The sequence below is a fragment of the Neiella holothuriorum genome (assembly GCF_019457915.1).
In the GTDB taxonomy this organism is placed as follows: Bacteria; Pseudomonadota; Gammaproteobacteria; order Enterobacterales; family Neiellaceae; genus Neiella; species Neiella holothuriorum.
The window spans coordinates 1-57,671 of the sequence record NZ_JAHZSS010000014.1 but is presented as its reverse complement, the minus strand read 5'-3'; the positions used below and the strand labels follow the sequence as shown (position 1 = coordinate 57,671).

General features: G+C 47.6%; 43 protein-coding genes and 1 tRNA gene (1 of these 44 running past the window's edge). 23 read left to right on the top strand and 21 right to left on the bottom strand.

Features of this window, described 5'->3' with window-relative positions:
* A protein-coding gene (locus tag K0504_RS11990) for a hypothetical protein (RefSeq protein WP_220104433.1) crosses the window boundary here: on the bottom strand, window positions 1–276 show its 5' portion. Its footprint begins 1,479 nt before the window's first position; 276 of the gene's 1,755 nt are visible here — the first part of the coding sequence; the start codon lies at window positions 274–276; its stop codon lies off the left edge, out of view.
* A gap of 438 nt (window positions 277–714) precedes the next feature.
* Here K0504_RS11990 and K0504_RS11985 point away from each other — a divergent pair, with 438 nt between their 5' ends.
* The gene (locus K0504_RS11985; RefSeq protein ID WP_220104432.1) at window positions 715–1,749 is read left to right on the top strand and encodes a flagellar basal body FlgE domain-containing protein; all 1,035 of its coding nucleotides are present in this window, start codon (window positions 715–717) and stop codon (window positions 1,747–1,749) included.
* Window positions 1,750–1,936: 187 nt separating this feature from the next.
* On the opposite strand, the gene K0504_RS11980 is transcribed toward K0504_RS11985, so the two are convergent.
* Window positions 1,937–2,857, bottom strand: coding sequence for a DM13 domain-containing protein (locus tag K0504_RS11980; RefSeq protein ID WP_220104431.1), 921 nt, complete (start codon window positions 2,855–2,857; stop codon window positions 1,937–1,939).
* Between the two features lie 568 nt (window positions 2,858–3,425).
* On the opposite strand from K0504_RS11980, the gene K0504_RS11975 reads away from it, so the two are divergent.
* A complete protein-coding gene (locus K0504_RS11975) occupies window positions 3,426–4,670 on the top strand; it encodes a TraB/GumN family protein (protein WP_220104430.1) in 1,245 nt (414 codons plus the stop codon).
* Window positions 4,671–4,733: 63 nt separating this feature from the next.
* Window positions 4,734–5,837 carry a hypothetical protein gene (locus K0504_RS11970; RefSeq protein ID WP_404823006.1) on the top strand — a complete coding sequence of 368 codons (1,104 nt, stop codon included), beginning with the start codon at window positions 4,734–4,736 and terminating at the stop codon, window positions 5,835–5,837.
* A gap of 830 nt (window positions 5,838–6,667) precedes the next feature.
* On the opposite strand, the gene K0504_RS11965 is transcribed toward K0504_RS11970, so the two are convergent.
* Window positions 6,668–8,302, bottom strand: coding sequence for a methyl-accepting chemotaxis protein (locus K0504_RS11965; protein ID WP_220104428.1), 1,635 nt, complete (start codon window positions 8,300–8,302; stop codon window positions 6,668–6,670).
* A 170-nt stretch (window positions 8,303–8,472) separates the two neighbouring features.
* Window positions 8,473–9,474 carry a DUF3549 family protein gene (locus K0504_RS11960; RefSeq protein WP_220104427.1) on the bottom strand — a complete coding sequence of 334 codons (1,002 nt, stop codon included), beginning with the start codon at window positions 9,472–9,474 and terminating at the stop codon, window positions 8,473–8,475.
* Between the two features lie 98 nt (window positions 9,475–9,572).
* Between K0504_RS11960 and K0504_RS11955 the strand changes: the two genes are divergently transcribed.
* From K0504_RS11955 to K0504_RS11915, 9 genes are all read left to right on the top strand, one after another.
* On the top strand, window positions 9,573–9,893 hold the full coding sequence (locus K0504_RS11955) for a YqcC family protein (RefSeq protein WP_220104426.1): 321 nt from the start codon (window positions 9,573–9,575) through the stop codon (window positions 9,891–9,893).
* Window positions 9,883–10,641, top strand: a complete 759-nt coding sequence (gene truC / locus K0504_RS11950) for a tRNA pseudouridine(65) synthase TruC (RefSeq protein WP_220104425.1) — start codon at window positions 9,883–9,885, stop codon at window positions 10,639–10,641. Before K0504_RS11955 ends, truC begins: the two co-directional genes overlap by 11 nt.
* Window positions 10,642–10,659: 18 nt before the next feature.
* Window positions 10,660–11,112, top strand: a complete 453-nt coding sequence (locus K0504_RS11945) for a flavodoxin domain-containing protein (RefSeq protein ID WP_220104424.1) — start codon at window positions 10,660–10,662, stop codon at window positions 11,110–11,112.
* Window positions 11,113–11,686: 574 nt separating this feature from the next.
* The gene (gene lamB / locus K0504_RS11940; protein WP_220104423.1) at window positions 11,687–12,997 is read left to right on the top strand and encodes a maltoporin LamB; all 1,311 of its coding nucleotides are present in this window, start codon (window positions 11,687–11,689) and stop codon (window positions 12,995–12,997) included.
* Between the two features lie 148 nt (window positions 12,998–13,145).
* Complete coding sequence (locus K0504_RS11935; RefSeq protein ID WP_220104422.1) at window positions 13,146–14,192, top strand: MalM family protein; 1,047 nt, start codon at window positions 13,146–13,148, stop codon at window positions 14,190–14,192.
* A gap of 268 nt (window positions 14,193–14,460) precedes the next feature.
* The gene (locus K0504_RS11930; protein ID WP_220104421.1) at window positions 14,461–16,251 is read left to right on the top strand and encodes a DEAD/DEAH box helicase; all 1,791 of its coding nucleotides are present in this window, start codon (window positions 14,461–14,463) and stop codon (window positions 16,249–16,251) included.
* 425 nt (window positions 16,252–16,676) lie between these two features.
* On the top strand, window positions 16,677–17,969 hold the full coding sequence (locus K0504_RS11925) for a hypothetical protein (protein ID WP_220104420.1): 1,293 nt from the start codon (window positions 16,677–16,679) through the stop codon (window positions 17,967–17,969).
* Between the two features lie 179 nt (window positions 17,970–18,148).
* Window positions 18,149–18,766, top strand: coding sequence for a fumarylacetoacetate hydrolase family protein (locus K0504_RS11920; RefSeq protein ID WP_220104419.1), 618 nt, complete (start codon window positions 18,149–18,151; stop codon window positions 18,764–18,766).
* 125 nt (window positions 18,767–18,891) lie between these two features.
* Window positions 18,892–19,194 carry a hypothetical protein gene (locus tag K0504_RS11915; protein ID WP_220104418.1) on the top strand — a complete coding sequence of 101 codons (303 nt, stop codon included), beginning with the start codon at window positions 18,892–18,894 and terminating at the stop codon, window positions 19,192–19,194.
* A gap of 95 nt (window positions 19,195–19,289) precedes the next feature.
* Here the strand turns inward: K0504_RS11915 and K0504_RS11910 are convergent, their stop codons facing one another.
* Window positions 19,290–21,203 (bottom strand): ExeM/NucH family extracellular endonuclease, encoded by a 1,914-nt coding sequence (locus tag K0504_RS11910; RefSeq protein ID WP_220104417.1) that lies wholly within the window; start codon window positions 21,201–21,203, stop codon window positions 19,290–19,292.
* Window positions 21,200–21,856 carry a lamin tail domain-containing protein gene (locus K0504_RS11905; RefSeq protein ID WP_220104416.1) on the bottom strand — a complete coding sequence of 219 codons (657 nt, stop codon included), beginning with the start codon at window positions 21,854–21,856 and terminating at the stop codon, window positions 21,200–21,202. Before K0504_RS11905 ends, K0504_RS11910 begins: the two co-directional genes overlap by 4 nt.
* A gap of 432 nt (window positions 21,857–22,288) precedes the next feature.
* Between K0504_RS11905 and K0504_RS11900 the strand changes: the two genes are divergently transcribed.
* From K0504_RS11900 to K0504_RS18580, 4 genes are all read left to right on the top strand, one after another.
* Window positions 22,289–23,392 (top strand): efflux RND transporter periplasmic adaptor subunit, encoded by a 1,104-nt coding sequence (locus tag K0504_RS11900; RefSeq protein ID WP_220104415.1) that lies wholly within the window; start codon window positions 22,289–22,291, stop codon window positions 23,390–23,392.
* 15 nt (window positions 23,393–23,407) lie between these two features.
* Window positions 23,408–24,502, top strand: a complete 1,095-nt coding sequence (locus tag K0504_RS11895; protein WP_220104414.1) for an efflux RND transporter periplasmic adaptor subunit — start codon at window positions 23,408–23,410, stop codon at window positions 24,500–24,502.
* Window positions 24,499–27,570 (top strand): efflux RND transporter permease subunit, encoded by a 3,072-nt coding sequence (locus K0504_RS11890; RefSeq protein WP_220104413.1) that lies wholly within the window; start codon window positions 24,499–24,501, stop codon window positions 27,568–27,570. Before K0504_RS11895 ends, K0504_RS11890 begins: the two co-directional genes overlap by 4 nt.
* A gap of 154 nt (window positions 27,571–27,724) precedes the next feature.
* Complete coding sequence (locus K0504_RS18580) at window positions 27,725–28,237, top strand: acyloxyacyl hydrolase (protein ID WP_220104412.1); 513 nt, start codon at window positions 27,725–27,727, stop codon at window positions 28,235–28,237.
* An 11-nt stretch (window positions 28,238–28,248) separates the two neighbouring features.
* Here K0504_RS18580 and K0504_RS18575 read toward each other — a convergent pair whose 3' ends face one another.
* The 9 genes from K0504_RS18575 to K0504_RS11840 form a co-directional block, all read right to left on the bottom strand.
* Complete coding sequence (locus K0504_RS18575) at window positions 28,249–30,246, bottom strand: sensor domain-containing diguanylate cyclase (RefSeq protein WP_220104411.1); 1,998 nt, start codon at window positions 30,244–30,246, stop codon at window positions 28,249–28,251.
* 92 nt (window positions 30,247–30,338) lie between these two features.
* A complete protein-coding gene (locus tag K0504_RS11875; protein ID WP_220104410.1) occupies window positions 30,339–31,244 on the bottom strand; it encodes a LysR family transcriptional regulator in 906 nt (301 codons plus the stop codon).
* A 63-nt stretch (window positions 31,245–31,307) separates the two neighbouring features.
* The gene (locus K0504_RS11870) at window positions 31,308–32,066 is read right to left on the bottom strand and encodes a PP2C family protein-serine/threonine phosphatase (protein WP_220104409.1); all 759 of its coding nucleotides are present in this window, start codon (window positions 32,064–32,066) and stop codon (window positions 31,308–31,310) included.
* Complete coding sequence (locus K0504_RS11865) at window positions 32,063–33,760, bottom strand: GH3 auxin-responsive promoter family protein (RefSeq protein ID WP_220104408.1); 1,698 nt, start codon at window positions 33,758–33,760, stop codon at window positions 32,063–32,065. The genes K0504_RS11870 and K0504_RS11865 overlap by 4 nt, the downstream gene beginning before the upstream one ends.
* A 2-nt stretch (window positions 33,761–33,762) precedes the next feature.
* Window positions 33,763–34,908, bottom strand: a complete 1,146-nt coding sequence (locus K0504_RS11860; protein ID WP_220104407.1) for a mandelate racemase/muconate lactonizing enzyme family protein — start codon at window positions 34,906–34,908, stop codon at window positions 33,763–33,765.
* Window positions 34,905–35,855, bottom strand: coding sequence for an alpha/beta fold hydrolase (locus tag K0504_RS11855; protein ID WP_220104406.1), 951 nt, complete (start codon window positions 35,853–35,855; stop codon window positions 34,905–34,907). Before K0504_RS11855 ends, K0504_RS11860 begins: the two co-directional genes overlap by 4 nt.
* Window positions 35,852–37,882 carry a serine/threonine protein kinase gene (locus tag K0504_RS11850; protein WP_220104405.1) on the bottom strand — a complete coding sequence of 677 codons (2,031 nt, stop codon included), beginning with the start codon at window positions 37,880–37,882 and terminating at the stop codon, window positions 35,852–35,854. Before K0504_RS11850 ends, K0504_RS11855 begins: the two co-directional genes overlap by 4 nt.
* A 193-nt stretch (window positions 37,883–38,075) precedes the next feature.
* Entirely contained in the window at window positions 38,076–41,132 is a 3,057-nt protein-coding gene (locus K0504_RS11845; protein WP_220104404.1) for an efflux RND transporter permease subunit, read from the bottom strand.
* Window positions 41,133–41,138: 6 nt separating this feature from the next.
* Window positions 41,139–42,215: an efflux RND transporter periplasmic adaptor subunit gene (locus K0504_RS11840; protein ID WP_220104403.1), complete on the bottom strand. Its 1,077-nt coding sequence runs from the start codon at window positions 42,213–42,215 to the stop codon at window positions 41,139–41,141.
* A 139-nt stretch (window positions 42,216–42,354) separates the two neighbouring features.
* On the opposite strand from K0504_RS11840, the gene K0504_RS11835 reads away from it, so the two are divergent.
* Both K0504_RS11835 and K0504_RS11830 read left to right on the top strand, forming a co-directional pair.
* A complete protein-coding gene (locus K0504_RS11835; protein ID WP_220104402.1) occupies window positions 42,355–42,936 on the top strand; it encodes a TetR/AcrR family transcriptional regulator in 582 nt (193 codons plus the stop codon).
* 225 nt (window positions 42,937–43,161) lie between these two features.
* Window positions 43,162–44,433, top strand: coding sequence for an O-acetylhomoserine aminocarboxypropyltransferase/cysteine synthase family protein (locus tag K0504_RS11830; protein ID WP_220104401.1), 1,272 nt, complete (start codon window positions 43,162–43,164; stop codon window positions 44,431–44,433).
* A gap of 111 nt (window positions 44,434–44,544) precedes the next feature.
* On the opposite strand, the gene K0504_RS11825 is transcribed toward K0504_RS11830, so the two are convergent.
* Complete coding sequence (locus K0504_RS11825) at window positions 44,545–45,963, bottom strand: DUF4397 domain-containing protein (protein ID WP_220104400.1); 1,419 nt, start codon at window positions 45,961–45,963, stop codon at window positions 44,545–44,547.
* 109 nt (window positions 45,964–46,072) lie between these two features.
* Window positions 46,073–47,440, bottom strand: coding sequence for a YjiH family protein (locus tag K0504_RS11820; RefSeq protein WP_220104399.1), 1,368 nt, complete (start codon window positions 47,438–47,440; stop codon window positions 46,073–46,075).
* Window positions 47,441–47,655: 215 nt separating this feature from the next.
* Here K0504_RS11820 and K0504_RS11815 point away from each other — a divergent pair, with 215 nt between their 5' ends.
* Window positions 47,656–49,392 (top strand): flagellinolysin, encoded by a 1,737-nt coding sequence (locus K0504_RS11815; RefSeq protein WP_220104398.1) that lies wholly within the window; start codon window positions 47,656–47,658, stop codon window positions 49,390–49,392.
* 7 nt (window positions 49,393–49,399) lie between these two features.
* Here K0504_RS11815 and K0504_RS11810 read toward each other — a convergent pair whose 3' ends face one another.
* The 3 genes from K0504_RS11810 to gloB form a co-directional block, all read right to left on the bottom strand.
* On the bottom strand, window positions 49,400–51,430 hold the full coding sequence (locus K0504_RS11810) for a transglycosylase SLT domain-containing protein (protein WP_220104397.1): 2,031 nt from the start codon (window positions 51,428–51,430) through the stop codon (window positions 49,400–49,402).
* A 160-nt stretch (window positions 51,431–51,590) separates the two neighbouring features.
* On the bottom strand, window positions 51,591–53,090 hold the full coding sequence (locus K0504_RS11805; protein ID WP_220104396.1) for a LysM peptidoglycan-binding domain-containing protein: 1,500 nt from the start codon (window positions 53,088–53,090) through the stop codon (window positions 51,591–51,593).
* Window positions 53,091–53,227: 137 nt separating this feature from the next.
* The gene (gene gloB / locus K0504_RS11800; protein ID WP_220104395.1) at window positions 53,228–53,992 is read right to left on the bottom strand and encodes a hydroxyacylglutathione hydrolase; all 765 of its coding nucleotides are present in this window, start codon (window positions 53,990–53,992) and stop codon (window positions 53,228–53,230) included.
* Between the two features lie 78 nt (window positions 53,993–54,070).
* Here gloB and K0504_RS11795 point away from each other — a divergent pair, with 78 nt between their 5' ends.
* Entirely contained in the window at window positions 54,071–54,790 is a 720-nt protein-coding gene (locus tag K0504_RS11795) for a methyltransferase domain-containing protein (RefSeq protein WP_220104394.1), read from the top strand.
* 57 nt (window positions 54,791–54,847) lie between these two features.
* Here the strand turns inward: K0504_RS11795 and rnhA are convergent, their stop codons facing one another.
* Window positions 54,848–55,306, bottom strand: coding sequence for a ribonuclease HI (gene rnhA / locus K0504_RS11790; RefSeq protein ID WP_220104393.1), 459 nt, complete (start codon window positions 55,304–55,306; stop codon window positions 54,848–54,850).
* A gap of 102 nt (window positions 55,307–55,408) precedes the next feature.
* Here rnhA and dnaQ point away from each other — a divergent pair, with 102 nt between their 5' ends.
* The 3 genes from dnaQ (at window position 55,409) to K0504_RS11775 (ending at window position 57,671) form a co-directional block, all read left to right on the top strand.
* Window positions 55,409–56,161, top strand: a complete 753-nt coding sequence (dnaQ, locus tag K0504_RS11785; RefSeq protein WP_220104392.1) for a DNA polymerase III subunit epsilon — start codon at window positions 55,409–55,411, stop codon at window positions 56,159–56,161.
* Complete coding sequence (locus tag K0504_RS11780) at window positions 56,161–57,492, top strand: TIGR03503 family protein (protein WP_220104391.1); 1,332 nt, start codon at window positions 56,161–56,163, stop codon at window positions 57,490–57,492. Before dnaQ ends, K0504_RS11780 begins: the two co-directional genes overlap by 1 nt.
* A 106-nt stretch (window positions 57,493–57,598) precedes the next feature.
* Window positions 57,599–57,671: transfer RNA gene (locus tag K0504_RS11775), tRNA-Asp, on the top strand.

Genomic DNA, 57,671 nt, shown 5'->3' with positions numbered 1-57,671 from the left:
GGGCAGCAGATGAACACGTCGATCATCTTGACGGTTTGCATAGCGCCCATAAGTTAGCTGCTGGTTTGCCGAACCAAGAGCGACAAGCGGTGCGGATGGCGAATCATCAACTTGGCGGCCATAAAGGCTTATGAGCTGTTGCGTGTGCTGGCTGGTTGCTGATTCATTGGCTTGCTGAAGCGGTTGGTTGTGGCTACAACTGGCAAGAACAACACAACAAAGTACTAATCTCGCGTGGGCTAGTCGATTAGATGCTTTAAAAGAAAAATTGAACACGGCTAATTCCATCCGCTCAAGTGAGAGTGCGTAGTCACTATAAATGTGTCTGCGATGCACGCCAGCGGTCATACCAATAATTGATGCTGTATCGGCGAATGTGGAACGCCTGCCGCGCATAAAATCGGGGCATTGATTTTGGTGCTCCGGTTAGCACACAAGATTTGCGCCATTTCATGTTAGAGCTACGGCGCTCCTACTCGTAGAGACGTTTCCTTTAAATGTGAACCAGTCAGCTAGCTTCAACATTCTTTGCCGTATTGTTTCTATGTTGAAATCTACTTGTGTGATGTTTTTGAATTTTATGATCTAAATAAAGACTTTATTATTGAACTTAATTAAAGTGCTGGCGGTCAATAACATCGTTATTCGCTGGTGAACTTTAGTCATTGGTGGAGCAACAGATTCATTTCAAACAATTTGGATTAAGGACTTATTATGCAAAAAGGAATTTTGGCGGCCGCAGTTTGCCTAGCGCTTAGTGCCTGTGGTGGTAGCAACTCTTCAAATGTAGAAAGCGTCGAAGGAACGGCGTTCGAACTCTTCTCAAATTCGGTCGATTCTTATTTTACCCTCGCAGATATTGCACCAAGCGAGCAAACGTCTAGCAATGTCGCCACTCTTTACTACACAACGTCAATTACCGTTAGCTTTGATACCGATGGCTATTTACGCACACCGCAAAACTATTATGTATTGAGTGTGCCCGCCAACGCCGATGGAAGCGTGGATTCTGAGGCTCTGGCGTCGGCGCAAGCGGTTCAGGTTGATTTTGATGGTGATTCAACTGCTCAGGCAACTTCTATAATTGAAGCCGAATTCAGCTTGCCTGCTGATTCTTCGGCTATTGGTGTGCCTTTTGTGGAAACCGATGACTGTGGCTTTGAAAGTGATTCATATACTGCCACTGACAGAATTTATGCTTATGACAGCTTAGGAGAAAGCCACAACGTTGACCTTTTCTTCGCCAAAGTTAGTGACGATACCTTTACGTGGGAAGTTCGTGCATTGATTGATTGTGTGGAGCTAACGCCCGTTGAAGCGCAAGTGCTTGATTTCAACGAATCAGGCGAGTTAGATATCGACGATGCGGATTATGACGGCTCAGTTACCTCCGGTGGCGGTTTATTGGAGTATGAAGGCGTACTATTCGACAATGGTTCTGATGAGCTATTTTTGTCTCTTGATTTATCGGAATCTATCGCGCTTTTTGGCGTGTTTGAACTTATCGAGCTGGAGCAAGATGGCGTTCAGTTCAATCAATACGATTCGATGGACATCGAATCCAATGGCTTAATTCGACTTCACGCCTATGGTGCTGAGCGATATGTGAGTCAGTTGCTAATGGCTGGTTTTCAATACCCTGAAGACTTAACTGAAGTGTCAGAGGGCGTATGGATGAGAACAGGAGATTCGGGCCAGTTTCATCACGTCGCTGGCGGTGACATTCAGCCCGTTACTTATTCTGAGTAATTGAAAGCCAACCGTAAACAATCAAAAAGGCAGCCTAACGGCTGCCTTTTTAAATGATTTTGTCATGTGAGTTTCTAACGCGCTTTTGTCCACTAATGTGCTGGTTCAGCACGGAACAGCCCCAACCTACAGTGCGATGTAACGGCTGACTTTTTTCGTGAAGGGTAGGCTGGTTCAGCGGCTGCCTCTAGTCAAATGTTAGGCTGCCAAAATCAACTGAAAAATCGACACACCAGACACTTAAACTATCAAGGTCATCTAAGCTTTTCCCTTGTGGTAGTGAGACTTGCAAGGTGTCATTACTAAACACTGTGCCGGTTAGTCGCTCGCCAATGATAAAGGCGTCGGGGCTATCAAACTGGCTGTTTAGCGCCGCGTAGAAGTAAACTTCAGGGCCTTCGCCATCGTAATCGAAGTTTGTTATTTCGATGGTGCAGTTATCGATAAAAGTGGCAGTACCAGCAACGTTATGAGAATAGGTTTGAAAATGACCACTTTGGCCAACTTTTGCATGGCCATTGCCGCAATTACTGACGAAGTTAATGTTGAGTTCATCTAAGCTTTGCTGAAAATGAAAGGCTGCATCTTGCGTAGTAACCATGTTATTTGCGTCAAGCGACAAATCCATAAGTAATTGCTCATACGACTCGTTGCTAAAATCAGAGTCCAATCCCGTTGCCATCGTATGAACTGCCTCGGTAAGCACGATGCCATTGGTTGGATCTTGATCATTGTCGAGCGATTGCAGCAGCCGTATCAGGTTAATAACTTGATCGTCGTAGATGTCTTCAGTGGAAAAGATATCAAGCGGCGTTATTAGGTTAGTGGCCGTCACTTCAGGGAGCGTAATACTGCCAATTGAAAAGGTTACCGTTTCATTAAGTTGATAGCTAAATTCGCCATCTGCATTCGTTTGACCTTGCTGAGTTGCCGTTTGATAGCTCAAGCCAATAACTGCGGAGTCGATAAAGCGGCCAGTATAAATTGTAGGGCTTTCGGTTTGTGCTGCATTAGAGGAGGTCGATTCGCTCCCACCTCCACCACCACAAGCGCTCAACATTAAGCTTGAGATGAACAGTCCAAGATAAGCTAATAGTTTATTGTTCATAATTTATTGCCAGTTGAATGAATGTTGCTCTAACTTGACCCTGATTTGCATCAGGGTTCTGACTAAAGAATCAAACCCTTTGAGCGTGCAGGATTCACCTTGCTGACAATTGAGACCGAGGTAATTGATAAAATATTTCGGGAAAGGACGATCTGCCCTTGTTTGGTGTGGGCGTTGTTAAACAATGCAGACTTCAACAAGCTGCTTTCCTGTCTACTTTGCTATTGCCGAATAGGTCGCTCGGTAGGTCCTTCTCAATGACTGACTCTCAAGATCCACCGTGGTAACTCATAGAGATCCAGAAACGTGCTATGCCTGCTAAAACGGAACGGCCTCAAAATTTGTTTCGATTTCCTTCGTCCGTACTGAAGTATCGAAGTATAAATAGAAAAGCCGTCATTCAGTGCTATCGATTCTCTAATTCTGATGAATTTGTTCCGGTTGATTCAACTCAATAATCTATTGAAGTCTGGAAGGTAGTTTTAGATCTCAGGATAGGTGCGTTTTTCAATACATCCTACGGGCTTATTGTTCTAGCACCGTAGATTACAAAATAGGGATGTTTTAGATGAAGTTAGTTCAGAAAGCTTTTGCGTTTTGCATACTTATATCGCTGGTTTCACCATCGCACTCGGATGATGGCGAAGAAATTTCACATTTAGAAAAAGCAAACCAACTCTTCACTCAGACTCACCAGATGACCAAAGGTAAAGCCTTAGTTGAGCAGATTTCGATCGTCGAAAAATTTGCTCAACAACATGCTGATGACTTCTTTATCTATAGCATGTTAACGCAAGACCTCAGTTGGCGTTATTCACGAGCAGGGCTTCATTCCAAAGCCATTGAAGCGATGGATGCGACATATGGTAAGGACGAGGGAGAAACGAGTGAAATAGCAAATTACACGGCAGTGCCAGCCGCTCCAGAAATACTAAAACTCGCTAGCAACTACCCAATCTTGATGCTAAATGAAGCACATCATAATGCTCAGCACCGTGTTTTCACTTATCGATTACTCGATAAACTATGGGATGAGGGCTTTCGCTATTTCGCAGCGGAAGTGTTTCTTCCTGAGTGTGAACAAGAGCTTGAAAAAGCGTATGTAACTCCAAATTGTGGCTTTTATTCTCAAGAACCAATCTTTGCCAATCTCATTTTGAAAGCTAAAGAAATGGGGTTTCAAATCATTAGCTATGACAATGATTTGCCAAATAAGAGCCAAACCACTGAGGAGCGGGAAACCAATGCGGCGTCAGTGATTCAGGGTAAAGTATTTGCAAAAGATCCTGATGCGAAGCTCGTTGTTCATGTTGGCTACGCGCACATCAATGAGAAAGACTGGCTGGCTGGCAAATTATCGCAATTAACTGGTTTGGAAATACTGACGGTCAATCAGGTCTCGCACACCGAAAGAAGTCGACAAGATTTGGAAAGCCCTATCTACAAACATGTCGCTAAAAATTTATCGAGTGAGCCCGTTGCGCTTTCTAATGGAGAAAAGTTTTGGTGCGAGCCAAAAAAAGAATGCGATATTGAAGTCTTTTGGCCAAGAACTCGATTTCACAATAATCGCCCAGAATGGGCTAGCTTGGGTCGTCATTCCATAGAAATGGACTCATCGATTTGCAAAGGCAAAGCACCTTGCTTAGTGGAAGTTTTGTTACATGATAAAGCAGATGAAGTTCCTTCTGATCGGATTGTTATTGATAAGGCCGATGGAGCAACTTCTGTATTTCTTCAACAAGGACGCAACACGGTCATTGTTACGGGGGCAGATGGCTCCCAGTTGTCCAAAAAAGAACTCGATATATAAATACTAGCTCGTTGGAATTTAATGCGTTGAACAATTCACAACAATAAAAGCTTAATATCAAGGATGGTGCCGGTGAATGTAATCTTTCAATTAGTTCTATTGCCAATGTTTGCCGTGTGGTCAATATTCTCGTTCGCAAGTGAGAGTGACCTGCCATTATCGGAAAATGATATTCATCGAATCGAATACCCTCCCGGAATGCAGACTCACAGTGCAGCTACTTTTGGTGAACAAGGTATTACTCTCATTTATGACCACTTTGATGGTTATGACTGGAAGAAATACGGTGGCAGACTGAAATACAGCCAACTAAAGATAGACAAAAGCTATATCTCAGCATCTAAACCAAAGCCGATTGAGCAGGACGCCACCATAAAGTTTAGAACTGAAGTAAGTAGCGTCGTGCATAGTGGAGCCGAGTGGTTTTACTTTGTGGAGTCAGAGTCTACTTATTTTAAGCCAGCTACCATCTTTAGAGCACGATGGCAGAGTAACCAGCTAGTTCATAAGCAACTACTTTCATTATCCACACCAATTGCTGCGGCTAGTTCCCCCAAATGGTATTTGTTAGACGACTCGAAAGTTGCGCTGGTTTACCGCTCTAAGCCTTACCCAGGCTGTTGTTCGTTGTTGATAGCTATCAGCAATGATGGCGTTAGCTTTGGCGAGGCGGTTGAGATTGGCAGCGTTGGCTCAATGCCTGCGCTCGCGCAGTTTTCCTCTGCGGAGCTGATTTATACTTTCCAAACTCAGTTTACTTATCAGGGCGGCGACAAGCACGGAATGAGAACTCATTTTAGGTTGTCGTCAAATCAAGGTAAAAATTGGACAATCGAAACTCCCATTACTGATCGCGTAGAAGAGGTCCATGATGCAGCCCCTGTTCAGCGAAAAGATGGTCTGGTTGATGTTTACTACTCTTCCATCGATAGCAAAGAAAACGAGGTGTTTTCTCTTTGGCGACGATGTGTATCTTCCACTGGTGAGTTGGGACCCGAAGAATTAGTTATTGAAAAGCGCGTTGGTAATATTGCAAAGGTCTCACCCCATCGCTTAAAGGATGGCTTGTTGCTCATCACGTTTGTAGAGCAAGGAGAAGTTTTTGGAGAGGTTGACCATAGCTTGCATGCTGCTAGGTTACATCACGACTCAGCATGTGGTTTATAAAATGGCTATTATCTAGGTATCATAGTGCTAATGTGCATTAGCTTTTTATATTCTTAGTTGATGGCCAATTTCTAAAGCGAAAATGTCCGTAAATGCATTAGCGGTGGCCTGTTTCAAACCGTCCTTGCTATAACTTCCCGCGTTAGTACCTAATTCTTAGTGAGCTAAAGCACTCCTCGGTATCAGGTGTGATCAAGCGTTAGCCGATAGTTGCTGTACGATATGTGGCGCTCTCAAAGAAACCAAAAAAATCACAAACTAAGTGGCCACAAAAAATCTCACTATGCCACTAAATCTCAAGCTTATTCTCCACCACTCACTGTTATAGTTTAAATAGTAAAAGGATCCGTTGGCTGTAAGACATGTCGCACAGTCACTGTAAGTGATTCAATCGATATCTCCTTGGCTTACAGTCTATTTTTAAATGTAATGTATTGATTTTACTTGATAATGGTAGGTTTCTTGGGTTTGTTACTTAATGTTGGCAATTTAGTAAATGATTTGATGTGATTGCTGAAAATAATGGTGGGCGTATCTTAATCACAGGTCAGCGCAGTTAGGGAAGATGGAGTTACAGGAGTAACGGCAGGAGCCGGCTGATTGAGTTGGATGCTCAACCAAATCAGGACGATTTGGAGACCTAAGCCCACAAGGACTGGGTAGGATGCGATCGGGATGATCACAGGGGAAAATGGAACGCGAAAGCGGCAGCATGGACGCTGGATTGTTCAGGATGAATGATACGAGAAGTAAGTGGGATGCTTACAAAGCCGGGGCTTGAAGAGGCCCCGGCTTTTTTGTTGTGTGGGTTTTATTTCTCGATGTTGGCGCTAAACCTTAAAGCGACCAACTAACTGAGACACTTCTGCCGTATGTTGGCCAACTCGCTCGTTGGCGGTTGTGACATCAACAGTAATCGCATAGGTCTCTTCGGCGATTTGCTTAATACGTACTCCATTCTCTGAGATTTGATCCGCGGTGCTACTCTGCTCTTCGGAAGCTGCAGCTATTTGCGTATTCATGTCGGCGATGGACTTAACGGCAACACTGATTTGCTCCAGTACGTCACCAGTTTGCGCTGCAAATTCAACAACTTGTTGAGTGCCGTTTTGACTTGCTTTCATCGCGAGCACGGCGGCGGCACTTTCGCTTTGGAGGCGTTCAATAATATCGCGAATCGAACTTGTTGATTCTTGAGTTCGCTGTGCCAGCGTTCGCACTTCGTCGGCTACCACGGCAAAGCCTCGCCCTTGTTCGCCCGCTCTGGCCGCTTCAATGGCTGCGTTCAATGCCAGTAAATTGGTTTGTTCGGCAATACTACTGATGACGTCCATAACGGTGCCAATTTCATGACTGCCACTTTCAACTCGTTGAATAACCTGAGCTGATTTATCAATAAAGCTGACTAACTCTTCAATACTTTCAACGGTTTTGTTAACCACGGCTCGGCCATTATCAACATCGCCATCTGCTTGGCGGGTGGCATTCGCGGCATCATTGGCGTTGCGAGCAACTTCCTGAACGGTTGCTGCCATCTCGGTTACAGCGGTGGCAATTTGATCATTTTCGTTTTGCTGATTTGAGGTGGCTTGCTGCGCTCTACTGATATGTTGTGTGGCTTCTCCAAGTTCGTTGTTAAGCCCTGTCATGGCACCTTTGATATGACCGATGATGCCAGCTTGGTTTTCGATAAAGGCATTAAAAGCCAAACAAAGTTCGGCAACTTCATCTTTGCCTTTTGTTTCGATGCGATGCGTTAAGTCGCCTTCGCCTTCGGCAATATCTTTAATACGGTCGCGTACATCGCGCAATACCGATGCCGAACTTGCTGCTGTGAAATACACCAAACTAAAGGCAACTAACATACCGGAGATCGCCACCACCCATATGGTTAATGTGGCTTGCTGGCGAGTTTGCTCCGAGTGGCTAATGCTGGCAGTGGCTTCTTGTTCAGTCAGCTCTGTGAGCTGATCGATTAAACCTCGGGCACGTTCAAATTGTTGGGTTGATTCATTGATGCTCATGGCTTGAGCGGATTGCTGATCTGATTGGGCGGTGCGTAATACTCGGCTAGAGGTTGATTGCCATTGTGATAGCTCGGATTGAAACGTTTGGTAGCGCTGCACTTGTGCGCTATCGGTTGCCAATGCTTGTGCTTGCTTAACTCGGTCGGCGGCTTGTTGAATGTTTTCTTGATGCTGTTGCTGTAATCCGCGGTAGGCTGAATCTGAGTCAGAAATCGTGACTAAGGTGCGCTCGGCCAAGATCGATTGGTATAAGTCGCGATCGGCCTGCAACAACAAATTAATGCGTGGCAAAATGCTATTCGTTACTTCCTTGGTATCGTTGCCCATTTGCTTGGTTGCATTCACGGTAACAGCAATCAATATGACAATCGCTAACCCGAAAATCGCTGCAATGAACATTTGCTTCGCCATGAAGCGCAAATTGTGGAGCCATCCCATACATCACCTGCTGCTTAAATAAAGGTTGGACTTAACTCTAGCAGTGAAAAGCGACTTATCCATTTAATACCAAAGGAAAAGCCTGATTGGGTGATGCTTGCTGCAAAATCTACATGTGGCCCCCGTTATGCTTGGGCGCCACACCTAAACGCAATGTCTACCGACTGACTTTATGGGCGGGCTAGCTGTTGAAACAGTTGACCAATAGCGGCCGCGAGAGCAGCTGAACGATTTGGAGCGCGCAAGGCGGTTAGCGCTGCATCTCGGCATTCTGGCAATGCGGACAAATCGGCAACTAGGCTGGTAAATACCTCATGGCCTTGTGGGCAAGCGACGACGGATTCGAGCAGTTTGTGAACCTGCTCGGCATTGCTGAACTGCTGCCAGTGACGCGCACATAAGGTGATCAGCATATCAACCGATGGTGAAGCGTCGAGCAACTCCGAAATGACTGGCGTAAGCGCTTTAACTTGGCCGCCCGTTAGTGAGCGCAGCCAAAATGGGTCGCGTTTTGAAGGGGGCAAACCCAGTAAGGCGAGCTGCAACGATGGCGGCAACTGACAATGCTCCAGGCATTGTGATAACGCGCAAAATGCAGGTTCGGGCAACTGATCGAGCAGCTCAGATAATTGTTGTGCAGTGGCTTTGTCCATTCGTTCAACTAAATCAGCGATGCCTTGAAAACCGATGGCTTGCCAACCTGTTTCGGAAGGATACTGGGTGAAATAATTGTGGGCTGACTCGTAGTAGATTGATGCTGGCTGATGTAATTTGGCGCGAATGCGAGCGTTCAATACGGCCAACTTTTCCATTGATGGTTTTAATGAATAAGCATGGTTGTTGAGTGCTTCGGTATCTATCTCGGCATTGGCAATATCTTGGCCCAGTGCTTCGATAACCATACGCAAAAAATCATCGCGAGCCGCGAATACAAGCTTGCTAACTTCATCCAAGGGCAATTTAAGCAACCACAAATATGGCGTATGAACTTGGTCAGGTTTTGAAAATACAACGGCAAAACAGGCATGTCCCTGAATGGGGTAAGGGTAGGGGGCTGCACCCTGTTCAAAGTCAACAAAGTTCTGTTTATCAATACGCCGAATAACACGGCCCATATCGTAAACACTGTACTGGCAGTTACCTAAGGTCAAAACTTGATCTATGGTGCTCATAATTCGGCTTTGCTTGGAGTTTCTATTGGCGGGGCATTGTAAGTGATGTGCCATCATTGGCAAAATCTGTCACCACATCTTTTTTATTTGGATCTTTTATGACCTTTGGTACCCGGCATCAGCAGATGGCGCAGTTACTGGTCAAGTTGACTCAAGAGTTGCAGCTCTTGTCGCTTTGGCAACGCGAACCGCCGAGCCCACAAGCGCTTGCCAGTCGAGAACCATTTTGCGTCGACACGCTTACGTTACCGCAATGGTTGCAGTTTATTTTTATTCCAAAAATGGGCGCGTTGATCCAAGCCGAACAGCCGTTGCCTGTAACCATAGGAATTGCGCCGTTGGCTGAGCAAACTTATCAACATGAGTTGGCAGCAAAGCAAACCTTGATTGAATTGCTGCGAGCTATAGATGATTGCTGACACGCCCCCGCACTTACCCATTGTTTATCGTGATGATTCGCTCGCGGTTATTGATAAGCCAAGTGGTTTACTGGTGCACCGAACGGCATTAGCACGCAAGGAAAAATGGTTTGCGATGCAATTGCTCCGCGATCAATTAGGTTGCCATGTTTACCCTGTTCATCGGCTCGATCGGCCAACCTCCGGCCTGCTAGTCTTTGCATTAAGCGCTGATGTCGCGCGCCAAATGAGCGAGTTGATTCAGGCAAAGCAAATGCACAAGCAGTATTTAGCTTTGTGTCGCGGTTGGTTATTTGGGCACGGCACCATCGATTACCCACTAAAAGAAGAATTAGACAAAACGACTGATAGCAAAGCACAACTTGATAAAGCTGCGCAGGCGGCCGTTACTCATTATCAGGCGATTGCTCATTTAGAGTTGCCTTATGCGGCAGGGCGTTATCAAAGTTCGCGCTTTACTTGGTTGCAACTGGAGCCTGAAACGGGCAGAAAACATCAATTGCGCCGTCACTTAGCGCACCTGCGGCACCCGATTATTGGTGACACCACCCATGGTGATGGTCGCCAGAATAGAGCTTTTGCCGAGCATTCGGGGTGCCACCGACTTATGTTGCACGCTAAATCATTAACATTTGAACATCCGATAAGCGGTAAATTACTTGAATTAATCGCACCGCTGCCGCCCGAGTGGCAGCGTTTACAAGCATCACTGAACTGGCCGAGCCAAATTAATCACGCCATTTATTAGAAGGACAACCGTAAAATCATGACCAAATTAGCCATTGTTGTTGGTTCCGTATTTGGCGGAGCAACTAACTTAGCAGAGCAAATTGCTGAACAAGCAAAACAGCACGATGTTGAAGTGACAATCTTTGAAGACGCAGCGTTAGCTCCGGTTCAGTCATCTCAAGCTGATTGTTGGCTGATCGTGACATCAACCACAGGGCAAGGTGACTTACCACCTAACATTGAGTTGTTTTTTAGTGAGTTACAGTCTGTTTTTCCAATGTTAGATCAACAAAAAACAGCCGTTATCGCAATGGGTGACTCTAGCTACGTTGATAGCTTCTGTGGTGCTGGCGAGCAGATACATAATTTATTGCTGGAGCTTGGTAGCCCTCAACTCGTCCCTATGCTGACCATTGATGCGACTGAAGATTTTGAACCTATGAATGGGGCAAAACTCTGGTTGGCTGAGTTTTTTGATGCGCTGAGTTGAGGCTATTGAGGGGCAATATTTTGGGTAATTCACATTGCGCCAAAGTGGTGCAGTTGTGAGACCGTTTTCTATTTGAGCTGTGCCACATCTTGGTAACAACGGCTGCCCAGATGCTAATTAAATGTGACGGCCGTCACGGATGATGGGGCGGCCCACCTCTACTATCAGCGCCGTTAACAAGTTGAACTACAACTTACTAACACCTTGTTGTGCAGAAGTCAGCGCTTGATATTTGCTGTTCTACTGCGGAAAAAAATAAGAACCAATCACATGCAATTGTCATCAGACTGAAACCGTTGACAGTTAAAAAGTGTAAAAGTTCACGAATAACTGAAAAAAAATCTCAATTTACCTGACAGGACGGTGAATTGAACTATCTTTCACTGTCGTAACCGATAGTTACGCACAGTAAAAGTGCAGCGAGCGATGGCTACGGTCGCTGTAACAATAAAAATGACACCACCTAAAAGGTGGTTGCCCCTTGGGGGGCGTTGAGCGAGAAATTTTTCGCACACGTAAATGGGTAATAGTGAAAAGCTGCGGCTTTTCAATACAACTGATAAGGGAAGTCATCATGACTCAAATCAAAGCACTTTCTGCAGCTGTGTCTGCAGTCCTTCTATCTGCAAGCGCTATGGCAGTGGATTTTCACGGTTATGCTCGCGCAGGTATGTCTACAACTGATGATGGTGGTGAGCAAACTTGTTACGGCAGCGGTGGTGCCGGTCACCTAGCTGGTCGTCTTGCTGATGAATGTGATACCTACGTTGAATTGCAATTCGGTCAAGAACTCTATAACCAAGGTGGTAAAAAATTCCGCGTTGAGTTCATGCCTGTATTTACTTCCGAAAATGATTTTCAAGGTAACTCAGCTCAGTGGAACAGCACTTATAACAACCCAGCGAACAGCGACAATGATGGCGAAGTCAATGCTTGGCGCGGTGGTGACTGGTCTATGCGTCAAGCCTATGCGGCTGCTGAAGGCGTTGTAGGTTTTGCACCAGAAGCAACTCTTTGGGCTGGTAAGCGTTTCTACCAACGTAAAGACATCCACATTATGGATTGGTACTACCTGAACAACTCAGGCTACGGTGTTGGTTTGGAAAATATTGAGTTGGGCGCGGGTAAACTTTCTGTTGCTTGGATTAACATGGATCAGCACGTTAGTGACGGCACTGTTGATTACTCAAATGACATCGTTCAAAACAACAAATTGGACGTTCGTTATTCGGGCATTCAATTATGGGAAGGCGCATCGTTAGAAGTTGCCGCAATCTATGGTTGGGCTGACTTGACTGAAACTCAAGATGACGCTGGTTACGATGACGAAGACGGTTATTTCTTAACGGCTGAAATCACTCACGGTTTGATGGGTGGCTTTAACAAGATTGTTGTTCAATACGCAGCTGACTCTATGGGTGACTCAGCGTATGACAACCACGGTGGTGAATCTACGTTGTCTACACCTTGGTGGGGCGGCTCGAAAGAATCTTCATTCCGTATCATCGACTGGGGTGTGGTTAACCTAGGCGAGAAAATTGAGTTGGGTTACTCCTTCATGTACGCCGCGGCAGAAACGTTCGACGATACGCTTGCCGAAGATGAACCAACTCGTATGAGCGTTGTATTCCGTCCTATGTATAAGTGGGATGACGTGATGAAAACCACGCTTGAAGTTGGCTACACTGAAGAAGACGATGTAAGCAGCGGTGACTCAAACGATTTGTCTAAAATCGTGGTTGCTCAAGAGTGGTCTGCAGGTCCAAGTTTCTGGTCTCGTCCAAGCATCCGCTTGTATGCTGGTGCATTCTTTGGCGACCAAGCTGAAGCACGTGATGACGATGGCAACCTACGCATCGGTGCTCAGATGGAAGCTTGGTGGTAAGCCTTCTATAAAACCTTATTAAGGTTTTAAGCAAAACCCCCGCTAGCCTTGCTATTCGGGGGTTTTTTCTTTAGCTTTCATGAGCTAATTATAATATTTTCGTTCTAATCTAGATTACCTAGATGGATGTTTTGTTGAGGGGAGTTGTGTGACTCGAAATAAGTTTTCTTTGGTAGCGACTGGCTTTCTAGCCGCTAGTTTATTTTTAGGTTCGGTTGCCCCTGCTGCCGCGTATGATGAGCCTTCAGCAAGTGAGTTGGTTTCGTCTCTGAGTCAAACGAACGACTGCTGTGCCAGTATTGCTGAGTTTTCATTTCAGCCCATGGCCATTGATGGCATCGTTGATTTGATGATTGACGCAAACTCGCCCGCCTATTCTTTTCCAAGTGGTAAAAGCTACTTTGCAGCTATTAAGTTGCCAGACAATGTGCCTACCTTTTCTGTCTACATAAAAAGCCGGGCCAAGAAATCAGTATTCGCTCCTGCTGCTTTATTACTAGACGCTAATCGACAGCCTGTTCGAGTGATTCCTGCTGCCGCTGCTCGCTACACACCTGCTGAAATGTTGGATTACGATTCGCTCGATCTATCATTTACGATTGAGCGCTCATATTTAGATAACCCCAAAACCGAATACTACATGGTGATCTTGACCACGCCAGCGGACATGGCTGGGCAAACACAAATGATTCACCCTGCAAAGCTTGCAGCTGAGCGAAGTAATACGGTTCCACCCGATATTGCCGATCCAATTGCTCGCCATTCTCCGGGCGGTTTAATCAATGTTGAACTGCGCTCGGGAACGGTAGAATCAAATGCAGATTTCCTATCACGTATCGGCAATACAGTGAACTCTTGGTTTGGTGTTGAAGAAGCACCTTTTCAGCAAGCTACTCAGGGTGTGCAGGTCACAGGAAGTGAGGCAACCGCTGGTGGTATGTCTGTTGTGCCGGTACAGCCCGCTTCTGGTGGCGATCTGCAACGCTCTCCAACGCCTGGCATGCAAACCCCGGTTGCTCGTCCTGCGGCGGTTGATATGTTGCCTGAAACAGAAGCTTTCTATAATCAATTGATCACGACCAAAGTTGACGATGGTGACATTGACGCGGCGATGCGACTGGTAGAAGAAGCCGAGCGAGCCGGTTCTAAAACAGCTCGTTCAGCGTTCGTTGATGCGGTGAAATCACTCAAATAATCGATGCTCTTGCGTGGCTAAGTGCCCACTTAGCCACGCTTCCTCTTATTCTTTCCCGTCCCTAGCCGTACCGATTGCGGTACACTTTTTACACAGCCCTCTCGGAACAGAGCTATATTTGTGACATGGATCCGGTTATACTCCGCGCCCCGGTCATCCCACTCCGCGACTTAATGTGCAGCTTTTCTGGTGGCGACTAGGCTAATTGGATACATGTCTTGCGGTGCAAGAACACTCCATTCACGTATTTTTCTCTTAAGGCGCGTTAATGTCAGAACAACCCACTGCGAGTTTCGCTGATCTGGGCTTACCCGATCACCTTCTTAAAGCCCTACAGGAAGTAGGTTATGAAACCCCTTCGCCAATTCAAGCGGCGACCATTCCTCATGTGTTGAATGGACACGATGTGCTGGGGCAAGCACAAACCGGTACAGGGAAGACCGCAGCATTTGCGTTGCCGTTAGTTGCCAATATCGATGTCAATGCTCGTAAACCACAAGCGTTGATTCTTGCTCCTACTCGCGAATTGGCCATTCAGGTTGCTGAAGCGTGCCAAAAGTATGCCGCTCACCGACGTGGTTTTCACGTGTTGCCAATCTATGGCGGCCAAAACTACAGCAGTCAGATCCGCTCATTGAAGCGTGGTGTTCAGGTTGTTGTTGGTACGCCGGGCCGTGTGATGGATCATATGCGTCGGGGCACACTTGATTTAACCGAGCTGAAAACACTGGTACTTGATGAAGCTGACGAAATGCTACGCATGGGCTTTATTGATGATGTTGAGTGGATTTTAGAGCAATTGCCTGCAGAGCACCAAACAGCCTTGTTCTCGGCCACGATGCCAAAAGAAATTAAGCGCATTGCAACACGCTATTTAAATGATCCGAAAGAAGTCACTATTAAAGTGAAGACTCAAACCGCCTCGACGATTCGTCAGCGCGTTTGGATGGTAAGTGGCCTTCATAAACTCGATGCGTTGACGCGTATTCTAGAGTCTGAACCATTTGACGGTATGATCATCTTTGTTCGTACTAAAAACTCGACTGAAGAATTGGCAGAAAAATTACGTGCTCGTGGTTATGCTGCTGCTGCTCTAAATGGTGATATGCCACAGCAAGCGCGTGTTCGCACTGTTGAAGGCCTGAAATCCGGTGATGTTGATGTGCTGATTGCCACTGACGTTGCGGCTCGTGGTTTGGACGTTGAACGCATTAGTCACGTACTGAACTATGACATTCCTTACGATACTGAAGCGTATGTGCACCGAATTGGTCGTACTGGCCGAGCTGGTCGCAGTGGTGAAGCTATTTTGTTTGCTGCGCCGCGCGAGCGCCGTATGTTGAAATCGATTGAGCGTGCAACGCGTCAACAAATTGAATTGATGCAGTTGCCTACCACGGATGCTGTTAATGATATCCGTATTCAACGCTTTAAAGATCGCATTACCGAAAGTCTTGGTATTGATGAGGCTGAATTGGCCAAATACCAAGAAATCATTGAGCAATACCAAGATGAGCACAATGTACCGCCGTTGGAAATTGCGTCTGCATTAGTGAAAATGGTTCAGGGTGACTCGCCATTGTTCCTGCAAGATCGCCCGCAGCGCCAACCGAGAGAGCGTGACGATTTTGGTCGTGGCCGAGACCGTGATTCACGCGGTGAACGCCGTGAACGCAAACCTCGCCAACGTCATGACGATGCCGATATGCAAACCTACCAAATTTCACTGGGCTATGAGCATGGCGTCTCACCAAAGCATATTGTTGGTGCTATTGCCAACGAAGCTGGCATTGAGAGTCGCTTCATTGGTGCCATTGAGATTAGTGATGATGTGTCTCGTGTTGATTTGCCTAAAGGCATGCCTGACGATGTATTTGATCACCTCAAAAACGTAAAAATCCTTGGCAAGCCACTGCACATCAAAGTTGCTGAAGGTGAATTTGTTAAGAAAACTGGTCGTAAACCAAGACCGGATCAGGGCAACTTCCGCCGTAAAGAAGGTGGTGATCGACCTCGCAAATTTGATAAGCGAAAGCGAAGCGATAGCAAAAAGTTCTGACCAATTAAAGCACTGCGAAAGCGGTGCTTTTTTCTTTCCTACCTATATATTTCCTTTCTCGTGGCCCTTTGCTAATTGGTAAAATTACGGCAAGTAGCTTCCAATAGGCTCATTTGGTGAGTTACATATAAATCATAGGTTAACGATTGGTATTACCAATAATTTGATTGGTTTATTCATGTCTTAAATTAATATGCTGCTGCTAAATCCCACCAGTGGAGTGCTAGTCAAAGACATTGATCACAGTATTGGTTACAATTTTGATAAATATGCTGACCAATTTGGTTAATCAAATTAGAGTATTCAGGGTGTTTATTGGTAATGCCAATAATCGATTATTAGAACGCTATTGGTTTGTATGAGTTTGCTGGTTGTTCTGCCAAGGTGGCTGAGCACAGCAAAAGGCTTCCAAGGGATAATTTAGAATGAAAAAAACATTACTGTTTTCTGCCATTGCTATGGCTTTGGCTGGTTGTAGCGGCGATACCGACCATAGCGTCGGCAACATGCGCGGTACCGCAACGCTGAATGGCAATCCAGTTGTTGGTGTAACAATGTCTGTAACTATTGATGACTCTGATGGTTATCAGATTGGTACAGAAACTTACTCTTGGACAGCCGACGATCAAGTTCTAAGCGGTGTAACCGGCAGCGAATACACACTGACCGAAGCTGAGTTGGGCAAAACCATTCGTGTAGGCGTTCAATACACCGACCGCGGCAATACGTTTGAAGATATTCAAACTCAACGCACTGCAGAAATTGTTGCGAATGAAGCCGGCGTAGTAACGATTACCTTAACGCCAGTAGATGATTCGTTTGATGTGCCTATTGTTGGTGACACAGTAACTGCTAGTGTTACTGACATTGCCGGTACTGAAACCTCTGAGTTCATGTACCAGTGGTTAGCTGATGACGTTGCTATCGATAATGCGGTAGAGCAAAGCTACATCATCGATACTGCCGATGTGGATAAAGTGTTGACCGTGCAAGTTGACTACACCGATGATGCCGGAGTGGAAGAAACTATTGTTTCTGATGCTACCGACCCAGTTGAAGATGGTAGCGATACAGGCCCAAATATTGACAACAATGTTGTTGAGTTCTCTGATACTTCTACATCCCAAGGTGGGCAGCTGCGCTACAAAATGAGCTCGTCAGACATGATCACCAACGGTAAGCTGACGGTTCGCTTTAATAAAGAAGATGTAATGGATACCGATGGCAACGCGAAGGACGCCTACATCACCCTTTACGGTACTTCTACCAGTAACAGCAACGCCCTGTTGGATCTGCGTATTCAGAGCGAAGCTTTCATTATTCGCGATAGTGAAACTGCTGTTCCTGATACCTTCACTTTCCGCACTTGGAATGACGTAGAAGTTGTTTGGGATACAAGCGCTCGAGAAGTTACTTTGACTATTAATGACGGCACCCCAATCACTTATACTCCAACGCCAGCCAATGGCTCTACTGCTTGGGATACTCTTTCTGGCGGTGTTCAAACTGTGCAGTTCAAGGTAGGTGATAGCGGTTCAACTATTCCAACCGGCAGTTACTATATCGATGATTTCTATCTATACTCTGATGCAGCTGGTACAGCAGTTCAGTTCTCAGATGACTATGAAAGTTATGATAGAAACTATTCATTATCAGACGCCGATGGCTACAATGCTTCAACTTATGAAGCAGAAGTTATTCAGCAAAAATATGAATAATTTTGTCGCGCGTGGCTAACGCACGCGTTTGAGATGAAACCGCATGCTCTTGTAGTGCATGCGGTTTTTTTATAAGCATTTTTTACTCGAATGATGAGCCCTTTTTGGCGCAAATTAAGCACCACTTGTGAGCTAACTCTTGTATTCTTTACCCCACGCTTAAAATTTGCCACCCGCTTATGAAAACAACCTTGCTTACCCTCGTACACAACACGCCCAACAAACTGGCCTGTATAGGTCGAAACTATGTCGAACATATCAAAGAGCTCGGCAATGAAATTCCCGATGACATGGTGGTGTTTTGCAAACCTAACTCGGCCATTAGCAAGACCTTACACAGTCAGCATCAAGGTGAACCCTTGCATTATGAAGCTGAGCTTTGCTTATTGATTCAGCAAGGTCAAATTGCAGGGGTTGGTGTCGGCCTTGATCTTACGAAGCGCGACCTACAATCCAGATTGAAAGCGAAAGGCTTACCTTGGGAGCGAGCAAAGGCGTTTGATGGTGCGGCGGTTCTTAGTGACTTTGTTGCACTTGATCATGTACCTGATGAGCTGCGCTTTGAACTTTGGGTGAATGATGAACGTCGCCAATACGGTGAGCCGGCTCTGATGATGTACAAGCCGCCACAAATACTCGCTGAGTTGCAGAGCTTTATGACATTGCAAGATGGTGATGTTGTGATGACTGGGACGCCGAAAGGCGTTGGAGCCGTGGAGGCGGGTAAGGACTACCAAGTTAAGTTATTTGTGGGCGAACAATGCGTGCTAAGCCAGCATTGGCCGGCACAACCCTAGTTGTTTGCAGCTAAGTAAGTACTGTGCTCATGGCTATTGGTACTGGCTTGGGTTTGTTATGATGTGCGGCCAGAACGGGGCATCAAGGCATCTGTTCGCCGATCACGCTATTTGGACTGCTAAGTATGTATTGGATTAAATTTTGCGCTTCTGGCCTGTTTGTCTCCATTTATTTTCTGGTGATGCACGAAGGTGAAGGGATCAATGCTTGGGCGCTGTTCTTTTTCTTTTTGTTTGCCATTATTTTGATGAATAAATTGCCGCTGTATTTTCGCCAGCGCGTGATGAAAGAAATGCAAAAGAAGAATATTGATGTCAGTGGGAAACAAGGTGATTCGAAAGGGGCTCCGACCTCAGCTAAATCGAAACCGAAAGCACCGGCTAAACCAAAAGCTGACACATCGGCGGCGCCGGCAACTAAAAAGTAGCCTTACCAAAGCTTCAGGATTTTGCCATCACGATTGGCAACCGATAATCAAACAAGGGCTTGCTGTGCTAATTGCATGGCAAGCCCTTTTCAGTTCTAGCGTTGGCTAAGCTTCGTCAGGCTGTCACTTTGTTCGGCCGAGTCTGTTACCGTCAAGGTGACTTCCAGGGCGTCTCGTCGGTTAATACGGCCCATCACCCATCGGTAGCTGCCAGCATCAGCGCCGTTGACTTGCCATTGGTGCTGTAAGCCTCGCAGGCCATCTTCTTCATCGTATGCTCGCGATATAGCAATAAAAATACGGCCTAATCTCACCAGTTGGAATCGAGCGGTTGGAGTCGCGTCAGGCGCTGCAATATCAAACGCTACAACCACTGGGTCATGATCGGATGAGCGATAGGCATCGGCGGCGTAAAATAAATCTTGCTGCTCGATCGATTTGTAGCTCAGCGTGTAATCGAGTGCTTTAGGCTCATCGGTATTGATATGCCACTCGGTCACATCGATTAGTGTAGAGGCTAGCGATTCATTCACCAACGCATGGTCAAGTTGGCCGGTTTCACCGCTATACACATAGCTGTAGCTGTTTTCTTTACCGAGCACTTCACTGGCTTGCTGGAAGCCTGCTTGTTCGAGAGTGGTGATGGGATCTTCTTTGGCATAAGCATTCAAGTCGCCCATGATTAACACGGCTTGCTCGGCAAATTGTTGCTCTGTCCATTGAGCAAGCGCCTGTGCTGCTCGAGTCCGCGTGAGGTTGCAGTTGCCTTGGCCAGTGGTGCTGTCATCATCACCGTCACCGCAAGCAGAGCCTTTTGATTTAAGGTGATTGACGATTGCGACAAGGCTGGCTTCATTGTCTAGCTGAAACTGTTGTGCCAACGCTGGGCGGTTCTTCTGGTCATTGAAAAGCGCCACGCCGTCATCGTCGATAGGTGAATTCTCGCTTGTTAAAATCTGCGGCTCAGCAACAGGCGAGACCACGTCTGGACGGTAAAGCAAACCGACCGCGATTTCATCGGTGCCAATGGGGCCGCCGGCATCAATAAACGCCCAGTTTTGACCGCTGGCGGTGGCGAGTAGGTTAGTTAACTCGGCAATGGCTGATAGCTCGCCATAGCCATCGTTTTCAATTTCCATTACGCCAATGATATCGGCGTCGAGCGTAACCATCGCTTCAATGAGTTTGGCTGATTGGCGACTCAATTCTTCTGCAGACTCAGCGCCGCGAGCAGTAGGGAACCCATCGCCTTCACCATCGCCGTTGAAGAAATTCAATACATTAAAGCTAGCGACCTTTAGGTTGCCTTCCGTTAATATTTCAGGAGCAAGGGTACGCGGATTTGTCGCCGAAAATTCAACATCTGAGGTCGGATAAACGCGATATTCCGAATAGCTGTAGTACATGACCCCTACGGCACTGTCGACGGTGTCGCCGACACGCAATGTATTGTCAGCGCTGAGGCCTCCAGTTGGAAACGGGACATTAGCAGGGTTTTGGGCTGTGGAACCATCATCCAACAGCAATTTGTTGAGTTCATTTTGAGCATCAATGGCTTGTGATTCGTCCCCTGGGGTGGCAATTTGCGTTGGGATCCAACGGCGACCATTGGCCAGTAATACTTCGCCGTAACGACCCAAGTTATAGACTTCATTGACGGTCAAGTCGCTCAGTTGAACGCGCATGCCTTCTAGCGCTTCAAGTGCTAATGCATCGTCGACCGGTAACACAACGTCATATGGTGTAGGCAGGCTGCTGCTACCACAATGGACTAACTCATTAATGCTGGATAACTGGCTGTTGTCGTAATATTCACCCGCATAACCACTCAGGCGAATTTCATCACCTTCTGCTAAATCAAAACTTGCAGAGCCGGTAAACACAAAAATACCGTCGGATGTTGTGATATCGCCATCGCCAAAATCTTGTAGGTAAAAACCATTTTGGCTTTCCACAATGGCCGTCACCACGCCTTCAACTTCAACAAGTTGGCCGTCATAAGGTGTCACATAGCCGCTGCCTTGCAGCTCACCAATTGCTGGTGCGGAACCACCACAAACATTGATTCACCATTGCCAGGGTCTTCGTCATCATTACCGCCATCACCAGTGCCGCCGTCGCCGTTAAAGGCGAGCAAATCAGAGAAATCTTCATTGTCGAATGCTTGCCATTGTTCGCTGGGATCAAACTCATCGCTGATGTTGGTATCCGTCGTCACGGCTAGTCGGCGTAGCCCTCGGTTCTGAGTGTCGACGCCATTAACGCTCCATTCTGAACCAGGATCGAATCCAACTTGGCCAAGGGAGTCCACCACGGTATCACCGTTATATAGCACCACCGCATCATCACCGTTAAACAGGCTTGCTCCCGAAGTGAGCTGAGCAGCGCTGGCGAAACTAGCATCACTATGCGCGTACAAGAAGAACTCGCCAGCTTCGAGCGTGCCATCGAGAGAGATGGAGGTTGAAGCTGTGCTGTTGCCGTTGAAAAACACCTTGATCTGGTAACTGCTCAAGTCCACATCGCTATTACCAGCGTTATATATTTCAATACCTTTATCGTAACTGGCGCCTTCAATGTACTCAGACATAAATACCGTTGCGGCAGCTTGCGGCGCAATAGCGCACGCAATGAAAGCCGCGAGGCGGTTGCGGTTAAACATAGAACAAATCCTTGTGTATTAGGGGTTAACAGAGAGCTGCGAATTGTTTGAAGCCAAGCGCAGAGAGTCGGGCACTAAGGTAAGTGGCCGATATGGATTTTTCGTTGCAGAGAGATGAATTTACGGTGTGAGTTATGTGACGAGAAAAGGGCAAACGTTGTTTGATCGGCGACCGAATCTTAATTCGACAGCGCTAAATTAAATTTAATGAAATTTTATTGATTGTTGAATGCTAAAAAATTTCGCGGCAAATGAGTTAAATCTTTGTGGATTTTAGCGATAAAGCTTGCTTCTAATTCACTGATAAATTTATTGTTAGAACATAAATTACAAAAATTTTTGTTTTGTCGTTTAATTACTTACAAAATTTTCAGTTTCCACTATCTTATCTAAGTTGATGGATCATATTTTTCAAAAAGGCAGGCTATTGATATGACGCAATTTCGCAAGATCTGTACAGGTCTGGTGACTGGCGCAGCAGTGGTGCTGTCGGCTCATCTACCGTTGGCATACGCCAACACCGATGAAACCGCAGTGACCGATAATATTATTCGCCCAGTAAAAATGAAGCGATTAGGAGCTCCAGGTGAACGAAGCATTCGAACCTTTCAGGGGCAAGCAGAAGCGAGCATGCGTACCACGCTCGCTTTTCGTGTTCCGGGGCAACTCGTAGAAATGCCAGCTATTGCCGGCCAGCATGTCAAGCAGGGTGACTTGCTGGCAAGGTTAGATCCGATTGAGTACGAATTAACGCGAGATAAGGCGAAAGCTCATTTTGAGCTAGCTGAAGTTCAATTTAAACGTACCGAGAGGCTTGTTAAAGATCAATTGGTTAGCCAACGCATGCACGATGAAAATCGAGCAACCTTGTCGCGAGCCCAAGCTTTGTTAGAGCAAACAGAGGCGAATGTCGGCTATACCTATTTAAAAGCTCCTTTCGATGGCGTTGTCTCTCGAACGGCAGTTGAAAACTTTGATTACGTTCAAGCCAAGGCTCAAATCATTAGCGTCCAGGCTGATGGCATGACGGATGTGAATATTCAAATTCCACAGCATATTGTCACTCAGTTTACGCGTGAATTTTTTCTCAATTTGCAGGCCGAAGTTCGTTTCGTCGCACAGCCCAGCTATCGGTTTATGGCAACAGTTCGTGAAGTCGAAACAGAAGCCGATCCGCAAACACTGAGCTTTAAAGTCACTTTAACACTGCCAACACCAACTGAATTCAACGTGACTACGGGAATGACTGCGCAAGTCGATGTCGATCTGGCGCCGCTTGATCCGTTACAAGTTGAATACTATGTGGTTCCAAAAACTGCCGTCTTTGAATCAGAGAGTGGCGCCACCCAAGTATGGCGTGTTGCGCCAGATACGATGCAGGCTCACGCAGTGCCAGTAAAAGTTCTAGGCAATGCGCAACGAGGCATTCGGATTTCCGGAGAACTCTCGGCAGGCGATCAAATCGCGACCACGGGTGTTGATGAAATTTCAGAAAATATGGTGGTTCGCGAGTGGATCCGCGAACGTGGTATCTAACGGGAGAGCATACTAGTGAAGCTGAATAATAAATTAGCAATTGCTGTCGGAGTTTGCTCTGCGGTTTTTTTGTCGGCCTGCTCCAAAGCTCCGGCACCGGAGAAAATGGCGCCGCCGGTTGAAACAGTCAAAATTTCAGATGATGTGTTTGGCACGCAGCGAGATTTCCCAGCTGTAGTCCAAGCCAGTGACCAGAGTGATTTAGCATTTCGGGTGTCGGGGGAATTAATATCGCTTCCCGCCATTGGTGGTAAGCAGGTCAAAAAAGGCGATGTGCTGGCAAAGCTTGATCCTGCAGACTTTGTCCGAGCAGTTGAGGATGCGTCAGCAACCTATGATCTCGCCAAGGTCAACTACGAACGCGCTGCCGCGCTGTTAAAAACAGGCTCTATCTCAGCCTCTGAACACGATACGTTAAAGGCTGAGTATGAAATCGCTAAGGCAGACTTAGGGATCGCCAAGGTTCGCCTCGATTTTACTGAACTGAAAGCACCTAAAGATGGCGTGATTGGCTTAGTGGCTGTCGACAACTTTGAGAATGTGCAAGTCGGTGAGCCCATTGTCACAATCAATAGCATGGAAACCATCGACATTGTTATCGATGTTGCAGAACATTTGCTAGCAGTTGCGAATCCTCGCGCAAGTCAAGATGACGTTCAACATCAAGTCACGATTGAAGGCATTGAAGGGGTCTTTTATGCCTCGCGTTATGAAGTTGAATCCGAAAAAGATGACGTGAGTAAAACCTACAAAGCAACCTTGAGAATGAAACGACCAGAGCGTACCGCTATTTTGCCTGGCATGAGCGCGGTGGTTCGAGTCGATATGAACAAGGTTTCACGCGCTGCTTTTTCCGGCTTAGTGCTACCTGGCTCTGCGGTGCTATTTGAACCTTCAAAACCCTTAATGGGAGATAACGCCTTTGTTTGGAAGTTGTCTGAAGCGGGTAATTCGGTGGTGAAACAACCCGTTGAAGTAGAGCAACTCGCTGAGTTTGGTGTGGAAATTAAATCTGGTATAGCGCCAGGAGATGTCATTGTAGTTTACGGCCAGGGCTTATCTGAAGGCGCGGCGGTTAACGTGGTGAAAACCAGGGAGATCAAGGGATGAGCATTGCCGAGTATTTTGTAAAAAATAGAATTATTAGCTGGCTGGTCACCCTAATCTTAGGGCTTGGTGGTGCGGCTGCTTTCACAGGTTTAGGGCAATTAGAAGATCCAGAGTACACCATTAAAGATGCCGTCGTTGTTACTTCCTACCCTGGCGCGTCGCCGCAACAGGTCGAAGAGGAAGTAACCTACAAGCTCGAATTGGCAATTACCCAATTATCCTATATTGATGAAATCACTTCGATTTCTACCGCAGGATTATCGCAAATCACGGTTACCATGCAGAATAGGTATGACAAGCATGACTTGCCGCAAATTTGGGATGAGCTGCGCCGCAAAGTCGGTGACGTTGCTGCTCAACTGCCGCCCGGGGCTTCAACCCCCTTGGTGAATGATGATTTCGGTGATGTATTTGGGATGTTGCTCGCTTTTACCGGTAAAGGCTACTCCTACAAGGAGCTCAATGATTACGTTGATTTCGTCAAGCGTGAACTAGAAGTTATTCCTGGTGTTGGCAAAATCAACCTGGCTGGCGTGCTATCTGAGCAAGTCTTCATCGAAATTTCCTACAAGAAATTATCGGCTTTAGGGATCTCTCCCGACACCATTTATGCCTTATTGAACCAGCAAAATGCAGTGGCGCCGGCTGGAGCATTCCGCCACGGTGATGAATACGTCCGTATTTATTCTACCGGTGAGTTTATGGATGTCGCTGAGCTAGAAAACCTCATTATCGCTGGGGCAGGCTCAGACAAGTTGGTGTATTTACGCGACGTCGCTGATGTGTATCGCGGTTATGAAGAAGTGCCATCAAACCTGTACAACTTCAACAACCAACAAGCCATTACCATGGGTATTTCATTTGCATCTGGTGTGAATGTGGTGGATGTGGGCAAAGTGGTTAGGGATCGTATGGCCGAGCTGGAATACACCAAACCGCTTGGCATGGAAATCGTCCCTATCTACGACCAGCCAGGTTCAGTAGAAGTTTCAGTTCAAGGCTTTATTCTTAACCTTGTGGCCGCAGTCGTCATCGTGGTTGTGGTACTGCTGTTCTTTATGGGCGTCAAAAGTGGCTTGTTGATTGGCTTGATCCTCGCTTTGACCTGTATCGGCAGCTTTATCTTCATGGCGCAGATGGCAATTGACCTGCAACGTATTTCGTTAGGGGCATTGATTATTGCTCTGGGAATGCTGGTGGATAACGCCATTGTGGTGGTTGAAGGCATTCTCATTGGGATGCAGCGGGGCATGTCGAAGGTTAAAGCCGCTGCTGCCATTGTTAAACAAACCATGTGGCCATTGCTTGGTGCAACGGTCATTGCGATTGTTGCCTTCGCTCCAATTGGTTTATCGCAAGATTCAACCGGGGAATTTGCCGGCAGCTTATTCTGGGTGTTGTTAATTTCACTGATGATGTCTTGGTTTACCGCGATTTCAATCACTCCATTCTTTGCTGACTTGTTCTTCAAAGAAGAAAAGCATGATCCAGATGCAGAGCTTGAAGATCCGTACAAAGGCATTGTTTTTGTAATGTACAAAAAGCTCCTGGATACAGCCATGCGGTTTAAATGGGCCACCATTGGTATTTGTATCGCCTTACTGGTTACCTCTCTGTATGGCTTCACCAAAGTTCGACAAGCGTTTTTCCCGCCAGCAACAACGCCAATTTTCTTGGCTGACGTTTGGTTACCGCAAGGTAGCGATATTCGCTATACCAGTGAAGTTGTTGACGAAATGGAAAAGTGGGTCCTTGAACAAGAAGAAGTGAAGCAAGTCACGACCACCATTGGTGCTGGTGCTCAGCGCTTTATGTTGACGTACGAACCGGAAAAAACTTACCCGGCATATGCGCAGTTACTGGTCAATGTAAATGCTCCAGAGCAAATGCATCCGATGATGAAAAAATTGCGCGATACCTTTGCGGAAGATTTTCCTCAGGCGCAAATCAAATTGCGGAATCTGGAAATTGGTCCATCGCCGGCAGGTAAAATTGAGGCACGTTTCACAGGGCCAGATCCGGATGTGTTGCGCGGGTTATCTGAACAGGCGAAGCAAATCTTACGAGACGATCCTGTTGCGACAAACATTCGCGATGACTGGCGTGAGCGCTCGAAATTGATTCGCCCCGTTTACGATGAATCACTTGGACGTCGGGCTGGCGTGTCGCGCTCGGATCTCGATCAAACCCTCGAAATGTCCTATTCCGGCGCAACCGTTGGTTTATATCGAGATGGTACAGACTTATTGCCAATTGTTGTTCGTTTGCCAGAAGATGAACGCGCTGATAGCGCAAGCTACGATGGCTTGCAAGTTTGGAGCCCTGTTCAGAGTCAATACATTCCGATTCAACAGATTGCACCAAACTACGATTTGGCGTGGGAAGATGGCGTGATTCAGCGCATTGATCGGAAACGTACATTAACGGTTATTGCGGACCATGATGTGCTGGGGATTGAAACGGCTGCGCAAGTGTTTGAACGCGTTCGCCCAGCCATTGAAGCTATTCCGTTACCGAAAGGTTACTCACTTGAATGGGGCGGAGAATACGAAGCATCAAATGATGCGTCGGTAGCGGTATTTGGTTCGTTGCCGGGGGGCTTGTTGATTATGTTCCTCATTACCATTTTCCTGTTTAACTCAGTCAAACAACCGTTGGTTATTTGGTGTTGTGTGCCGATGGCTGTAATTGGCATTACCTTTGGCTTATTGCTGCTCGATGCCGCCTTTGGCTTTATGGCGTTGCTCGGAGCCTTGAGTTTGATTGGTATGTTGCTGAAAAACGGTATTGTGCTGCTGGATCAAATTAACCTTGAAATTAAGGAAGGAAAAGAACCCTACCAGGCTGTTTTTGATTCGGGGGTTAGTCGTGTTCGACCTGTATCAATGGCTGCTATTACCACGGTTCTTGGCATGATCCCACTCTTGGGCGATGCCTTCTTCGTTGATATGGCAGTAACCATCATGTTTGGTTTAGGCTTTGCTACCGTATTGACCTTGGTTGTTGTTCCTGTGCTGTATGTTGTGTTCCACGGTTATAAATACCGTCCACTGTCCAGCATGGAATAAACGATTGCACGTACAAAAAACCACCCTCTTGGGTGGTTTTTTTTTTGCGTTTATATCGAGGCATTAACGCTCAATACGCGCAATGGTATACATGATGTTAAATTTACGTTAGTTTCACCGGTACTATGTAGCGCTAACAAAAGGGGATTTTAGAGTGCGTTTTCAAGGAGTTTTATGTGCTGCACTAATGTTGTTCTGCGGAACGTTGCAAGCTAATGACGATGTAATGCAGGCTGAACAGGTGTCAGCAGCACAACAGGGGCGATGGGGCGTTGGAGGAGGCGTCTGGGAAGCATTAGAGCATATGGATATTTATTATGTTCAGCTTTCATATGAATTTCCCGAATACGAACCCTTGTGGGGAATTCGCCCGACGGTACTTGGGATGGTGAGTGATGATGCTGAGTACTATGTAGCAGCTGGCTGGCTAAAGGAATTCAGTATCAATGATAACTGGGACTGGGGATTTGGTAACGTGGTCGGCTACTTTAGCGATAACGACATGTTAGGCCATCATTTAGAATTCTATTCTCGTATTCTAGTGAATTACCAGCTGAGCCCAGAATCCTTTGTACGGGCCGAATTCGGTCACTTATCAAATGCGAGTATTGCTGACCGCAATCCGGGTACGGAAAACTTAGCGTTAACCTATCATTGGCGCTGGTAATCGCAGTGGTTCTAGCCCGCCCGATTGGTTAGCCCTGCAGCCTCAGGATGATGTTGATAGATTTCTGTCCTGTTACGCCCTGTTGCCTTTGCTCGGTACAGGGCAGTATCTGCCGCTCGATACATCGCTTTGACCGTCACTTGTTGTTCGTATTGCACAACGCCAATGCTACAGGTCACCGGTGACGACTTGATACTCGACGCCACTCGCTGACGGATCCGCTCCATCACAAGGTAAGCGTCAGCTGCATCCGTAAAGGGCAGCAACACCGCAAATTCCTCACCTCCAATACGACCCAAGAAATCTGTGTTTCTCAGCATGCCTGCCACTAACTGCACAAACTCTATTAATACCTCATCACCAACATCATGCCCTTGTTCATCATTCACCCGTTTGAAATGATCAATATCGAGCAGAACCAGTGAAAAGTGACTGCTAGGATATCGCGTCGAATCGTTAATTAAGCGGCTTAATTCATCGTCAAAGCGGCGGCGATTAAATGCCCCAGTCAGAGGATCGGTAATGGATTGCTTTCTCAGTTGCTGTTCAAGCTTTTTCTGCTTCGAAATATCAATAAAACTGGCGATATAGTAGTCGGGAGATTTAGACCGCTTGCTCCAATAAATCGCGCTAACTTCTTGCCAGGTAGTGATTAGCTCACCGGACTTGGTTCGGTAGACGATTTCACCTTGCCATTGCCCCGTGGTGTTCAATTGTTGCCAAATCTCTCGAATGTATTCTGACGAATGGAAACCTGAGCGAAATAGCTGAGGAGTTTTCCCCAATGATTCCTTGGCCCGATAACCCATGAGCTGGCTAAACTTGCGATTGGTGGCAATAATTGTTCGATTTTGATCGGTCATTACCGCCGCGGCCATGCCATTTGTTGAGTGCAGCATTAAGCGCTTGGCGTTTTGTTTACTCAGCACTTTTCTCAGCGCAACTGCGAGCAATAAACTCAGCACAATCATCACTAACAATATCGCAAGACTATGTTTGGTTATGGCGGTTAGTGGCCCTTTTAAAGATGCAATAACATCGTCATTGCTAAATTGGGTTAATAAAATGAATTGGTGATCGCTGGCGAATTTGGTGTTGTTATCGGGTTGAATTGTCAGTACCGAATAGGCGCCATTCGTGTTGTCACCAATGTAAATGCCATTGTGATTGTCGGCTTCCATCGATTGCCATAAATCAGGCGCGAACTGGGCAACTGACAAATGAGCTCTCTCAGCTATTACATGACCGTAACTGATATCGGGCGACTCTTCGTAAATGTAATGCCCTTGGGTGCTCAGAATGTCTAAATTGAGTTTGGTAATGCTTTGATGCAGCCTAAAGTTGGAAAGAAAATCGGCGATATTCAGATTGACGACGAGGTAGCCGGTTCGATTCCCTTGCTCGTTCAGTACTGGGGTTACCATTCGCGCAGCAATTAGGTATGGCTTCACGAACTCATTGTGTTCGCGCTCTAAATCGAACAAGGTCAAACCAACTTCGTTATTCGTAAGCGTGGCGGCGTGGCGTATGTAAGGACGGTGACCTTTAAATTGCAGTTGATCGGTGGCGCTGGCCTGCTCTGTTGAGGGGGAAAAATTAACCCTAATTTGCTCTTGACCACTAACATCGATATAGCGAATTTGAACAAAGGTTTGCCACAACTCGGCTTGTTTTTTCCATTTTGCTTCAACATCTTTGCGGGCTTCTTGCGTTCCGTCGGAAGCATAAGCGGTTAGCGATTGATTGGTGGCAAGCAACCGAGTGGTTTGCTCTATATGATTAATTTTGTCTTGTAGAATGCGGCTTAACAGCTGCTGCGCGACAATAGCACTTTGCGACGTATCGAGCCGGTGCTGTTCAATGATCTGCGTTCGTTGGTGTAATGTGAATCCCGCCAGAAGCAATATAAGCGTTCCGAATATACCCATAGCGATAGGCCAAAGTTTGGGCGTTAACTCATTGCATCGAGGCAACATGGCTTCTGTGGTGTGCTTACGAAATGAACTCACTTGCGCGTACCCTAACGATGTGCTGATTAAAAAACACGCATAGTATCTACCGTCAGCTCGACTGGATAAATAACGAATAGGTATAGAATCATTCAAATTTTGAATGATTTTTTTGAGAAAGTGGCGATGAACTCCTCTACAAAGACCTTTTCGCGAAGGGGTTGAAAGTTGCGAGAACGATATAAAAGGTAACCGTGGCGCTGAAAGCCATATTGGCCTTTAAACAACGGAACTAGCGCGCCAGTTTTAAGCTCATCGTCGATAAAGTCCGGCGACGATATGAAGACGCCGAGACCTTGAACCGCCGGGTTTTTCGCGTGGGAAAGGTGATCAACTGTAATCGGTCCTGTGACGTTAATTGTTCGACGCTGACCATTTTCAACATAATGCCATTCAATAAACTTATCGAACTTGTCATTCAGACAAATGCAGGGAAAGCGCTCCAACTCTGACGGGTGCGAAGGCGTGCCGTACTTCTCCAATAAGCTAGGGGCCGCAAAGAAGCTAAATTGGTAAAGCATACTGGGCCGGCTAATTAAGTTTTCATCAGGAGATGGAATGGGTAAAAACCGGATGTCACCGCTAAGAGGCGATTGCCAGTGTTCTGGCGTAATCGAGATAAATTCGAGTTTAATGTTGGGGTATTTCTTTAAGAAATTCGGTATGAAGTTTGTGAGCATTAATTGGGTGGGAACGTAGGACGCTTCAATGATCAAGTTGCCGGCAGGTTCATTTTTACTATGCTCGGCAAATGATTCAGCGTCATGCACGGCTTGCTCAATACGTTGACAGTGACTGACAAACTGTTGCCCAAAGTCAGTCAGTTGTACCGAACGCCCTTGTCGTTCAAACAAGCGCAAACCTAAGTGTTGCTCCAGTTGTTTCACTCGTCGACTAATGGTGGGCTGTGGCATGTCGAGTCGCTCAGCCGCAGCGGTAAAACTGCCGCATTCGACGATGGTCATAAAAATTCGATTGTCATCAAGCAGAAACGACATAAAGCGCCTTACTTATTCATTGAATGAATATAAAGGTAGCTGAAATTAGCGTTTTGGTTAGCTTTACAGTTGAGGGGTGTGATTTTTGCGCGCGATGATTAAGGTGATATTGTCATGGCCGCCTGCCGCAAGAGCTGCCAAGAGTAGGCGCTCTGCAAGGATTGCTAGCTGCGGGCTACTGACCATAATGTTGGTGATCTGGTTGGGAGTAAGCATGTCTGACAAGCCATCACTGCATAGAAGCAGTAGCTGGTTAGCAGACCAATGTATTGTTTTTTGCTCAATGTGATCGGGTTGAAATTGGGTTGAGCCGATGGCGGTTGTCAGTATGTGACCATACTGCCGAGCGGTTTCTGGGGATACATCTTCGCCTTCATCAAGCAAGCGTTGCAGCATAGTGTGATCAGTTGTTAGTTGCTGTAAATGAGGCCTATCTGCATCAAACAAGTAAGCTCGACTATCGCCCACCCAGCTTAACTCGACATCTGGGCCCGCATACTGGGCACAGACCAAGGTCGCTCCCATGTCTTTTAAGCGCTTGTTCATTTGTGCCGCGTGAACGGTTTGTTGGTGAGCTCCCCAAATCGCAGCATTTAATTCTGCGCCCTGCTGCAGGCCTAACATACTTTGGGTGATGGCCATGGCTGAGGCTGTTTCTCCTGCCTGATGTCCACCAATGCCATCTGACACCATCAATACCTTGTGTTGCTGATCGACGGCAAATGAGTCTTCGTTATTGGCGCGGCGATGGCCCGCGTGGGTAACGCCAACGGCCTCAAAATGTTCGTTTTGAGGCAGCCAGTGCACGCACGGAATGGTCATTCAGCCAACTCAATCACCGACAGCAGCTCGGGTTTGATCATCGCGGTTTCGGCTTTGATTGGGCTTAACAGCTCAGTCTTTGCTTGGAACATACGTTTACCTTCCGACACCATGTCTTTTCTGGCTCGCTCATACCAGCCATCACGCATCACATGAAGCAATGGGGCGGCGAGACGCTGAGAATCTCGCTTGCCTTTGTATTCAATGTTGATGCTTTTAAGGGCTTCGTCAAAGGCTTGTAAAAACGCTTGTAACTGGGTGTCGGGGTAATGGCCAACCGGCTCTAGACGCAATAAATAACGACTTTGCTCGGAAGCTGCTTCCGCTTTGAAGTGGGCGGCTAGCACGCCGCTTGCTTCACTGGCTTTTTGCACCCCGTCAATTACCTGATTAACGCTAAGTTTCTCGCCGGTGATGTTAGTCATGCCCCGGCCTTTGCGTAAAAACTGAATTTTAGGGGCTTGATTATAAAAGCCTTTTACGGTGATGACGTCGTTGATGTCATAACGGTAAATGCCGCCGGTCGTGGTCAGGAAAATATAGTATTCGCCGCCATCTTCGAGTTCGGTAACGGTTTTATATTTCCACTGGCTTGGATCATTAGGGTTTTGGGTGACTTCGTCGGCATCGACAAATTCGTAGTAGTTCACGTCCAGCGCTAACGGGCCTGCTGCGCCATCGTCACTTAATGGCACGGAGCAGCGCGCTTCACTTGATAGGAATCCCCAATCTCGAGTGGCAACGGGAGCATTACCATCGGGATTAAACCAAGCATCAAACTTTTCAATGTAATGGCCAACCGTACCGCCTTTCCAACAACCGATGAGTGCCAATTCTGGCCAATAGTCGCCCGGCAATAAATGGCCATTTCGTTGCTGATAACAGGCTTTTAGCTGCGCGGCTCGCTTGCTATCTGGCTTTAGTTTTTGCTCTAAGGCTTGGCGGATGTGAGGCTCAATCGTGAATTGGTTCGAGAGCGTGCCGTCTTTCACGTCATTAATAAGGATTTCGGCATATTCATCGGCTTTTTCACACATTTTTAGAATGGACGATGGATTGGCCGTTGCTAGTAAACTGACTTTTTCTGCCAAAGCGATACGCATGAGCGCGTAGTATTTCGCCTCATAGTCTTCAATTTCAAACACCGGATACGGAACGGCATAGATTTTTTGCACGATGCTTGGCATTTGCTTATATATGTGGCCTGAAGTCGCGCCAAAAGGAAGACCGCATTCGGTTTCCCCTTCAATCGCCGGTGACACGAGCGAGACAATTTTTCCTTTATACAAGCCCGGATGGGCGAGCTTGGCATGGTACATCCAGCTTCGCATCATGTCGGAGCTAGCAGCCCGGGCACAGCTTGGGGTAAATGGAATAAATTTAGCTTTGCCGGTGGTGCCACTCGTTTGGGCAAACATAATCGGTTGTTCGGCCACCAGTTGGTTGGGCTCGCCATTACACATGGGCTCAATATAAGGCTGAATGTCGTTGTAGCTGACTAATGGCACATTCTGGCGATAATCTTCGGCGGTTTTGATGTTGGCGAAGTTGTATTTTTTCCCGTAAGCCGTGTCTTTATTGCGCTCTAAAATTGTTTGCAGCAGCTGCTGTTGTGTTGCTTCAGCTGTCAAGGTGGTTTGCTCAAAGCGTTTAGCTGAGCGACTGGCAATAAAATGAATCAGTAAACCAAGCATTGCTACTCCTCCAACTTGAGCTGCCAGTGTTGCTGCTGACAAGCGCTAAGTTGTGCGGTGGAAATTTGTAAACCAAGGCCATAGCCCGTGAGTGGGGCGACTTGCGCGCGTGGACCAACCATCAACGGAGGTTCGAAAATATCATGCGCTAGCAGTAAAGTACCAAAGCAGCCTTCTCGCCAGCGCAGCGTCGGCGCAATGCTAGCTAATGCAAGCCCCGCGGCGGATAAGCAGCTGGTTTCACCAACTTGGGCTCCGAGCTGGCAGTCAATACCATGCTCATTGGCAAGTTTGACGATGCGATAACTATTATTGAGACCACCGCATTTGGAAATTCGAACGTTGAATAAATTGCACGCTTGGCGGTCTATAAGCTGCTCCGCGTCGGCCAACGAACACATCGATTCATCAACCATCACCGGGGTAATTGCGGCTTTGGTGAGGGCGGCAAGGCCGTCGATATCATCGCTTTCGAGTGGCTGTTCAATACTATTGAGGCCAAATGGGCGTAACTCGGTCAGTTGACGTTGTGCTTCGTCGGCATCTTGCCAAGCGCAGTTGGCATCGCCGCGTAAGTCATGATCGGGCCCAAGGATTTCTCGTACGGCTTGTAAAATGGCCACATTGAGGTCGCCTTGCTGATGCAGCTTGACCTTAGTGCACGGTACGCCGAGTTGTTTGATTTGTTGTGCCATCGCAACGGCTTTTTCTGGCTGGCCAGCAGCAATAACTCCGCTGTACTGCTGTTTATTGGGAGACACGGTGGCGAATAATCCACCGGCTGAAAGCTGTTGCTGTTGGCCAATTAAATCGAGCAGGGCCAATTCCATGGCACAAAATGCGGCGTGCTTATTTCGTGGTAATGTCAGCGTTTGTGCCGACAGCCATTGCATCAGTTGGTCAACATCAGTGCCTTGCAGTTGTTTGAGTTGCGGTAATAGCTCATCCGTTAAGGTTTGCCACGCTTGTTCAAACGTCTCACCGGTCACGTAATGGCGGGGGCAGCTTTCGCCAAAGCCGACTGAGCCATCTTCTGCGGTGATTTTTAACAAAATATTGCGAGCCACTGAGCGTGATGCCAGTGCATGTTCAACCTCAACGAGCATCGGGATTTCGATGGCGTACAGCTCGGCTGATTTAAACCTCATGGCTGTTTCTCCATATGATGTAGCCATTGCGTAATGTCAGATGCTAAGCGGGTTGGCATCTCAAGTTGAATGGCATGAACTTGATTAGGGTAATGTTGCACTGCTGTAGCTTGCTGACCCCTGAACAAAAGTTGGGTAACTTTATCGTTATCAATAATTTCATCTTTGCCGGCTAGAAATAGCTGCGTTGGCCGATCTAGTTTGCTGATGTTAGCTGTAATCCACTTGTCCATACGGTGGGTTTGCCAGAGAAATTCAGCGGTCACGATAGGATTGCGCAGTGGATCTGCGTGAATGAAGTCGACCCATTGCTGTTTATCACTAAACATCTCGGGCGTGACGGGCACTGGGTATTGTTTTTGCTGGCAGAACAGATGGCAGACAGCAATCGATAACTTTTCAAAGCCGTTGTAATCGACAGCAGCAACCAATCCCGGCGTGACTAAGATAAGCCCGTTAACTTTATCAGGATGGGCCAAGCTATAAGCGGTCGCGAGTTTGCCGCCCCAAGACAATCCCACCAGATAAACGCGGCTATATTGATTTCTCAATTGACGAACAAAATCATCGAGATCATCAAGCCAATCGTGCCAGCTCTCAATATGACCTGGAATAATATCGCGCTCGGCTCGATTAACACCGCTACCGCGACGATCGAGCATGTAAACATCATAACCTTGTGACGCAATACGATTTGCAGCCAGCTCAAACCAGCCTGAGTGACTGGCGATGCCATGCAAATAAACCAGTGCGGTATCGGGCTGCTCTGAGGCCATCCGCGCAAAATAACCGAGTTCGGTATTGTGGCGAGTGACGTATTGCAATTCTGAGCGCTGCTCGATGTGCTGATTGATTTCATCAAGCAAATGGTCATCGTTGGCGGCAGCGAGCGGCACACTACAAAACAACATAGTGATCAGCCAATAGCAAAATCGTATTCTTATCATCGCTTCAACTCCTCGGTGATATCGGTTAGTTCATTGGCTTCATCTGTTGCTGGCATCAGCTCAATAGCATCTTGCTGCCAGTGTTTATTGGCACTCGCTGGTGACCATGGCATTTGTTCTGTGAGTTGTTCCAGTAGCGCGAGTAGCTGCTGACAATTAGCCGGACGCTGACTTGGATCGGTAAGGAGACACGACATCACCACGCTTGCGAACTGCGGTGAGACGTCGCTGGTGACTGCGCTTAATGGTGTTGGCGGTTCACTTAGCATTTTGCTGACCATTTCAACCGGCGTATTGGCCTTATAAGGAGACTTGCCGGATAGCAAATTATAAGCGACCACGCCAATGGAGTAGATGTCGACTGACACTGATGCGAGTTGCGGATCGCGCAAGCGCTCAGGCGCTATGTATGCGGCCGTACCGGCAATCGACTGAGTTTGGGTAATGGCAAGCTCTTGTTCGGTACTGATGTCCTTGACCAATCCAAAGTCCAACACTTTGACAAAATCTGCTTGTCCGCCAAGCTGACACAGCATGATGTTGGCGGGCTTGATGTCGCGATGGATCAGCCCTTTCTGATGCGCTTCTTCCAGACTAAAGCACAGTTGACGCAGGATATGCACCACGCGCGCTTGCGGTTGTGGGCCGCGGCTAGCGATTAACTCTGATAACGAAAAGCCGTGCAGCATTTCCATGACATAGAAAAAACGGCCGCTTTCGGTAATGCCGAAGTCAAAAATTTCAATGGTGTTTGGGTGCCGCAGAAGGGCGGTTTGCTGCACTTCCAATTCAAAGCGTTGAATATTTTCTGGCGTTGATTGATCGCGCCGTAACAATTTGATGGCAGTAGGGCGTTGTAATAATGAATGACGGGCGCGATAAACACTGCCCATCCCGCCTTCGCCAATCTTATGTTGTAGTTTGTAATTGCCGAGCTTGGACAAATCATCAATTTGGCGAGCCATGTGCGTCATGCGGTAACGTAGGATTAATAACCCCATCACGCCTGCACACACCAGCAGTAATAGCGCGTACTGACTGTAAATAAGTGGCGATAACAAGCTAAAGGCGCCATCTCGCTCAATTTCTATCACTAAGCCTATTTCTAAGGCGGGCTCCCACGCCCAAGCGCCCATGACTTCAAAGCCACGAAAATCGGTGTAGCCTTCAACATCAACACCTGTTTGTTGTTGGCTGACGGCGGCAACGGATTTGATCAATTGGTCTGAATCGGGTCGAGTTAAACGTAAATTAAACAACAAGTCGTCGTTATCGGGATCGAGTCGTTTTTGCTGGCGAACCGGTATGGCAATGGACATGGGCGAGATCAGCACGCCGTCACGATTCACCACGTAGCTGTGAGTAAAATCATCCTTATCAAAGATATCGGCCAAGTAATGCAGCTCGGTCAGCGGATCTAACGCGGTAATAGCAACATGCTGTTTGTCACTGCCGGGCACGGCCACGCCAACCAGAATAATGGGCTTTCGACTTTTCGCATGGGGGAATAAGTCGAGGGCATTTTCCAATGCTGACATGTGGACACCGGCCTCAAGCGTTTTATGAACGAAGTAAGCCATCCGAGGACTTAACTGCGTCGCTAATGTCTCTTGCTGAGAGCTCAAGATGATTTTTCCGGTGTTGTCCGATACGGCGTAACCAATCGCATTAATGCTTTGGCTATAACGCTCAAGTAATTGAGTAACGGGCGCTAAATCTTGCGCATCAGCTGTTTGATGGTAGCGTCTGAACACCGTTGGGAGGGCTAGTTTATCGGCCAGAAATAAGGCGTGAGTCAGCTCGCTTTGATACCAACGCTTAAGAATGTTTTGATGAGTTTCGATTTGCTGCATGAGGCGATGTTCGTAACTTTCTTCAACCCCCTCAATGATGTGGCGGGCCATCCCCAATGCCAAAACAAATAACAGCAATGCCGTGACCGATACCACTAACGTGAGGTTTTCCCGCTTGGTGCGTTTCTTACGCTTTGGGTGCAGGGTTAAGCGAGTTTGGCCACTGTCGGTCAAGGTTTGAGCTCCGAGTCATCTTCCGTGATGGCTTAGTTTGCCACCCGGATCCTGAATACAGCCCTAAGTATGTGCCAATTTATTGATGTTTCAATAAATTATTTGCAGAAGAATGAGAAGTGAGAAGTCTAAAAAGAGTCTTTAAAAGTAGGCTGCCAGCATGTTATGAGCACGTTGCTGGCAGCCAGATACGCTATTTATCGACAGGCGTTAATTTGCGGAAGCTGACGCCAAAGAAAATACTGTACAGGACAGGAATGGCGATCAGTGTCAGCACCGTAGCAAATGCTAAACCGGCCATGATGGTGACGGCCATGTCGGCAAAGAAGGCGTCAAACAGTAATGGCGCCATGCCTAAAATAGTGGTGATGGCAGCCAATGCGACAGGGCGCAAACGGCTTAAGCTCGCTTCCACAATGGCTTGATGCTTGGCTTTGCCTTCGCCAATTTGCAAATCGATTTCTTCAACCAAGACAATGGCATTTTTGATCAACATGCCAAACAAGCTGAGAAAACCAAGTAGAGACATAAAGCCAAACGGCATGTCTGTGCTAATCAAACCGGTGACCACACCGACGCTGGCCATTGGCACCGTCAGCCAAATAATGAGTGGCTGTTTGACGCGGCCGAACAACAAAATAGTTACCAGAATCATCACCAAGAAGCTCATCGGTAAACCGGCACCCAGCGCGCGTTGGGCGTCGCCGGCTGATTCATACTCGCCACCCCATTCAACTTGATAACCGCTTGGCATGGGTAATTGCTCGATCTCTGCGCGAATACGACTCAAGGCTGCGGCTGCGGTGTCATCTAAGCCTGGCTCCGCAAAAACGCTAATCGAACGTACCCGATCACGGCGTTGGATTAAGGTATCTTCACTTGCTAATTCTACGTCAGTCATTACTTGGCTGAGGGGAATGTAGCGTCGCTGATGCGCACTCCAAACCAGGGCGTTGCGAATACTTTCAATGTCAGCGCCGCTTGCATCAGGCACTTTGGCGACGATGGGATAGTCGTAATCGCCATCTCGAAGTTTACCTAGCTCCAAGCCGCTACTGACATATTGTACTGCGTCGGCAAAGTCGGCTCGGGTGACACCCGCGACGCCGGCATTGTACTCGTCAAAGTTTGGTACCACGGTTAAAGCTTTTTCTCGCCAGTTATGGCGCACATCGCGGATCATTGGATCGTCGCGCATGATTTGCTCCGCTTGGGCCGAGAGCTTTCGGAGCACCTCAACATCCGGTCCAAGAAAGCGCGCTTCGAGTTTGGCGGTGGTGCTCGGGCCAAAAATCATCCGCTTGAGGTAAAAGTCAGCGTCAGCATCTAATGCTTGTAACTGAGGGCTAATTTCATCAATGAAGCCATTAATGACATCTTCACTGTGCATTTCCACCAAAAACAGGTTGTAGCTTTCGTTGCGTGCTTCTGGCCCATAGGTCAGGGTAAAGCGAGCTGTACCTTGACCAATACTTGAGGTTACCGCTTTGACCTCTGGGTATTGCAATAATAATTTTTCAATTTCTATGGCTTGTTGTTCGCTGGTTCGAATGTCCCGAGCCTGTGGCCCCCAGTGATGGATATAGAACATCGGCGTGCTTGATGGTGGGAAGAACCCTTGTTTCACATTGGAAAAGTTAGCAATTGCGACCAGGGTGATGACCACCAACGCACCAATCGTTAACCAGCGAAGTTTGAGGGCCTTGGTTAACGCCAACTGGTAGTAACGGTGAAAAAACGACGGTGGTTTTGCACTTTCTTCAGCGCTTGCTTGTTTGTAAAAGTAAGAACCAAATAGCGGTGTAACCGTCACCGCCAGTACCCAACTGAGCATGAGGGAAATGAGGATTACGGCGAACAGCGAGAATAGGAATTCTCCGGTGGCATCGTCCGATAAGCCGATGCCGGAAAAAGCGGCAATACCAATGACAGTTGCACCGAGCAATGGCCATTGGGTTCGCTTAATAATAAAACTGGCGGCTTCGATGGCGCGTTTTCCTTGCTGCATTCGCAGCATCATACCTTCGGCCACCACAATGGCGTTATCTACCAGCATGCCCATGGCAATCACCATGGCGCCTAGGGAGATCCGCTGCAGCTGCAAGTTAAATAGCCACATCAGTAAAATGGTGCCCATCACGGTCAATAGCAGCACGGCACCAATCACGACGCCAGAGCGCCAGCCCATGAATAAACAGAGCGTGAGCGTGACCACCAATACGGACAATTCAAGGTTAAGAATAAAGCCCTGTACGGACTCATCAACAATAGTCGCTTGGTCATAAATTGGCGCAAGGGTGATGCCGGCGGGCAGTTGACTGAGCATCTCGTCCACTTCGGCTCGAACTGCTTTACCGACTTCCACGATGTTGACGTCTTTGTTGGCCGAAATGGCTAAGGTCACAGCCGCGTTACCTTGAAAACGCAATAGATTGGGCTGGACGTCAACGGGCTCAATACGCAGATCGGCAAAGTCCCGAACTCGAATGGTCGCCTTCGATCCGGGGACCGCTAAAATCAAATCTCCGAGTTCCTGCAAGCGGTTTTGTGCCGCTTCAATAGGAACTCGAATCTTGTTGCCATCAATCAATAAACGGGCATCAGCGAGCGGCCTTAGGTTGTATTGCAATAGTTGCGCAATATCAGGAAATGAAAGGCCGAGGCCTGCGATGTGGTTCAAGTCCATTTCCACCACAATTTGCTCTTGCAATACGCCGGCAACATCAACTTTTGCAACGCCGGGCACTGTGAGTAAATTACGGCGGATAATGCGTGAAAATTCGCGCAGTTGGTAGGGCGTGAAATCGGGTGCAGTCAGCGCATAATAAAGGCCAAACACATCACCAAAATCGTCATATACCATGGGCGCATACGCACCGTTGGGTAATGACTTGCTGGCATCCGCCAAACGCTTGCGCAGTTCATCCCAAATTTGCGGTAGTTGAGTGCCGTCATAGCGAGGTTTCATCTCAACGGTTATTTCTGATATGCCAGGCTTGGACACCGAGGTGATTTCATCGAGCTGTGGCATTTGTTGAATCGCAATTTCTAATTGCTCGGTGACTTCATCTTCAACTTGTAATGCATCCGCGCCAGGGTATTGGGTGATCACCTTGGCTTGCTTAATGGTAAACGCAGGATCTTCTAAGCGGCCAATGTTCGACAGGCCGACAATACCGCCAATCAAGCAAACCAAGATAAGCAGCCAAGTATTCACTGGGGTGTTGATGGAGTAACGGGCTAAATCCACAATCAGTTACTCCGCTTCGTACGCTTCGACCAGCATGGCTTCTCGCATTTGCGATACACCGGCTGAAACGACGAATTGTTCGGGGCCAACGCCATCACTGATGGTCACCATATGGCCGGTGATTTCGCCAACCTCAACCGGCACCTGATGGACTGTGCCTCGCTTGCTGTCTTCGGATGTTGGCGCAAAGCGCCATACCGAATAAGACTGATCGGCATTCACTTGCAGTGCGTTAAGCGGAACATGCAAGCTGCCCGCTCTATTGTCTGTGCCAACAGTGACATCCACAGCTGCGCGGATCCCGGGCGTTAGGTGACCGTCTTTAGGCTGAGCGCTGGAAAATGTCACTTTGTAGGTTTGAGTAACCGGATCGGCTGAGGTGGTGTGCTCAATATACGCAAGGGGGAAGGTTTCGTTATTACGACCGGTTATGCTGGCAACGGCGGAGAGTATTTTGTTGTTGATGTTGGCGGCTAAAACTCGCTCCGAAACATTAATCTCGAAGTAGGCTTGTGAAACATCTTGCAGTCGGGTGATGGCGGTGCCGGTGATAATGTAATTGTCTTTTTCTACCAAGCGATCGCTGATCAGAGCATCAAATGGAGCGCGTAGCTCGGTGTAGCTTAAATCTTGAATGCTGTTTTCTAAATCGACTTTGGTGATTTCAAACTGAGTTTCTGCGTTGTCCAAATCGCGTTTCGGCGATAAGCCTTTCTTATACAACGACTGAACACGTTCGAGCTCAAGCCGTGCTTGCTTATGAAGGGCGCGGTTTTCACGCACGTTACGCTCAAACGGTGTGCTATCAATGGATGCCAGCAATGTGCCTTTTTTTACCAGATGTCCTTGTTTCAAGTCGACATGGGTGAGCCGGCCTGAAACCTCAAAATTTAATTCAACCGTTTTTACTGGAATGACAGTCGCAGGGAAACGATAGCTAACGGTGTTGTTGGCCACGGTGACAGGTGACAGTTGAACGAGCTTATGCGTTTGTTTAACAGCTAAATCTGCAGGTGAGTCCGGTGCGCCACAACCAGTTAAAACGAGAACGAAGGGCAACAACAGAGCAGGTAATCGAATCACGGCAACATCACTTTAACGATAAAAAATCCGACACGAGGTTAACACATTTACATAAATCGTAAACGTGAAAATTGCGTTGTCAGATCAAAGTCGTTACTCTTTGCCGCCTAATTGCCGAATGAAAACTACTTAATTACCTATGCTCGCCAGTACCAAAACCATTCTTAACGCGGCACGCCAGTGTCTGTTTCAGCATGGCTATAGCGCCAGTAGCATCGCAATGATCAGCCGCTATGCGGGCATTTCTCGCGTCACCATTCACAAACAGTTTGGTAGCAAAGAACAGTTACTGCGGGCGCTAGTTCGTCAAGAACACCATGATCACTACAGCAAACTAGCGAGTTTCGTGGAAGCACACGATGATGTTTGGCAACAACTCGAAGCCATGTTGTTAGATTGGGGGCGGCCGCTGTTTGAAGAAATCACCGATCAGTTGGTGATGAGCGACTTAGTGAAATCCTGTAGTGACTTATGCCAAGATATTTTTGATGCTCACGCAGAAGTCATTACCGAGTTTGTGGTTGCCGTTTTAAAGCGGGCCGAACTAGAGCAAAAAATTGACTTTGCGCTGCAACCTTTAACGCCAGAGGAGTTTGCCGACATGCTCGTTGTGACCGCAAAGGCAATCTTTACGATTTCACCAATGACGGGGGCCAAGCAAGCTTTGATTAATAACTTGGCAATCTACCGAGCCGCATTAACGCCAAAATCGGTTGCTTGATACTGAGCACCTGCCGCAACCTTGTCGGCGGTGTAACGCATTCAATAATATTCTTGGAAACTCTCCAGCTGCCTTCAGAGCGGCTAAGCTTGTTGCACGTAAGTTGTTATGACTCAATAACCAGCTCACTGATTTCATTATGATTTAGCAAACGTTAAGGCGTGGGCTGGCGGTTCATTCAAGCCCCCGTTGTTACATTACCTACTGCTCGATACGGAGAGTTCCATGAAAAAGGAAACGTTAGCAATACATGCTGGCTACGAAACCGATCCTACTACTAAATCTGTTGCAGTCCCGATTTACCAAACCGTCTCGTATGAGTTTGATTCGGCTCAGCACGGCGCCGATTTATTCGATTTAGCCGTGCCGGGCAATATTTACACGCGCATCATGAACCCAACTAACGACGTTTTAGAGCAACGGATGGCGGCGCTAGAAGGTGGTATTGCTGCACTGGCTGTGAGCTCTGGTATGGCGGCCATTAACTATGCCGTGTTAACTCTGGCTCAGCAGGGCGACAACATCATCAGCGTGCCGCAACTATACGGTGGTACCTACACCTTATTTGCTCACATGTTGCCAAGCCAAGGCATTGAAGTTCGCTTCTCTGGCGATGACTCTACCGCTGCTGTTGAAGCCTTGATTGATGAAAAAACAAAAGCCGTTTACCTCGAAACCATCGGTAATCCGGCCGGCAACATTGTTGACTTAGCAGCCATTTGCGAAGTGGCCCATAAGCATGGCGTGGCCGTGATCGTCGACAATACCGTAGCAACGCCTGTGCTTTGTAATCCAATTGAGCACGGGGCCGATATTGTGGTTCACTCACTTACCAAATATATCGGTGGCCACGGTACCTCAATTGGTGGTGTGATTGTTGATTCGGGTAAGTTTCCGTGGGCGGAGCACAAAGATCGCTACCCGGTCTTTAATCAGCCTGAGCCGTCTTACCATGGTGTGGTGTATACCGAAGCGTTTGCCGAAGCAGCTTATATTGGCCGTGCTCGAACCGTGCCGTTGCGTAATACGGGCTCAGCCATCTCGCCGATGAATGCATTTTTGATTTTGCAGGGCATGGAAACATTGCCACTGCGGATGGAGCGCCATTGCGACAACGCGTTCGCCGTGGCGAGTTATTTGCAAAAGCATGACAAAGTAGAGTGGGTGAGTTACGCCGGCTTACCTGATGATCCGTACCATCAACTTGCCCAAACATACTGTGCTGGCAAACCTGCCTCGTTACTAACGTTTGGCATTAAAGGTGGGTTTGAAGCGGGCGTAAAATTCTATGATGCGTTAGCGTTGGTGAAGCGTTTGGTGAACATTGGTGATGCCAAGAGCTTGGCTTGTCATCCTGCTTCGACAACCCATCGTCAGCTCTCTGAAGAAGAACAGGCGACGGCCGGCGTGAAGCCTGAGAGTATTCGGATCTGCGTTGGTATTGAGCACATTGACGATATTATTGCCGATTTAGAACAAGCATTTGATGCTGTTTAATGCACTTGTGGAAGCAATTCTAAGGGTACGCTTAACGCTGCATTAATTATTCGAGCAACAAAAAGGGAGCCAACAGGCTCCCTTTTTTAATTACTAGACGATCCCGTAGGATTATTCGTCGTCGTCATCATCATCATCATCATCAGTTGAAGTCGCTTCAGCTGGCGCAAACAATACGCTGTAACCGAAGTCAGTGTTGCTATCGTCTTTGTACAACAACATGGTGTAGTTGTAGTCATCAGAGAAGTCGACAGATGCTGAGATGTAAACCGTCTCTAACGTGTCGTCTTCTGTTTCAATAACAACATTTACTACATAAGTGTCAGACGGCAATGAACCAGACTCAACTTCTTCAAAGTCAACGCTCTGGAAGTCGTATGGCGTTGATTCGATGGTTTCATTCGGGCCAACAAAGTAAACATCAACTTGGTCGATGTCAGACAAGTTCACAAAGTTGATTTCACTCTGATAAGTCTGTTGACGAACCGACTCAGGGAAGGTCAATACTTTCTCTTCACCTGCTAAGTCGAGGTAAACCGCAGCTGCACGGGTGCTGTTTTGCGGCAAGCTTAACAGTACGCGGCTGTATAGTGGATCGCCGGCTTCGTCAGAAATGGTGATTTGATAATCGCCATAGCTAACAGTTTCATAGTCGGAGAAGCCATAAGCTTCGATACCTTCTTGAGTGTAGGTGTTATCACCTGACACCAATGAAGAGTCAACCGTTTGGTCAAGCGCGTTAAGGATGCGGTATTGAGCATCACCGTATGCATCTTCGTAACTAACGACTGTGGTTGAGCTAGTCATTTTATCTAACGCAATACCAGCTTCACTTGGGCCGAATGAATCACGAGTGATCAACACGTAACCTGTGTCAGATTCCATCGCTACATCTTCAGCGGTGAAAATAACATCGCTAGAACCTGGCTCAGTCAGGTAAATGTCAAAGGTGTCGGTTTCGATGTCTTCTTCAACTTCAAAAATTTCACCTGGCAGTGTGGTTGCCCACAAAGTGGAATCGGAAAAGCTTTCGCCGGCTTCTGCTGCGTAGATGTCATAACCTGTACTGCTGGTTTTGAAGTCAGCAATAACAAGGCGGAATGTATCTTCGTATAAGTTATCGAGGTTGAAGTCGAACTGGGTCAGAGCAATGTCTGGGTAATCACCAGAAGCAAAGACTAAGTTACGCTGATTGTTTTTAATGGTGAGTTCAGTTTCAAGAATATCTTCGTACTCACCATCGGAGTCGAGACCTGTCACTGTTACTTCGTAGTTACCATTTTTCTGAACGGTTGTCAGAGCAGACGCATCACCATAAGTGATGAATAGGAAATTGGTTGTGTTGTCATCGTTGTCTTCAAATTCGAACGACAAAGATGGGCTGTCTGGTGAAGCGTTGTAAATCTGAATACGAGTTTCATTAACGTCGTCAGTTTTATCATCGCTGCCACCGCCACCGCCACCACAAGCAGCCAATAGGCCGGTAGCAGCAGTAAGAACTAGCGCAGGGTATAAATTATTTTTCAACATAAATCTTCTTTCTCTGGTTCGAACAACAAATCGAGCGCTTCAATGTAAGCATCAGCACCGAGATTTGCTACAAATAAAGCTTGTAAAAAACTCTTCCTAAGCGAAATTTTTACAAGACCAAATGAGCCATCAGGCAGATAACGGGCAAGGTTACCAAAGTTCTGAGTATGAACACCACGAATAGTTCCCACAATTTGACAGGAATTCGACTCCCCAGTAACAAAGCGCCAACTTCTGACATATAGATTAGTTGTGTTACCGACATGGCGGCTATCACGAATCGCGTAATTTCATGTTCAATATTGGTCGCTAAAATCGACGGTATGAACATATCCGCAAAACCAACAACGACTGTTTTGGCGGCTGCCTGTGCATCGGGGATCTGCAGCAGTTCCAGCAACGGCACAAAGGGGGCGCCCAAATAGTCGAAAATAGGGGTGTGTTCGGCAATGATTAATGCAGCGGTACCAATGGCCATCACCACTGGCAAAATGCCAAACACCATATCAATCGCATTGCGGCCGCCTTCGAGCATGACATGGCGGTAGCTTTTTATTTGACTCGCTTTGATCAGCGCTCGTTCAACACCCCATGACAAGACATGGTGGTGGTCTGGAACGATTTCTTCGTCGCCTCGGCGTTCAGTGCCGTCAATAAAGCAGTCTTTCTTAAAGCGTAAAGGCGGCAGCTTGGGAACAATCACGGCGGCGGTGAAACCAGCAACACAAACAGTTAAATAGAAGGGCACGAACAAGTGCTCTAATTTCACCTGTGAAATAACCACCAAGCAGAAGGTAATAGACACGGCAGAAAACGTGGTACCAATAACGGCAGCTTCTCGCTGCGTGTAATACTTGGCTTCGTATTGCTTGCTCGTTAACAAAATGCCGACAGAGCCATCACCTAACCAAGACGCCATACAGTCAATTGCAGACCGACCCGGCAGACCGAAGATGGGCCGCATGATTTTGGTCAGCAAGGTGCCAAACAATTCCAACAAACCGAAATTAAGCAACAGCGGCAGCAGTAAACCCGCTAATAGAAAAACGGCCAGTAAAACGGGCATTAGCTCGTATAATACGAGTCCGCCGGTAACATCAGAGTGAATTGCTTCTGGCCCGACTTTGAAAAACGCCATGAGTACAAACGCGGCGCCAAACAAACGCACCACAAACCAAACTGGCGAGACGTTTAACAGGGCTTTGAGAAATGGATCGCGCATCACCCATTGGGGGGCAATCACTTTAGTGAAAACTGAAGCTAAGGTTGCTAGCACCACAACCGCGGCAATCAACGACGTGATGGTTTCACCCAACCCGGATTGAATCATTTTTGCCAAAATGGCAATGGGAATGGTCAAGCCATCTTGGTAAGGCACCGGCACCATAAACAAGCCGACGCCGAGCAGCGATGGCAAAACGAAAGTCAGAATATTTCGTTTGCTATAAAGCGATGCTGTTTCAGTGGAGCGGCTCATAAGTTAGCTGTTGGGTCTGTAAATCAATAAATGAGCACAGCATGCTAATGGCTGTAGAGCCTTAACTCAATAGCTCAGCTCGATAAACTACTGCTTTACTAACTGTTCACTGATCTTTTGAATGTTAATAATTTCGAAATTTTAAGTTAAGAAAAGTTTTCGGTAGCCGATAAATAGCTAACTAACATTTTTGTTACAACTATTGGTTTGCTCGTATGCCGTTGACGGTTGCATCTAACGTTATAGCTTTAAATGCCCAAAGAAACTTGCGTGCCGCATCGTCTGCTCAGTCAGAATCGCTGCAACGCTTGGCTTCTGGGTTGCGTGTTCAGAAAGCTGGTGATGATGCTGCGGGCATGCAGATCAGCAATCGATTGACGACGCAAATCAATGGTCTTGGCGTGGCCCAACGGAATGCCAATGACGGTATTTCGATGCTGCAAACGGCCGAAGGAGCGCTTGACGAAACCACTAACATTCTGTTCCGCCTCAAAGACCTATCTATCCAAGCGGCCAATGGCTCCAATAGTACCCGCGACAGAGAAGCTATTCAGCTCGAAGTTGACCAACTGATTGTTGAATTAGATCGCATCAACAACACAACACGCTTTGGTGAACGAAACTTATTTGAAGAGTCTGACGTCTCCATGGTGGGGGCAAGCTCTGAAGAGGCGGCGCTAATTGATAGCCTGAATACGTGGCTATATGAATCTGAGCAGCGGATCAGTGAATTTTTTGGCGTGACGGGTGACAACGTCGACTTAACATTTAAATTTGCGCAAGCTGGCGATCCCGACAGTGATGGTCCAGGCAACACGTTAGCTTTTGTCCGTTACCAAAGCGGTGGAGCGAATGGCACCGGGACTGATTTAGAGATGGTGTTGGATATGGTCGATGTCGAGCCTGTCGTTCCACCAAGTGGCAGTACAGTTACCGGAACCGACTGGCTCTATACTGACCGTGTGATTGCCCACGAGATGGTACATGCTGTTTTCGCACGTAATTTTGATGTCAGTACCGGCTTACCCGGCGATCCTACTGCAACGCCTTCATGGTTTAACGAAGGGATGGCGGAGTTTATACACGGTGGGGATGAACGGCTTGATGGTGATATCAACGTCGCAGGTGGTATCGCTAATTTGCTGGATGGTAATGATGTTTTCAGTGGTTGGTCGGGCACTAGTGCTGACTATTCTGAATCTTATGCTGCCGTCCGCTACATGCATCAGGAACTAAAAAATGCTGGGATCACGGAAGGTGTCAAAGCTTACACCGTTTACATGGCTGATAACCCCGGCGCATCACTTGATGATGCCATTAGTAATGTTGCCAGTTCTCCTTGGGCCAATCAGGCGGCATTCATTGCTGATTTTGATACCAATGATGTGACCTACGTTAGTTCGATGGATTTAACCAATGCGGACACTGGTGCGGTTGGTGGTTTTGATGCTGACGGCGGAACAGTGTTAACGGCGGAGAGTGTGTTGCCTAATACGAGAGGCTCTTCAAATCCGACCGTATTTAATGAAGTGGGCTTAGATATAGATACTGGCGCAGGTGGTGGCCAAATTGTTTCGTTTCAGGTTGGCGCAAATGCCTATGAAACCATAGAAGCTACTTTTGCGTCATTTAATGCTAAAGCGTTAGCGTTGGAAACCATGGATGTGGTCGAAGGAGCTCAGTTAGCCATTACTGCTGTCGACAGGGCACTAACCTATGTTGACAGTAATCGGGCACAAATGGGGGCGGTGCAAAACCGCTTAAGCAGTACCATCACCAATCTCGATAATGTGGTGGAGCAAGTAGCCGGTAGTCGAAGCCGGATCCGCGATACTGATTTTGCTTCTGAAACAACAGAGCTCACCAAGCAAAACATCTTGACGCAGAGCGCATCTGCGATTTTGGCGCAAGCTCAACAACTTCCGCAAGCGGCTCTGGTTCTGTTAGGTTAGCACGCCATCAATAAACACCATCTAGTTCGTTTTCTCGCAGCATTTTAAAATCAGCCTGGCCGGTTTGAAGCGCATAAATCACCTGATAAGCCAACACGGCCTGCACGTAATCGCGCGTTTCTCGGAATGGTATCGTTTCAACCCACACATCAAACGGCTGGGGCATATCATCTTTAAGCCAAGAATTGATGCGGTGCGGCCCCGCGTTGTATGACGCAATGGCTAGTATTCGGTTTTGATTAAAACGCTTTAATAGCCGCTTGATATAGGCTGAGCCAAGGCGAATATTGGTGTTGGGCTGATACAAGCTGCTGACACCTCGATAGCGTAAATTGATCTGGCGGGCGGTCTCCTTTGCTGTGGCTGGCATAAGTTGCATCAAGCCGCGGGCATTTTTAGGGGAACGAGCGTATCGGTTGTAACTACTTTCGCGGCGAGCAATGGCCATCAGTAAGGTTTCATCGACTGCGCGCATGTTGGCAAATTGCTCAAAATCTTGTTGATAGGCTATTGGAAAACGTAGTGCGATTGCGTCCCAAGCCTGTGCTCGAATCGCGCTGGATATTGCCAAGTGCCACCAGCCTTGTTGCAGTGCATAGTGTGACAAGGTGATACGCTCAGGATCGGAGCTGCGTCTTAACAAATAGATCCATTCAGAATTTGCATCGCCAATTTGATCCGCTGCCATTAACGCGGCAATACGGGCAAGCCCTTTGGATTGGGACAATTGCTCGGAGGCTACGGCATCAACCGAGCTTGGGACGTTGGCAAGTTGGTAGTCTAGATCGAGCTGTTGCGCTGCGAGGTAGCTGTAGTAATTACGGCCGCTGGCAATGCTTTGTAATCGTTGATTGGCAGCTTCGCTCAGCCCCTTTTGTTGCTCAATGCGTGCTAACCAATATTGCCAACGTTCTGTTTGTTGACGTTCATTGCTCAATGAACCAATGGCGATTTCCAATGCAGGCCAGTCTTGCTGCTTTAGCAACTGGCGAATACGTCGTTCGGTTAAGTCGTCACTGGAGAGCTCGGCCAAACGCGAGTCGGCCCATTCAATGGCTTTTTTGTTGTTACGAACGTAGGCGTAGCGAATGAGTTGTTTATCGATGTCTGCGCTGTGTGCCGTATCGAATGACAGCGCTTGTTGATAATGTTGCCAGTATTTAACTGCTTGATCAGGCGCGACGCGTGCCAATTTACGTAATGCAGCACTGATAATCGCTCGATTCTCCCCCGAATCTCGTTGAAACTGGCGATAGTTTTTTATTTGTTTGGGGTTGTTGTAGACCGACCACAGTGTCTGACCATACTCGTGATAGTCTCCGCTCAGCTTGCGACTCAAATAAGATAATAAGCCGCGCTCACGCGCATCAAATACGAGCAGCATGCGCTTCCACAGTTGTTCGTTTGTTCTCAAACCAGCTTTATACCACTCCTCAAACAATACATCACAGGCTTTGGGCTGAGAATTACCACTGAGCCAAAGACTCTCAGCGCCGTTGTAGCCAACCTCTTTGCTACCTTGTTGCAGTTGCGCACGATGATAGTAGCAACGTAATTCGGTTGATGTGGGCTCGCTAGGACTTGCGGTGAGGTAATCGCGCCAGCGCCTCTTGGGGCCAATGTAATTGAGGTAACGACGTTGCAGTCGGTAAGCCAATGGTGAGCCATCCGCGCGCGCCATAAAGTCGGCTACTTGGTTGGCCGATATCGACCGCACTCGATCATTGAGGTAGTGATAATCGAGGTAAATGGCGAGCGGGTGATCATCTAACTGTTGTCGATGTTGCTTGTATTGTTGAACTTTGCCTTTGCGAAGCGCCGATCTAGCTTGGTCATAATGTTGTTGCTGGCTGTCGGAAATCACAGGCAACTTAATGATTGCAGGACTTGATAGGGGCTCTGCGCTGCTTGGCCCGACAAACAATAGGCTGAGCCCTAGGAGGACTAACGTGTCTCGAAGCAACTGGCTGCCGTGAAGAAAAGGGCCGCGAAAACAGGAAAAGCGGTACATCGATACCGAACAGAAATTAAAAGTCACTCAGAGCTCTCACCGGACGAACGAATGTTTTTGAGTGTAATCAAGCATGGCGCTTGCTGGTAGGAAATAGATGGTTATTTTTCTGTGACGGTTTAGTAGTTGGCCGAGTGCTTTGAAAAAGCACCCGGCTGAAGCGGTATTGACAGAAGGTTTAGAGCAGTTAACTACGGGTCAATTGGACTTGAATTTTTAGGCTTTGGCCGGCTTTAAGAAAGTCAGACTTCAGATCATTCCAACGTTTAAGCGAGTTGACGGAGACATCAAAGCGCTTGGCAATCAAACTTAGAGAATCACCGTTGCGGACTTTGTAGCGAACCGTGCGAGTCTGCTTTTGCGGCTCATTGGTGTAAACCGTTAGTTTTTGGCCAGGGCGCAGTACATTGCTACTCAACCCATTCCAACGAGCAATATCTTGGTGCTTGACGTTAAAGCTGCGAGCAATCAACCAAAGGCTATCACCACTTTGTACTTGGTATTTAACTGGTTGTTGCTGATCCATCCGCAGCGGCGGTAGGCGCGCTTCATCACCGAGCGGGATCATCAAGTGGCGTCCGGCTCGAATCAAATGGTTGGACAGGTTATTCGCTGTCATCAACACATCCACAGTGGTGTGATGCTTTTTGGCGATACGCTCGAGGCTATCGCCATTGCGAATTTCATAACGTTGCCAACTCACGCGTTGCTCTGGCGGCAGTTCGGCTAAGCCCGCTTGTAACTTTTCTTGGCTTTGCTGAGGAACCAATACCACATTGGACGGTGTAGGGGCGGTGGCCCAGCGGTTATAGCCAGGGTTGAGATCGGCTAATTGCTTTAATGAAATACCAGCAAGTTCAGCCACAATGGCTAACTCAATTTGATTGCCGACATCGATGGCAACCAAATTTGACTCATTCGGCCGCTCTGGCAACGCCATCTTGTATTGCTCCGCATTGCGGATAATGTCGGTAATGGCTAACAGGCGCGGCACGTAGGCACGAGTTTCTGCCGGTAGTGACAATGAGAAAAAGTCAGTGGCTTTGCCGCGGCGCTTGTTCTTGCGGATGGCTCGTTTGACTCGGCCTTCGCCACTGTTATAAGCGGCTAATGCCAGCATCCAGTCGCCGTCGAACATCTTGTTGAGGTATTGAAGGTAATCAATGGCGGCCTGTGTCGACAAATAGATATCGCGTCGGCCGTCAAACCACCACGTATTGGTTAAGCCAAAGCGTTTGCCTGTTGCTGGCATAAACTGCCACAGACCTACAGCACCGCCATGACTATAGGCATACGGGTCAAAGCCGCTTTCTACAAACGGCAACATGGCAATTTCTAACGGCAATTCGTTGCTTTCTAACTCCGCCATGATGATCGCGAGGTAATCGCCGGCTCGCTCGTCAATCTCAGCCAATACATCTTTGTGGCGCAAATAGCGCGTTCGCTCTTTGTCGATGGATGGGTGTGATTGCTCAGAGAGGGCAAAGCCTGCACGGAGGTGATGCCACAAGTAGAGTTCTTCTAATGTTGGCTCCGGAGGCTCGGGGGCGATCTCTGGTTGCGGCTCAACGGGCGCTATGGCGGCCGTTTGAGGTGCTTGTTCAGTTTGTGGTGTCAGCTGACAACCGCTGAGCATGACGGTCAGCGCGACCACGAAGAAAGTTACAACAGTGCGAAAATACAACAAACGTTTCACCATAAAAAACTGAACATAAAAGTTTGTGAGAAGCGGATTGAACGCGCCACAAACGTCGCATCCTATCGATTTGTGCAGGCTAGGTCAAAGCTCAAAAATTGTACTGACCAATTCCTGAGGGGAGGTTATTAAAACTGATCTTTCCACTGGCGTAGGGAAGTAAATGTGGCTAATTCATCGCGGTAGGCTTGCTTTGACCAAACGGCGACGGCCTGTTGCACCGATGATTGCTGACATCTTAAAAATGGGTTGATGCGCAGTTGCTCTGCGATGGTTGAAGGTAGCGTTGGCCGATCATCAACGCGTAGTGCCTGCACTTCTGCTACCGTAAGGCTCACCTCGCCGTTGTTCGGTTCAACGGCCTGAGCAAATGCCAAATTAGCTTGCGTGTATTCATGCGTGCAATAGACCTTAGTTTGGCTAGGCAATTGCGCTAAGCGGCTCAGTGAGTGCAACATTTGTTGTGGTGAGCCTTCAAAAAGTCGGCCACAGCCAGCATGAAATAAAGTGTCGCCGCAAAATAAACCCAACTCGCCAATATAGGCAAGGTGATCCAACGTATGGCCAGGAATGGCCCATACATTAAATGAAACCGAGGGGTGATTGACGGTGATGGTGTCGCCCTCTCCAACGACTTGATCAATGGCTGAAATGGTCGGATTATTGGGGCCAATCACTAGCGCGTTGGGAAATTGACGTTTGAGCGCCTCAATTCCCCCCGTATGATCATGATGATGGTGAGTAATTAAAATGGTCGATAGGACTAGCTGATAGCGCTGGCAAAAATCTAATACCGGTTGGGCGTCGCCGGGATCGATCACAAGCAAATGGTGGCCATCGTGAATGGCCCATATATAGTTATCTTGAAATGCTTTGATCGGGTAGATTGTCATAACGGCTTTGCCCATCAAATGAAAAAGGTTGAATGTATTCATATTATGAGACCAGCGGCGACAAATAAAGCACTTAGCATGCCTCTAAGTTGGCCCGATATCGCTCAAGGAACATGGCTGCAAAGCCAAATTGAGCAAGCCATGGTTCCCATGTTGGAGCGTATGTTTGGCTATTATCTGATTCGTCTTGGGCCATTGGCCGATAAACTAGATACCAGCGCCTCCCCCATCAAACGTCACTTGAGCGCGTCATCGTTATTGACTGCCGATATTCGCACGCAAGAAACCGATTTGCCGCTGGCAGAAAACGCTGTCGATGGTTGTGTATTGCCATTGTGCTTGGACTTTTGTGCCGATCCGCACCAACTGGTTCGAGAGGCCCATCGCGTCGTTATCGCCGATGGTCATATCTTAGTTGCTGGCATCAATCCATTCAGCTTAGCGTTAGTTGGCAAGCTGTGGCCGAGTTGGCGTAAACGTCATCCGTGGCAAGGTCGTTTCTTTAGTCAGGGGCGGATTGCTGATTGGTTTCAATTATTGGGTTGTGACATTGTGAGCACCCAAACCGTTGCCTTTAGCAGCTTGTTGGGACAAAACGCTGCCAATCAAAAACTGCAAGAGCTAGGTGGGCGCTATATGCCTTGGGCTGGCTCGGTATATCTGATGCTGATTAAAAAGCGGGAAGTGCCACTGACCCTAATCAGGCCAACATGGAAAGCCGCAAACCGGATTAAAGTCGGTTCATTTACTGGGGCAGGTGTGGCAGGCCGTCACATCGAGACAGGTAATTCTAATTGAAGGCTCGCTGCGCCCTTATGTTTGTTCATCAACATCAAGGGCGTCTATCTTACTTTATTAAGGTTGGTAGCCGGTATCTTCTTGTGTTGGTGCTTGAGCTGCTGCTCGGGCTAAATCATCCACGCGCTCATTTTCATCATGACCGGCATGGCCTTTCACCCAGCGCCAGTCAATTTGGTGGCGTTGCGTTTCAGCATCGAGTGCTTTCCATAGATCGACATTTTTTACTGGGGTTCTGTTGGAGGTTTTCCAGCCTTTTTTCTTCCAGCCGTTAATCCAGCTTTGTATGCCTTGCTTCACGTATTGGCTATCGGTGGTAAGCGTGACCTGACAAGCGTCAGTGAGTGCCTTTAAGCCCTCAATGGCCGCCAACAACTCCATGCGATTATTGGTCGTGAGAAAAAAGCCGCCACTCAGCTCTTTCTCGTGTTGACCGTATCGCAACAGCGCGCCGTAGCCTCCGGGACCAGGATTTCCAAGGCACGAACCGTCAGTAAAAATTTCAACCTGTTTCATTGTTTATCGCTTCTTGTTGTAATATCAACAGGCCTTAAGCCAGCACCTGCAAGTGGGGCGAGTATAAACGAGCCTCAGACCAGTCACCAGACAGAGAGCCACATGCAACAAGATCAAACTCGGCAAATTATTCTAGATACCGAAACCACGGGTATGAACATGAGTGGTGGTGCGCCTCACCTCGGCCATCGAATTATTGAAATCGGTGCGGTAGAAGTTATTAATCGTCGGCTCACCGGAAATCACTATCATGTCTACCTGAATCCAGACATGCCGATTGACCCCGAAGCGATCGCGGTACACGGCATTACCGATGATGATGTCAAAGATTGCCCTCGTTTTGCCGATGTGGCGGCCGAGTTTGTGGAATTTATTCGCGATGCCGAGCTGATTGCTCACAACGCACCGTTTGACGTCGGCTTTATGGATCTCGAGTTTGGTAAACTCGGCAGTCAGTGGGCTAGCACCGCTCAACTCTGCAAAATTACCGATTCTCTGACGCTGGCCAAAGATATGTTCCCCGGCCAGAAAAATAACCTCGATGCGTTGTGTCGTCGTTTTGGTATTGATAATTCACACCGTGAGCTACACGGGGCATTGCTCGATGCCGAGATCTTAGCCGACGTCTACTTGCTGATGACCGGCGGGCAGACCAAATTGCAATTGGGGCAAGATGGTGAAGAAGGCTCAAACAGCAATAATGCTGAAATCCGACCGGTGAATTTACCAATAGATGCGCTACCTGTGATCAACGCCTCAGCCACTGAGCTAGAAAGTCATCAAGAAACCATGGCTCGGGTCGAAAAGAAAGCAGGGCAAAGTATTTGGCAAACGCTGGGAGCGGTTGAATCATAATGAAAAAGTTGCTGTGTGGATGGTTAGTTGCGCTGTTATCCCTGAGTGTTATTGAGCCTGTCATCGCCGAAGCGCCAGAAAAGCTGGTGCGAAGTGCCTACCAATTGCTGGATAACCGTTTTCGCCTCGATCATGGCATTGAAGAAGTCACGCTGGTGGTGTACCGCAAACCCGGCTCAGGCCCCATTGTGTTAGTACAGCCCGATGGCAGCAAATTATACGCGCACAGCTCGCCACAAAATGTCAGTTGGTATGACGAAGACAGTTTTGATCTGATTACCATTACTGGCCCGACGCCCGGCCCTTGGCAAATTGTTGGCAGTATTGACCGCCGTAATGCGATTGAGATCCTCAGTGCGATCGAACTACGCGTGACCGAAGCCCCCAAAACCATCTATCAACATGAACGCATCAAATTAACCGCACAGTTATTCAATCATGATGAGCGGGTTAACAGCGAGGCGTTCTTCCGCTCGACTGAACTCGATCTGTTTTTGATTCGACGAACTTTGAATCAGCCAAACCCAGCGTTAAGCCCCGGCTCTGATGACCGCATGGGTAAATTTTATGACAATGGCGCAGGGCTAGATGAATATCCGCGCGATGGCGTTTATACCGGTGAAGTTGATGTTCGACAAAAGCCGGGCCGTTATAAATTGTATGCGCGAGTCAATAACAAAACTTTTCACCGAGCGGCAACCCAAGATATTGAACTCAAGCCACTGCCCATAAAAGGCAATATTGTCCGCGTTCAAGACAACGCCTTGCGGGTGGAATACCACGTTGATGATATGGCCATTAAGCTCGACACGGTGGCGATTAACCTGATGGTGACTGGCGCCAATGAGTTCCAGTACCCGCTGACCTTGGTCTCTCCAGACAAGAATACATTTGCTATGGAGCTCGATTTTATTAATCGGACCGGCGATTACCGCATTGGAGGCTGGTTATTTGCCGATGACCAAACCGGTCGAGAAGTGGCTATCCAAGTGCCGAATCAGCGCTTTAGTGTCATTAAAGCAGCTCCGACCATCCTCAACCGCGGTAAAGATGAACTTCCTGAAACGCCTAAAATGGTGCTGGAAGGAGACGTCATCACGGTTGATGAAGCCGAGCAAATGGCGGCCGAGGAGTCTGCAGATGAGCCGGCTGAGTCATCGGGGCTCGCATGGTGGATTTGGGCCATTATTGGTTTTAGCGTTTTATTATTAATTGCCGGTGTCATTTGGTTTGTCTGGAAAAAGCGCAAAAAATCATCAGATTCTGGTGAGGAAAACGCCGATTCCGGCGATGATGGCGATATTGATCTGAATCGGCCAGAAGACCGCTAAAAAGAGGTTGACTCACTTTTGGGGAATCCGTATTATTCCGCCCGCGCTGCACAGAGGCCGTCACACAAAGTTCATCTTTGTTGGCTAGCCGAAAGTCAGCTGGTGCGGAGTGGTAGTTCAGTTGGTTAGAATACCGGCCTGTCACGCCGGGGGTCGCGGGTTCGAGTCCCGTCCACTCC

Excerpts from the sequence above, each read along its gene's own strand:
- K0504_RS11985 (WP_220104432.1), top strand. The coding sequence starts at position 715 with ATGCAAAAAGGAATTTTGGCGGCCGCAGTTTGCCTAGCGCTTAGTGCC.
- K0504_RS11980 (WP_220104431.1), bottom strand. The coding sequence starts at position 2,857 with ATGAACAATAAACTATTAGCTTATCTTGGACTGTTCATCTCAAGCTTA.
- K0504_RS11975 (WP_220104430.1), top strand. The coding sequence starts at position 3,426 with ATGAAGTTAGTTCAGAAAGCTTTTGCGTTTTGCATACTTATATCGCTG.
- K0504_RS11970 (WP_404823006.1), top strand. The coding sequence starts at position 4,734 with ATGGTGCCGGTGAATGTAATCTTTCAATTAGTTCTATTGCCAATGTTT.
- K0504_RS11965 (WP_220104428.1), bottom strand. The coding sequence starts at position 8,302 with ATGGGATGGCTCCACAATTTGCGCTTCATGGCGAAGCAAATGTTCATT.
- K0504_RS11960 (WP_220104427.1), bottom strand. The coding sequence starts at position 9,474 with ATGAGCACCATAGATCAAGTTTTGACCTTAGGTAACTGCCAGTACAGT.
- K0504_RS11955 (WP_220104426.1), top strand. The coding sequence starts at position 9,573 with ATGACCTTTGGTACCCGGCATCAGCAGATGGCGCAGTTACTGGTCAAG.
- truC (WP_220104425.1), top strand. The coding sequence starts at position 9,883 with ATGATTGCTGACACGCCCCCGCACTTACCCATTGTTTATCGTGATGAT.
- K0504_RS11945 (WP_220104424.1), top strand. The coding sequence starts at position 10,660 with ATGACCAAATTAGCCATTGTTGTTGGTTCCGTATTTGGCGGAGCAACT.
- lamB (WP_220104423.1), top strand. The coding sequence starts at position 11,687 with ATGACTCAAATCAAAGCACTTTCTGCAGCTGTGTCTGCAGTCCTTCTA.
- K0504_RS11930 (WP_220104421.1), top strand. The coding sequence starts at position 14,461 with ATGTCAGAACAACCCACTGCGAGTTTCGCTGATCTGGGCTTACCCGAT.
- K0504_RS11925 (WP_220104420.1), top strand. The coding sequence starts at position 16,677 with ATGAAAAAAACATTACTGTTTTCTGCCATTGCTATGGCTTTGGCTGGT.
- K0504_RS11920 (WP_220104419.1), top strand. The coding sequence starts at position 18,149 with ATGAAAACAACCTTGCTTACCCTCGTACACAACACGCCCAACAAACTG.
- K0504_RS11915 (WP_220104418.1), top strand. The coding sequence starts at position 18,892 with ATGTATTGGATTAAATTTTGCGCTTCTGGCCTGTTTGTCTCCATTTAT.
- K0504_RS11905 (WP_220104416.1), bottom strand. The coding sequence starts at position 21,856 with ATGTTTAACCGCAACCGCCTCGCGGCTTTCATTGCGTGCGCTATTGCG.
- K0504_RS11900 (WP_220104415.1), top strand. The coding sequence starts at position 22,289 with ATGACGCAATTTCGCAAGATCTGTACAGGTCTGGTGACTGGCGCAGCA.
- K0504_RS11890 (WP_220104413.1), top strand. The coding sequence starts at position 24,499 with ATGAGCATTGCCGAGTATTTTGTAAAAAATAGAATTATTAGCTGGCTG.
- K0504_RS11875 (WP_220104410.1), bottom strand. The coding sequence starts at position 31,244 with ATGTCGTTTCTGCTTGATGACAATCGAATTTTTATGACCATCGTCGAA.
- K0504_RS11870 (WP_220104409.1), bottom strand. The coding sequence starts at position 32,066 with ATGACCATTCCGTGCGTGCACTGGCTGCCTCAAAACGAACATTTTGAG.
- K0504_RS11865 (WP_220104408.1), bottom strand. The coding sequence starts at position 33,760 with ATGCTTGGTTTACTGATTCATTTTATTGCCAGTCGCTCAGCTAAACGC.
- K0504_RS11860 (WP_220104407.1), bottom strand. The coding sequence starts at position 34,908 with ATGAGGTTTAAATCAGCCGAGCTGTACGCCATCGAAATCCCGATGCTC.
- K0504_RS11855 (WP_220104406.1), bottom strand. The coding sequence starts at position 35,855 with ATGATAAGAATACGATTTTGCTATTGGCTGATCACTATGTTGTTTTGT.
- K0504_RS11835 (WP_220104402.1), top strand. The coding sequence starts at position 42,355 with ATGCTCGCCAGTACCAAAACCATTCTTAACGCGGCACGCCAGTGTCTG.
- K0504_RS11830 (WP_220104401.1), top strand. The coding sequence starts at position 43,162 with ATGAAAAAGGAAACGTTAGCAATACATGCTGGCTACGAAACCGATCCT.
- K0504_RS11825 (WP_220104400.1), bottom strand. The coding sequence starts at position 45,963 with ATGTTGAAAAATAATTTATACCCTGCGCTAGTTCTTACTGCTGCTACC.
- K0504_RS11820 (WP_220104399.1), bottom strand. The coding sequence starts at position 47,440 with ATGAGCCGCTCCACTGAAACAGCATCGCTTTATAGCAAACGAAATATT.
- K0504_RS11815 (WP_220104398.1), top strand. The coding sequence starts at position 47,656 with ATGCCGTTGACGGTTGCATCTAACGTTATAGCTTTAAATGCCCAAAGA.
- gloB (WP_220104395.1), bottom strand. The coding sequence starts at position 53,992 with ATGACAATCTACCCGATCAAAGCATTTCAAGATAACTATATATGGGCC.
- K0504_RS11795 (WP_220104394.1), top strand. The coding sequence starts at position 54,071 with ATGCCTCTAAGTTGGCCCGATATCGCTCAAGGAACATGGCTGCAAAGC.
- rnhA (WP_220104393.1), bottom strand. The coding sequence starts at position 55,306 with ATGAAACAGGTTGAAATTTTTACTGACGGTTCGTGCCTTGGAAATCCT.
- dnaQ (WP_220104392.1), top strand. The coding sequence starts at position 55,409 with ATGCAACAAGATCAAACTCGGCAAATTATTCTAGATACCGAAACCACG.
- K0504_RS11780 (WP_220104391.1), top strand. The coding sequence starts at position 56,161 with ATGAAAAAGTTGCTGTGTGGATGGTTAGTTGCGCTGTTATCCCTGAGT.